Source organism: Micromonospora sp. M42, assembly GCF_000568915.1.
Lineage (GTDB): Bacteria > Actinomycetota > Actinomycetes > Mycobacteriales > Micromonosporaceae > Micromonospora > Micromonospora chalcea.
Window position 1 is genome coordinate 4,499,971 of the sequence record NZ_KK037233.1, and the last position, 56,787, is coordinate 4,556,757.

A 56,787-nucleotide genomic window follows, 5' to 3' on the forward strand; every position below is an offset into this window, starting at 1 on the left:
CCGGTCAGGGTGGCGGTCGCCGCCGCGTTTTCACCCCGTACCGCGTCGCCCGCCGGACCCGGCCCGGCCCAGTCGGCGTCGTCGTGCGGCGCCCAGCCGGGGTCACCGTGGACCGTCGGCTCGTCCTGCGGCCAGGCGGCGTCCCGGCGGCCGGCGTCCGGCCGTTCCGGCCACGGCAGGCCGCCGCCGCCGGTCCGAGCCGGTGGCGGCGGAGACGAGGTGACCTCGGCCTCCGGCCAGGGCAGCGACGGGCCGCCTGCCTGGCGTGGAATGTCCTGACCCGGCCACAGGCCGGTCGGCTGCCCGAAGGCGTTGTGCGGCTCTCGATCGGCCGGCATGACCCTCCCTGGCTGTCGGCGGCCCGTGTCCGGGCTCAGATCGCCACGCATACCTGCCCGACGATAACCCTCATTCACCTGGCCGTATGTACCGTGACACTCAGCCGAACGCCTGACCGGGGGTGTCGGTGACGGTCGAAGCGGGCATCTCGACCCCGGTCCGCGCGATCGCGTCGAGCAACTGGTCGGCCAGCTCCGGCCGGCAGACCAGCAGGTCGGGCAGGCGCGGGTCGGCGCGGTTGTAGCGCAGCGGCGAACCGTCGATCCGGGACGCGTGCATGCCCGCGCCGAGCGCCACCGCGACCGGGGCGGCACTGTCCCACTCGTACTGGCCGCCCGCGTGGACGTACGCGTCGACCTCGCCGGTCACCACGGCGCAGACCTTCACACCGGCCGAGCCCATCGGTACGGCGGTCGCACCGAGCATCTCGACCAGCTCGCCCACGAACGCGGGCGGGCGGCTGCGGCTCACCGCGATCCGGATCGGCCCGTCGGTCGGCTTCGGCGGCGGGCAGGTGGTGCCGAGCACGAGCGGCGTACCGTCCACCGTGGTCCGCGCCGGCATGCCGACGGCACCGGCGACCAGGGCGCCGTCGGGCGCGGCGGAGCGCTGCCAGAGCGCCACGTGCACCGCCCAGTCGTCCCGCCCCTCCTCGGAGAACTCACGGGTGCCGTCCAGCGGGTCGATGATCCAGACCCGGTCCGCCTCGTGCCGGGGCGCGCGCTCGCCGTCCGCCCATGCGCGGCGGGCGTCGGCCTCCTCTTCGGAAAGCACCGCGTCGGCCGGCCGCAGGCGGGCCAGCGCCGCCGTCATCAGCTCGTGCGACGCGCGGTCGCCGGCGTCCTTGAGCGCCTTCGGGTCGGCGAAGCCCTGCCGGTCCCGCAGCGCGGTGAGCGCCTTGCCGGCCTCGGTCGCCAGCCACTGCGCGAACCGCTGGTCGTCGAGCCGTCCCGCCTCGTCCTCGGTCACGAGCCTCATCCCTTGTTCTCCCGGGTCTGCCGCGACCCGTCATCCTTCGGCGTCCGGTCGGACCGGCGCCAGCGTCCGTCGGATCGTAGACAGTCGCGAGGTGCCCTCGGATCCCCCGGACGCACCCGGTGCCCCGCCCGGCCGCCCGCATGTTGAACTTCGCGTGTATGGCGGTCGGACCCGCCGGGCCAGGCCCTAGGCTCTGCGCATGACCGCCGAGCAGCTGATCTCGTTCGCCCGTGGCGCGCCTTCGCTGGACATCGTCGATGTCGAAGGGCTCAAGGCCGCCGCTGTCCGCGCCTTCGACGCCGACCCCGCCGGGGTCACCGCGTACGGCACCTCCGTCGGCTACCCGCCCCTGCGGAAGTGGATCGCCGAGAAGCACGGCGTCGAGGCCGATCAGGTGCTGATCACCAACGGCTCGCTGCAGGCCGACGCGTTCCTCTTCGACCACCTGGTCCGCCGGGGCGACGCGGTGGTGGTCGAGCGCCCGACGTACGACCGCACGCTGCTCAACCTCCAGCAGATGGGCGGCGAGGTGCACGGCGTGACGATCCAGCCGGACGGCCTGGACACCGCCGAGCTGCGCAAGCTCCTGGAGTCCGGGGTGCGGCCGCGGCTGGCGCACGTGATCCCCAACTACCAGAACCCGGCCGGTGTGACCCTCTCCCTGGAGAAGCGCCGTGAGCTGCTCGACCTGGCCGCCGAGTACGGGTTCACGATCTTCGAGGACGACCCGTACGCGGACATCCGGTTCCGGGGCGAGCCGCTGCCGTCGATGCTGTCGATGGACACCCGTGGCGTGGTGGTGCACGCGTCCAGCTTCACCAAGACGGTCTGCCCGGGGGTGCGGGTCGGCTACCTGGTCGGCCCGGCCGAGCTGATCGCGACGATCGCGAAGCGCGCCACCAACCTCTACATCTCGCCGGGCATGGTGGCCCAGGCGATCGTGCACCAGTTCTGCGTCTCCGGCGCGATCGAGGAGTCGATCCGGACGGTCCGTACGGCGCTCGGCGAGCGGTCGGCGGTACTGGCCGAGTCGCTGCGCCGGCACATCCCGGAGGCCCGGTTCGTGGAGCCGGACGGCGGCTACTTCCTCTGGGTCGAGCTGCCGGAGGACGTCGAGGTCGACCGGCTCGCGCCGGCCGCCGCCGAGCGTGGCGTGGCGGTGGTGAAGGGCAGCGACTTCATGGTCGACGGCGGCCGGCACGCGCTGCGGCTGGCGTACTCGGCGGTGACCGCGGACCGGATCGACGAGGGCGTCCGGCGTCTCGCGGAGGCGATGGCCGCCGTACGCGGCTGATTTTCTGTCGGGTTTCTGACAAAAAGGCCCCGCTGGCCGGTTCGGCACTCCCGCTGGACCGGCCAGCAGCCCACAATGCTGCGAGTGCCGTTCACCTTTCCGGTGGCCGGGCCGCTCCGGCCAGGGCCGACGGCACGCCCAGCATCACTCCCGCCCCCAAGGGGTGCCGGGTGGGCCGTGTCGCCCCTCACCCCCCTGACGCGGCCCGGCCCGCCCGGCGCCGGGGCGTGACGCCCGTCGCACCGCCCGTCCCGCTCCCGCGCTGCGCCTGCCGCCGGTCGGCGTAACCTGCAAGCCGCAGCTCTAGGGAGAGGGGGCGAGAGATGACGGACCGGGTGGCACGCGACCGAACCGCCGGCGCCGACGGCGGCAGCCGGGCACTGCGCCCCCGCGCCTGGGCGGCCCCGGTACGCGCGATGTCCCGCATCCTCAACGCCGACGGCTCCCCCCGTGCCGCCCAGCCGGCCGGCCCGGAGCGCAGCGGGATCGTCGACTGCGGGCTGTACGTCGACGGCGAGCGCCGCCCCGGCCGCCCCCAGTACGCCGAGGCCCTGGCCGCCGCCCGGCAGGAGCGGGACGGCTTCGTCTGGCTCGGCCTGCACGAGCCCGACCTGACCGAGATGACCGAGATCGCCGCCACCTTCGGCCTGCACGAGCTGGCTGTGGAGGACGCGGTGAAGGCCCAGCAGCGCCCGAAGCTGGAGCACTTCGGCGAGATCGTCTTCCTGGTGCTGCGGACCGCCCGCTACTGCGAGCACGCGGAGCTGACCGAGAACTCCGAGGTGGTGGAGACCGGCCAGGTGATGCTCTTCATCGGGCCGCACTTCGTGATCAGCGTGCGTCACGGCGACGCCTGCCGGCTGGCGCCGGTCCGCGCCGACCTGGAGGCGAAGCGGGACCTGCTGCGGCACGGCCCATGGGCGGTCGCGTACGCGATCACCGACCGCGTGGTCGACCTCTACCTGGAGGTCGCCGACCGGCTGGAGGACGACCTCGACGTGCTGGAGGCGGACGTCTTCGACCGGCAGAGCAGCGGCCGGATCCAGCGGATCTACCAGATGAAGCGGGAGCTGGTCGAGTTCAAGCGGGCGGTGGCGCCGCTGCAGCGCCCGCTGATGACGCTCACCTCGCAGGTCAACCGCGCGGTGCCGCAGGAGGTCCGGCGCTACTTCCGGGACGTGCAGGACCACCTCAGCCGCACGGTCGAGCAGGTGAACTCCTACGACGACCTGCTGAACTCGATCCTCCAGGCCCGGCTGGCCCAGGTCACCGTCGACCAGAACAACGACATGCGCAAGATCGCCGCCTGGGCCGCGATCGGTGCGGTGTGGACGGCGATCGCCGGCATCTACGGCATGAACTTCGACAACATGCCCGAGCTGAAATGGACGTACGGCTATCCGGGCGTGTGGGCGCTGATGCTCGCGGCGTCCTTCACGCTGTACCGCCTGTTCCGCCGTAACGGCTGGCTGTAGCCGCCCCGTACACGCGGAAGCGCCGGCCACGCGGGTCGCCCCGCGTGCCGGCGCTGATCCGACGGTACGAGGTCAGCGGCGACCGCCGGCCTTCGCGGCGTTCTTGCCGGCCTGCACGGCCTTGGTGATGTCGTCGGCCGGACGGCCGGAGACGTCCCGGGCGCCCTCGGCGACGGCGGGGACCTGGTCGTTCGGGTGGATCACCGGCTGGCTGCCGGAGGTGGCGGTCGACGCGCTGCTGCCCTTGGCCACGGCCGAGGAGCCGGCGCCGGTCGGGCCGGCCTGCGTCACCTTCGCGCTCGCGTCCGGGGTCTCCACCACGATCGTGTCCACGTCCTCCCGCATCGGCTCCAGCTTGTCCCGGCCGGTCGCGCCGAGCGTGCCCGTCGTGCCGAGCGTGCCGGTCGGGTCGTACTCGGCCCACTCCTGCTGCTCGCGGCGGCGGCGCATGGCCATCGCCCCGGCCAGGCCGGCGACGGTGCCGGCCACCAGCAGGCCCGCGGTCATGCCCCGCGACCTGCGCTGCTTCTTCTTTCCGGCCTTCATGCTCTTCGCCTTCTTCGTCATCGCGGACTGCTTCGCGGCCATCGCCTTGCGGCCGCCCGACGCCTTGCCGGCGGCCTCGACCCGGGCGTTGCGCACGGCCAGCAGCACCGGCGCGAGCGCCGCGGCGGTCGACGCGAACCCGCTGGACGCCCGGTCCCGGACCATGACCGCGGTCGGCGCGACGGCACCCCGGGCTGCCTGGACCCGCGGGCCGACAGTGGCGCCGGCACCCTTCGCCGCGTGCGTCGCGGCTTGCCTCAGGTGACCGATGCCCTGGTTCAGCTCCACCTTGGCGAGCTGGCCCTGGGTCTTTCGCCGCCCGATTCCAAACACGGTCCCACCTCCTGGGAGTTGTTCCTTCGTCATCCTCCACCTTCGGATGCCTCCGCATGGCCAGATCGGGCACATGGGAGGATCCGCAAGGAACTGACCAACGAGTGAGGAGTACCCGTGGCCGAGGCTGTCTACGCCACCTTGCACACCAACGCCGGCCCGATCCGGCTGGAGCTCTTCCCGAACCACGCGCCGAAGACCGTCCGCAACTTCGTGGAGCTGGCCGAGGGCACCCGGGAGTACATCGACCCGCGTACCGGTCAGCCGGGCAGCGGGCCGTACTACGACGGCACCGTCTCGCACCGCGTGATCAGCGGTTTCATGATTCAGATGGGCGACCCGACCGGCACCGGACGCGGTGGCCCGGGCTACAAGTTCGGCGACGAGTTCCACCCCGAGCTGCGCTTCGACCGGCCGTACCTGCTGGCCATGGCGAACGCCGGGCCGGGCACCAACGGCTCGCAGTTCTTCATCACGGTGTCGCCCACGCCACACCTGAACAACCGGCACACCATCTTCGGCCAGGTCGCCGACGAGCAGTCCGCCAAGGTCGTCGACTCGATCGCCAACACCCCGACCGGCCCGAGCGACCGGCCGCTGCAGGACGTGGTGATCGAGCGGGTCGAGATCGAGCACAAGCAGGCCTGAGCGACACGCGGGTACCTTTGCTCGCATGACTGAGCGCTCCGGCCAGCCCGGCGACACCACCGGGGACCCGGTGCCGACCACTCCGGTCTGCTACCGGCACCCCGGCCGGGAGACGTACATCCGCTGCTCTCGATGCGACCGGCCGATCTGCACCGAGTGCATGCGGGACGCCTCCGTCGGCCACCAGTGCCCGGAGTGTGTCGCCGAGGGACGCCGCAGCGTGCGGCCGGCGCGTACCGCCTTCGGTGGCGGTGCCGCCGGCCGCCAGGGCAACGTCACGAAGGCGCTGATCGCGCTGAACGTGCTGATGATGCTGGTCTCCATCGCCTCGGCCCGCAGCGGCAACGCGGTGGCCGGCGGTGGCCTGGGCGGCCTGATGGGCAGCGGGACACCGCTCACCGAATGGGGTTCGGTGCTCGGGCTGGCGCGCTTCCCCGACGGGCACATCGGCGGAGTGGCCGACGGCCAGTGGTACCGGCTGGTCACCGCCATGTTCCTGCACTTCGGCGTGCTGCACCTGCTGCTGAACATGTGGGCGCTCTGGGTGCTCGGCCGGACGCTGGAGGCGGTGCTCGGGCCGCTGCGCTTCCTGGCGCTCTACCTGCTCGCCGGGCTGGGCGGCAACGTCGCGGCGTACGTCTTCACCGAGCCGAACCGCTTCACGGCCGGCGCCTCGACGGCGGTCTTCGGCCTGTTCGCCGCGATCTTCGTGATCATGCGGCGGCTCGGCCGGGACACCTCGGCGATCGTCCCGATCCTGGTGATCAACCTGATCTTCACGTTCACCGTGCCGAGCATCTCGGTGGCCGGGCACCTCGGCGGTCTGGCGGCCGGCGCGGTGGTGTCGCTGATCCTGGCGTACGCCCCCCGGTCACGCCGGACCGCATTCCAGGTGGCGGGCTGCGCGATCGTGCTGGTCGCGATGATCGGCCTGACCCTGGTCCGTGCCGCCGCCCTGCTCGGCTGAGCCTCAGCCCGCGGCGGGGCGGGCCTCGTCCAGCGCCGCCGCCACCTCGTCCAGCGGCGCGTCCAGGTCGCGGCGGCCGAACAGGTGCAGCGACTCCCCGGCGTCGATCTCCAGCGTCTCGGCGGTGATTCCGCGCCGGGCGCGCCGCTCCAGGCGGATCGCCTCGACCGAGTCCCACGGCAGCCGGCGTCGCCCGGCGAACCCCCGCAGCACCGTCAGCCCGTCCCTGTCGACGGCGAGGCGGACCGGCGCGACCACGTCGCGCAGCGCCCAGAGGAGCAGGCCGGCCGCGGCCAGCCCGGCCAGCCCCGGGCGGACCGGGTCACCGCCGGCGAAGAGCAGCCCCAGGGCCAGCAGCGCGAGCGCGCCGAGCGCCTTGAGCACCGGCGCCTCCCGGGGCACCCGCCACTGCCGGACCGGTGGCGACTGTGGATCCATCCGACCAGCATGCCAGCCGTGCCGTCCGCACGCCGGGGGAGGACGGCCGGTCCGGTCAGCACGTACTATCGGGGCAAGCGAGGTTACCCGGGAGTAGACATGAGTGACGCGGTCATCGTCGGCGCGGTACGGACCCCGGTCGGGCGGCGCAAGGGCAGCCTCGCCGGAGTGCACCCGGTCGACCTCTCGGCGCACGTGCTGCGTGCGCTCGCCGAGCGCACCGGCATCGACCCCGGCCTGGTCGACGACGTGATCTGGGGCTGTGTGTCGCAGGTCGGCGAGCAGTCCTGGAACGTGGCCCGCAATGCGGTGCTTGCCGCCGGCTGGCCGGAGTCCGTCCCGGGCACCACGCTCGACCGTCAGTGCGGGTCGAGCCAGCAGGCGCTGCACTTCGCCGCCGCCACTGTTCTCTCCGGCCAGGCCGACCTGGTGGTGGCCGGTGGCGTCGAGTCGATGACCCGGGTGCCGATGGGGTCCAGCGTCGCCGGTGGGATGCCGTTCAGCGCGGCGATCCTGGAGCGCTACCGGGGTGTCGAGGGCGTCGCGGCGGACTCGCCGCTGCCGTTCAACCAGGGCGTCGGGGCCGAGCTGATCGCCCAGCGGTGGCGCTTCTCGCGTACCCAGCTGGACGAGTTCGCGCTGGCCAGCCACGAGAAGGCGGCAGCCGCGCAGGACGCGGGCGCGTTCGAGGCCGAGCTGGCGCCGGTGGCGCTCGCCGACGGCGGCAAGTTCTCCGCCGACGAGGGCATCCGCCGCGACACCTCGCTGGCCAAGCTGGGCGAGCTGGCCACCCCGTTCCGCGCCGACGGCGTGGTCACCGCCGGTTCCGCGTCGCAGATCTCCGACGGCGCCGCCGCGCTCGCGGTCACCACCGCCGAGTGGGCCAGCCGGCACGGCCTGCGCCCGCTGGCCCGGGTGCACACCGCAGTGGTCGCCGCCGACGACCCGGTCACCATGCTCACCGCGCCCATCCCGGCCACCGCGAAGGCGCTGCGCCGCGCGGGGCTGGGCATCGAGGAGATCGGCGTGTACGAGGTGAACGAGGCGTTCGCCCCGGTGCCGCTGGCCTGGCTGGCCGAGACCGAGGCGGACCCGGAGCGGCTCAACCCCCGGGGCGGGGCGATCGCGCTCGGTCACCCGCTCGGCGGGTCCGGCGCGCGGATCATGACCACGATGCTCCAGCACATGCGGGACAACGGCATCCGCTACGGCCTGCAGACCATGTGCGAGGGCGGCGGCATGGCCAACGCCACGATCGTCGAGCTGCTCTGATCCGACCGGCCGCCGGTGTCGCACCTCAGGTGCGACTTGCACGTGTGGAAGTTCCAGAAATCGGGCGTGACCCATATCACCCCTGGTCATCGCGTCGTTGGACCGGGCATGGACGTGTTCTCGCGAACGTTCCTTCCGGCCGCCGCCGAGACCGGCCTGGCGACCCAGACCGTCACCCGGCACATGCCGGTGTTCCGCCGGTGCGTCGGCTCCGGCGACGCCACCATCCTGGTCACCCGGTGCAGCCGCCCGGACGACCCGGTCGGCGGCGACTACCTGATGCTGCTCACCCACCGCCGCCTGGTGGTCACCCGGCAGACCCGCGTGCTGCACCGGCTGCGCCTGCACCTCAACACGGAGCTGCGCGAGCTGAGCAACGTGACGTGGAGCCCCGACCCCCGCGCGCACAGCGTGGAGCTGGCAGCGACCGCCATCGACGGGGCGCGGGAGCGTTTCGTCATCCGTACCCACCACCCGAAGCAGGTGTGGCAGCTCGACACGCTGCTCAACCACGCCTTCCGTACCCGCCTGCGGACTCCGGCCGAGCGGGTCGTCGCCACGATCGGCGAGCCGCCGGCGAGCGCCCGGCCCACAGTGCTCCGGCCGGCGCCGGCCCGCTGACACTCTCCTTACCGGATCCGAACATTTCCTGACCGGCCGGGCGGTCGACCGTCGGTCATCATGGGCCGGTGACCACCGCCGCCCCGCCCGGGCTCGTCCTCGTGGTGGAGGACGAGCCCGCCATCGCCGACCTGGTCCGGCTCTACCTGACCCGGGACGGGTTCGGCGTACACCTGGAACGTGACGGCGAGGCCGGGCTGGCCGCCGCGCGGCGGCTGCGCCCGGTGGCCTGCGTGCTCGACATGGCGCTGCCCGGCCTGGCCGGCACCGAGATCTGCCGTCGGCTGCGCGCGGCCGGTGACTGGACGCCGGTCATCTTCCTCACCGCCCGGGACGACGAGGTGGACCGCGTCGTCGGGCTGGAACTGGGCGCCGACGACTACGTCACCAAGCCGTTCAGCCCGCGCGAGCTGCTCGCCCGGCTGCGGGCGGTGCTGCGCCGCACGTCCGGCGTGTCCGCCGAGCAGCCCCGCACGCTCGGCGCCGTCACGCTCGACCCGGCCCGCCGCACGGTGACCGCCGCCGGTACGCCGGTGCAGCTCACCTCCACCGAGTTCGACCTGCTCGCGCACCTGATGGCCCGTCCGGGCCGGGTGTTCACCAGGGAGGAACTGCTGGCCGGCGTGTGGGGGTACGCGGCGCACGCCGGCACCCGGACCGTCGACGTGCACGTGGCGCAGGTCCGGGCCAAGCTCGGCCCGGACAGCGTGATCCGCACCCACCGGGGCGTCGGGTACGCCGCCGATGCCTGAGCAGCCGGCCGGACCGATGCCACGCCGCCCCGGGCGGACGCTCACCGCCCGCGCGGTAGTGGCCACCTGCGCGGTGGCGCTCGTGTCGGTGCTCGTCACCGCGCTGGTGGCGGTGCCCCTGGCGGTACGCGGCGCGGAGCGCCGGGACCAGGAGGCGCTGGCCGCCCAGGCCCGGCTCGCCGCCGACGTGCTCCGGGTGCGGGCGGTACGCCAGCGCGACGGCGCCGGGGACCGGCTCATCCGCCAACTGGGTCAGCAGCGGATCGAGGTGTACCTGATCCGGGACGGGCAGGCCGACCGGCCGGGCCTGCCCCGACCGCTCGTGACACGGGTGGCCGGCGGCGACAACGTCTCCGGCCGGCGGCTCGTCGACGGGGAACGCCGGCTGGTCGAGCGCGGGCGCTGCCCGGCGGGGACGGTGTGGTTCTGACCCGCGCCCGCAGCGCCGCGCCGTGGCGGCAGGTGCTGCGCGGCCTCTGGCTGCCGCTGCTCGCCGGACTCGCCGCCGGGGCGGCCCCGGACTGCTGCTCGCCCGCCGGCTGGCCCGGCCGATCCGTACCGCCGCCACCGCCGCCGCGCGGCTCCGGGCCGGGGACCGGACGGTCCGGGTGCCGGTCGAGCCGCCCGACGAGGTGGCCGACCTGGCGTACGCGCTCAACGGCCTCGCCGCCGCGCTGGCCACGAGCGAGGGTCGGCAGCGCGAGTTCCTGCTCTCCGTCTCGCACGAGTTGCGGACCCCGCTGACCGCGATCCGTGGCTACGCCGAGGCGCTGGCCGACGGGGTGATCGAGGCCGACGCGGTGCCGGCGACCGGCCGGACCGTGCTCGCCGAGGCCGAACACCTGGACCGGCTGGTCCGCGACCTGCTGGCGCTGGCCCGGTTGGAGGCGGTCGACTTCCCGCTGGAACCGGTGCCGGTCGACCTGACCCGGCTCGCCGCCGACGCGGAGCGCGCCTGGTCCGGCCGGTGTGCGGCGCTCGGGGTGCCGTTCCGGCTGGAGACGCCGGACGCGCCGGTGCCGGCGTACACCGATCCGGGCCGGATCCGGCAGGTGGTGGACGGGCTGCTGGTGAACGCGCTGCGGGTCGTACCGCCGGGGGCGCCGGTGGTGCTCGCGGTCCGGGCCGCCGGTCCGGCGGGCGGCGGGACGCTGGAGGTCCGGGACGGCGGACCCGGCCTCACCGACGACGACCTGGACGTGGCGTTCGAGCGGGGCGCGCTGCACCAGCGGTACCGGGGGGTGCGCAAGGTGGGCAGCGGTCTGGGCCTGGCGCTGGCCGCCGGGCTGGTCCGCCGGCTCGGCGGCGACATCACCGCCGGGCACGCCCCGGAGGGCGGGGCCGCCTTCACCGTCGTGGTGCCCCCGGATCCTTACCGGGCTCGAACATCGGCTTGACCGTTCCCTCGTGTCGGTGCGGAACGCTCGGGTCGTCACCGCGAGGAAAGGACCACAGATGGCACGTCAGCGAATCGCCACCGGCGCCACCGCGCTGCTCGCCGCCGCCGCGCTCGGACTCGCCGGGTGCGGCGCGAGCCGGCCCGGCGCGGAACCCGACCGGGCGGTCGAGGTGAGCGCCGCCATGGGCGCGGAGGGCCAGGCGCTCGCCGCGCTCGGCCTCGACGCCGGTGACCTGGACGTCGAACCGGTAGCCGCACCGGCGTCCACCGGTACGCCGCAGGCCGGGCCGGACGGCAAGGGCGAGCGGGCGGAGGGGAACAAGCGCCACCGGGCCCGGGTGCTGCTGCGGCGCAACACGCTGCACGGCGAGGCGGTGGTGCGGACCAGGGACGGCGGCACCAGGACGGTGGCGGTCCAGCGCGGCGAGGTGACCGCGATCGACGAACGGTCGATGACCGTGAAATCCACCGACGGTTTCACAGCGACCTGGACGTTCGGCGACAAACTGCGGGTGGTCGAGCGCCGGACCGCGATCCGATCGAACGACATCAAGATCGGCACGACTGTCGCGGTGGCCGGAGCGAAGGACGACGGCGGGAACGTGGCCCGGCTCGTGGTGGTGCCGATTCGCCAGGAATAGGTGCCTGGGCTGTCGTGACGGAAGCAATGTGCCAGGCTACGCTATGCCCCGACCCGACATCGCCTCCGTGGAGAATCCGTGAAGCTCTCGATCCTCATGCCGGTCTACAACGAGGAAGAACGTATCGCGGATGCCCTCAAGCAGGCATTGGCGGTCGACTACCCGTGCGAGATCGAGCTTGTCGTCGTGGACGACGGCAGCCGGGACGGCACCGGCGAGATTCTGGGCCGGGTCGACGACGCGCGCCTCCGGGTGATCACCCACCAGCGCAACGCCGGCAAGGGCGCGGCCATCAAGACCGCCGTCGACAGCGCCGAGGGCGAGTACATGGTCATCCTCGACGCCGACCTCGAGTACGACCCGCAGGACATCCCGCGTCTGCTGGAGCCGGTGCTCGACGGTCGGGCGACAGTCGTCTACGGCAATCGGACCTTCGGCAGCCACAGCTCGTACAGCTTCTGGTACGTGATGGGCAACAAGGGCGTCACGCTCGCCGCGAACGTGCTCTACAACTCCTACATCGGCGACCTGGAGACCTGCTTCAAGCTGATGCCGCTGGAGCTGTACCGCTCGCTGCAGGTCCGCTCCCGGGGCTTCGGCATGGAGGCGGAGGTCACCGGCAAGCTGCTCCGCCAGCGCATTCGCCCCTACGAGGTGCCGATCAGCTACCGCGCGCGGGGCCGCGAGGAGGGCAAGAAGATCACCTGGAAGGACGGCGTCGAGGCGATCTGGATCCTGGCCCGCGAGCGCGCCCGCCGCCGCCCGGCCACTCCCGCCGCCGCGCACTGAGCCCGCACCGCCGCAACCCCGCGATCCCGGCACGAGCCGAGGCCGCGGGGTTGCGTCGTGTCCGGGGCGCTCAGCCGAGGAACGTGTCCACCGAGCGGCGCAGCCCCGCGGCGTCCAGGCCGTGCCAGCGTTCGTGGTCCTCGGCGCTGCCGTAGCGGCGCAGGTCCTCGCGGCCCACCCCCAGCGACAGCAGCCGGTGCGGCCGGTCGGCCAGCGCCTCCGACACCACCCGCGCCGAGGTGCCCGCCAGGTACGGCTCGACCACCATCACCTCGGTTCCGGCCAGCGCCCGCAGCCCGGCCGTGTCGAACGGGCGTGGCCGGTGGGTGTAGGCCACGGTCACCGCCCGGTCGGCGGTCGCGGCCAGCGCCGCGTCCAGCACCGGCCCGACCGCCACCAGCAGCGCCGCGCCCGGCCCGGCGTCGCGCACCACCCGCAGGTCACCCGCCTCCGGGTACGCCCGCGCGTTGGCCCGGATCGACAACCGCAGGTACGCCGAGTCCTGCCCGCACACGACGTCGCGCAGCAGCGGCCGGACCTCGTCCGGGTGCCCCGGCACGTGCACGGTCCAGCCGTGGAGCGTGTCGATCAGCGCCACGTCGGCCGGACCGAGGTGGGTGCGTCCCGCCTCCGCCCGGTCGTACGAGCCGCCGATGCCGACGAGCACCGCGCCGACGCCCTGGTGGTCGAGGTCCAGCTTGATCTGCTCGTACGCCCGCTCGACCAGGAACGGGGCGTAGCTGTGCACGATCGGCCGCTGCCCGGTCAGCGCCAGCCCACCGGCGACCCCGACCATCAACTGCTCCCGGATTCCGACGTTGATCACCCGGTCCGGGTACCGGGCGGCGGCCGGCTCGAACGCGGCGGCGGAGATGTCGGCGAGCACGACTGTCGTACGCGGATCGGCGAGCACCTCCTCGGTGCTGGTGACGAACGCGTCCCGCATGGTGCTGCTCATGCTCACTCTCCGTCCGTGACGACCGCGACGACGACGTGCGGCCGGTGATCGTCGTGCCCGGTGAGGGCGGCGTGCAGGGCGTCGTGGTCGCGCCCGTCGACGGTGGCGGCGCTCCACCCGTTCACCGTGAACCGGCTCGCCGCGCCACCCGGCCAGCCGTACGTGGCCGAGCGGTTGTCCAGCACGATCGCGGTCAGGTTGCCCAGCCCGGTCGCGCCCGCGTACGCGATCGCCTCGTGGTTGGAGCCCTCGTCCAGTTCGGCGTCGCCGAGCAGCACGTACACCCGGGGGTCGGTGCGGCCCTGGGCCCGCAGCCCGAGCGCGGTGCCCACGCCCAGCCCGAGGCCGTGGCCGAGCGAACCGGAACCGATCTCGACGCCCGGCACGAGCGTGCGGTCCGGGTGGTCGCCGAGGCGGCTGGCCGGGCCGCCCTGGTCGTCCAGCCAATCGGGCGGTACGAAGCCGCGGGCGGCGAGCAGCGCGTAGTAGCCGGCGACCGCGTGCCCCTTGGAGAGCAGGAAGCGGTCCCGGTCCGGGTCGTCCACGGTGGCCGGGGTGATCCGGAGCACCCGGTCGTAGAGCACCTGGAGCACGTCCAGCGTCGAGTACACGTTGGCGCCGAACTCGCGGCCGGCGCGCACCCGGTCCAGCAGCGCGCCCAGCTCGGTGGCGGTGGTCGTCGTCATACCGATAGCCTCGGACTTGAAGCGAACTTCAACTCAAGGCCGTGTGATGCACGAAGCAACACTGACCATCGGACAGCTCGCCGACCGCAGTGGCGTCGCCCCCTCGGCGCTGCGCTACTACGAGCGGCTCGGCCTGATCCACGCCGCCCGCACCGGCGGGAACCAGCGCCGCTACGCCCGCACCGAGCTGCGCCGGGTCGCGTTCATCCGGATCTCCCAGCAGGTAGGTGTCTCGCTGGAGGAGATCCGCGCGGCGCTCGACTCGCTGCCGTCGGGGCGTACCCCCACGCCCGACGACTGGGCCGCGCTGTCCCGCGCCTGGCGGGACCGGCTGGACGAGCGGATCCGGCTGCTCGGCAAGCTCCGCGACGACCTGGACGGCTGCATCGGCTGCGGCTGCCTGTCGTTGCAGCGCTGCACGCTCTACAACCCCGGCGACTCGCTCGCCGACGAGGGCCCCGGCCCGCGTCTCATGCTCCCGCGCCCCGGCCAGGGCTGACCGTCACCGGACCAGCAGCACCTTGCCCAGGTGGTCGTTGGTCTCGACCAGGCGGTGCGCGGCGGCGGCGTCGGCCATGTCCACCCGGGCGTGCACCACCGGCCGGACCCGGCCCGCCTCCACCAGCGGCCACACCTGATCGCGTACGCCCCGGACGATCGCCGCCTTCTGCTCGTCCGGACGGGACCGCAGCGCTGTCGCGTGCACCGCCGCCCGCTTCGCCAGCAGCATCCCCAGGTCGAGTTCGCCCTTGCGGCCGCCCTGCATGCCGATCACCACGAGCCGCCCGCCGGTCGCCAGCGCCGCCACGTTCCGGGGCAGGTAGGACGCGCCCATGATGTCCAGGATCACGTCCGCGCCCCGGCCGTCGGTCACCCGGCGTACCTCGTCCACGAAGTCCTGCTCCCGGTAGTCGATCGTGTGCGCGGCGCCCAGCTCCCGCAGCCGGTCGTGCTTCGCCGAGCGGGCGGTCACCACCACTGTCGCGCCGAGCGCCACGCCGAGCTGGATCGCGAACGTGCCGATCCCGCTGCCGCCGCCGTGCACCAGCAGCGTGTCACCCTCGGCCAGCCGGGCCAGGTCCACCACGTTCGACCAGACCGTGCAGGCCACCTCCGGCAGCGCCGCCGCGTCGACCAGCTCCACCCCGGCCGGCACCGGCAGCAACTGCCCGGCCGGCACCGCGACCTGCTCGGCGTAGCCGCCGCCGGCGAGCAGCGCGCAGACCTCCTGACCCACCGACCAGCCGGTCACGCCGGGACCGAGCGCCCGCACCGTCCCCGAACATTCCAGACCGGGGTACGCGGACGCGCCCGGCGGCGGCGGGTAGTGCCCCTGCCGCTGCAACAGGTCGGCCCGGTTCACCGCGCTGGCCCGCACCTCCACGACCACCTCGCCGGGGCCGGGCTCCGGGTCCGGCACGTGGGTCCAGACGAGCGCCTCGGGTCCGCCGGGTTCCGTGATCGTGATCGCGCGCATGACTCAGTCTTACCCGATCTGCCCGTCGGTCCACGCGCGGGCGAGGATCTCGGCCACCGTCTCGTCCGGCGTCTGGTCGGACGTGTCCAGCCAGAGCCCGATCCGGGGCGTGTCGGCCCGGAACCCGGCGTCCAGGTCCGCCACCGGCCAGTCCCCGTACCCGGTCTTGGGCCGGTCCCGCTCGCGGGCCGCGACCACCTCGGCGCGGGGCGCGAGCACCACCACGGCGAGCGGCCGGTGCCGGATCCGGCCGACCATGGCCGGCAGGTCCGCGCCGAGGACCACATCCTGGAGTACGACGGTGAAGCCCGCCGCTGCGTACCGGTCGGCGGTCGAGGCGGCCAGGTCGTAGCGCAGCCGGAGCTGCCGCAGCGCCTCGTCGCTCGGCTCGGCGGTCATGTCGGCCCGCCCGTTGACGATCACGCGGCGGAACACGTCGCCGCGCAGGTGCACCGAGCGGGGCAGCCGCCGGGCCAGCCCTTCGGCCACTGTGGACTTGCCTGCGGCCATGATTCCGCTGATCAGCACCACTGCCGGACTCTCCCACACGCACACATTCTCGCAACGGAGGTGGGACGGCGGCTTGCCCGGTACGGGGTTCGTGGCAGACTGGGTCCCGGTCGCGCACCCCTCGGGGGCGTGCCGGGAGGGTTCGCCTAGTGGCCGATGGCGCTGGTCTTGAAAACCGGTAAGGCAGCGATGTCTTCGTGGGTTCGAATCCCACACCCTCCGCCAACTCCCACCCCGCCTCGCCTCGGTCTGCCGCGCGTGCGGACACATGGGCGTGTCGCCCCGGAAGTAACCATCGCCTCTGCGGCTTATGACTGCTCTCTTCTTCGGCGACCCCCACGGCGAGTCTCGGCCGCACCGGATGTGCCTGATACCGAGCGAGTTGCCGGAATCGGGGGAACGCGATGAGACGGGACGACGCTGACCGGCGGGGCGGCGGAACAGCGGGAGCGCCGGGCGCGGCCGTAGGCTGCGGGGCACGGATACGGCGGGAGGGCCTGGTGGCGGAGACGACGACGGTGGCCGAGGTGACGGCCGAGCTGGCCGCGCTCGACGATCCGAAGATCCGCGCGGTCAACGAGCGGCACGGCGACGACCACGGGGTCAACCTGGGCAAGCTGCGGGCGGTCGCGAAGCGGCTGAAGACGCAGCAGGACCTCGCGCGGGAGCTGTGGGCGACCGGCGACAGCGCGGCGCGGCTGCTTGCGCTGCTGATCTGCCGGCCGAAGGCGTACGGGCGGGACGAGCTGGACGCGATGCTGCGCGAGGCGCGTACGCCGAAGGTGCACGACTGGCTCGTCAACTACGTGGTGAGGAAGAGCCCGCACGCGGAGCCGCTGCGCCTGGCCTGGTCGGCCGATCCCGATCCGGTGGTGGCGAGCGCCGGCTGGGCGCTGACCACCGAGCGGGTGGCGCGGAACCCGGACGGGCTGGACCTGGCCGGTCTGCTCGACGTGATCGAGGCGGAGATGGCCGGCGCGCCGGAGCGCCTCCAGTGGGCGATGAACCACTGCCTCGCGCAGATCGGGATCGAACATCCGGCGTACCGGGAACGCGCGATCGGCATCGGCGAGCGGCTCGGGGTGCTCAAGGACTACCCCACGCCGCCGGGCTGCACGTCGCCGTACGCGCCGGTCTGGATCAACGAGATGGTGCGCCGACAGCACGGCGGCCCGGACAACGGGGTATGAAGGGGCGCAGGACATTCGCGTACCCGGAAGGACCGTTTCGATGACCCTGGAACGACCGATCGCCCCGGACCCGTACGAGCTGTTGCCGACGGTGCCGTCGTTCGACCTGACGAGCGAGGACGTGCACAACGGCGAGCCGATGGACGCGCGGTACGCGCACGGCAGCACCGGCGGCGAGAACGTCTCCCCGCAGCTGTCCTGGTCGGGCTTCCCGGCCGAGACCAAGAGCTTCGTGGTCACGTGCTTCGACCCGGACGCCCCGACCGGCAGCGGCTTCTGGCACTGGGTGCTGGTGAACGTGCCCGCGTCCGTCACCGAGCTGCCCAGCGGCGTTGACGAGGGCGACCTGGGCGGCGCGTTCAGCGTCCGCAACGACTACGGCGAGACCGGCTACGGCGGCGCCGCGCCGCCCGCCGGGGACCGCCCGCACCGGTACGTGTTCGCGGTGCACGCCGTGGACGTGGACCGCCTCGACATTCCCGCCGGGGCGAGCCCGGCCTTCGTCGGCTTCAACCTGGCGTTCCACACCCTGGCCCGGGCGGTCATCCGCCCGACGTACCAGATCAAGGAGTGAGGTGTAAGGAAGGGCCCCTTGTTAACAGACGTCTGTTAACAAGGGGCCCTTCCTTACACGCGGGCGACAGCGAAGACGGACTGGCCGAACGGCGGGCGGACGCGCTGCTCGGCGGCCTTGGTGACGGGGAGCACGAGCGTGTCGTACACCTTCACCATCGGGCCCTCCTTCGGCATCAGCCGGAAGACCTTGGTGGCCATGAAGTAGCCGATCAGGCCGAGCGCGTTGGCGTAGTGGATCCGCTCCACGGTGAGGCCGGCCTCGGTCATGGCCGCGGCGAGCGTCTTCTTCGTGTAGCGGCGGACGTGGCCGGTGGCGATGTCGGCGGGGCTCATGGCGAACTGGAACGCCGGCACGATGATGACCACCGCGCCGCCGGGGCGGACCAGGTCGCGCATGCTGCGCAGCGCGCCCACGTGGTCGTCGATGTGCTCCAGCACGTTGTACGAGACGGCCGCGCTGTAGTCGCCACGCTCGTGGTGCGGGAGCAGCATCTGCCGGACCTCGACGCCCGGGTGGTCGGCCAGCCGCTCCTTGAGCTGGACCAGCCGGTCCGGGTCCGCCTCGGTGGCGGTGATCCGGGGCACCTGCTCGGCCCACGCGGAGGCGTAGTCGCCCAGGCCGCTGCCGATTTCGATCGGGTTGTCACCGAGGTAGGGCACCGCCAGCTCGACGAACCACTGCCGGTGGTTGACAGCGGTCGCGAGGCCTTCGAGCACCTCGGACTGGACGCGCTGGTCCCCAGTGATTTCTGCCATGCGTCGATTCCTCACGATATGACTGACCCGCGCCTGGACCGTCAGAGTCAACCATCTGGATGGCTGAGGGGGAAATCGGGGGACGGAGGGGGGCCGAATTGTGATGCGGAGGGGTGCCTGATCGGCGGTCGGCGAACTCGGCACATAGTACGTGAGTCTGCGGAACATTGCACCTGCCGGTCATACCCTGACTACGCTCTGAAATGTCATGACTACTCCGGAATCAGCGGCGGACCCGGCGAAAACGGGGCACGGCAGGCGGATCGATGTGCTCGCCGTGCTCAGCTTCGTGCTGCTCGCGCTCTGGGTCACCGCCCGGTTGTGGGTGGACCCCCGCAACGGGATTCGGGACAATCGGACAGATCAGGCGCAATTCGAATGGATGATGGCGCATGGTGCGCGCGTCGTCACCGATTTCGCCTATCCGTTCACCTCGGACCGGATGAATGTGCCGGATGTCGTCAATCTCATGGCCAATACGTCCGTATTATCTGTTTCATTACCGCTGACCCCGATCACGCTCTGGGCGGGTCCGCGCTGGTCATTCCTGATTTTCCTCACCCTCGGGCTCGCCGCCACCGGCGTGTCCTGGTATTTCCTTCTCTCCCGAGTTGTCGTGCGGTCTAGCGGTCCGGCCTGGCTGGGTGCCGCCTTCTGCGCGTTCGCGCCGGCGATGATCTCGCACGCCAACTCGCACCCCAACATCGTCAGCCAGTTCGTGGTGCCGCTGATCATCTGGCGGACGCTGCGCCTGGCCGAGCCCGGCCGGTGGCTGCGCAACGGCGTACTGCTCGCCCTGGTGATCGTCTGGCAGGCGTTCCTCAACCTGGAGATCCTGCTGATGACCGCCATCGGCCTCGGCGTGGTGGTGCTGGCGCTCGTACTCGGCCGTCCCGCGCTGCGCTCGGCGGCCCGCCCGTTCGCCGCCGGCCTCGCCGTGGCCGCGGTGGTCGCCGGGGCGCTGCTCGCGTACCCGCTCTGGGTCCAGTTCTTCGGTCCCGGCGCGTACAGCGGGCTCTCCACGCTGATCCGGGGCTACTCCACCGACCTCGCCGCGTACGTCGCCTGGTCCCGGGAGTCGGTGGCCGGTGACGCCCGGGGCAGTGAACCGCTGGTCAAGAACGCCACCGAGGAGAACGCGTTCTTCGGCTGGCCGCTGGTGATCCTGGTGGCCGCGCTGGTCTGGTGGATGCGCCGCAACGCGGTGGTGCTCGGCCTGGCCGCGGTCGGCCTCGTGTTCGCGCTCTTCTCGCTCGGCCGGGAGATCCGCTACGACGGACGCGACACCGGCATCCCCGGCCCGTGGGCCGCGCTGGAGAACCTGCCGGTCCTGCACTCGGTGGTGCCCACCCGCTGGTCGCTCGCGCTCACCCCGATCATCGGCGTGCTGCTCGCGCTCGGCGCCGAGCGGGTCCGCCGGCTGGCCGCCCGGCATCCGGACGCACGCGGGCAGATCCGGTTCGCCACCGTCACCGTGCTCGCGATGGCGCTGCTGCCGATCCTGCCCACCCCGCTGCCGGCCAAGCGCCTCGAACCGACCCCGGCGTTCGTCACCTCCGGCGCCTGGCGCCCCTACGTCGCCGACGGACGCAGCATCGTCACGCTGCCGCTGCCCGACACCACGTACGCGGTTCCGCTGCGCTGGTCCGCCGAGACCCGGCTGGACATGCCGCTGGCCCGCGGCTACTTCCTCTATCCGGACACCCGCCCCGGCGGGGACCGGATCGCGCTGTTCACCGCGCCGCCGCGTCCCACCAGCACGTTCTTCGAGACGGTACGGCGCACCGACGCGGTTCCGCCGATCACGCCGCAGGATCGGGTGGCCGCCGTCGACGACCTGCGCTACTGGCGGGCCGGCGCGGTGATCCTCGACCCCCGGCTGCCGCAGGCCGACGCGCTGCGCCGGGCGATGACGGAGCTGAGCGGGATCACGCCCACCCGTACCGGCGGGGTGTGGTTGTGGGACGTCCGGCCGCTGGCCGACTGACCCGTCAGCCCTGGCGGACGCAGCAGCCCTGGCACACCTTGGGCCGGGGCAGCGTGAACGCCAGGCAGCAGGTGCGCCGCTGCACTGTCGGCTCGCCGGCCGGACCGGGCACCAGTTCGACCAGGTCGTTCAGGTCGAGCGCGCCGAGCAGCGTGCCGACGGTCGCCACGGACGAGCCGGGCAGCGCGTCCGCCGCGCGCAGGATGCCGTGCGCGATGCCGGAGGCCACCGAGCCGAGCAGCGTACGGGTGCCGATCCGCACCTCGCCCTGGATGGCGGCGATCAGCGGGGCGAAGTGCGCGTCGAGCAGGGACGCGCGCAGCGCGCCGAGCAGCGCGGCCTCGTCCGGCACCACGACCACACCGGGCGCGCCGGCCAGCGCCAGCGGGTCACCGGGCAGCACCGCCACCGGGGTGGACGCGCGCAGCCCCAGCGTGAGCAGCTGGTGGTGGTCCTCGAAGTGCACGAGGACGTCGGCCGGGTCGAGCAGCGGCACCCGCCGGGCCGACGCCCAGCCGAGCACCGCTGGGAGCGCCGTCCAGTAGCTGTAGGACTTCCACGCGAGCGCGGCACAGGCGTGCGGGGTGCCGCCCCAGCGGCGGCCGGCGCGGGTCAGGAACTCGGGAAGCAGCGTGCCGTCGATCAGCCGGGCGGCCGGGGACCAGCGGTCCAGCTCGTCGCGGACCAGCAGGCCGGGCGCGAGCCCGGGCAGGTCGTCGGTGCCGAACATGGCGCGCAGGGTCGCGGTCACTGGGGCGTACGGGGTGGCGGCGTCGCGCCCCGGCATCACCGCAGTCACCTGGCCGTCCCCTGTCTGGTCGCCCTGTCGGCCGGCGCGTGCCGTCGACCGAAGCTAAGGCTAGCCTAACCACTCCCTCGGCGGGAGGGGAAGTGACGTCGCGGTGTCGCGGGGAGGTCCCGGTCACTCCGGCGCCGGTCGCGTACTACCCGGCCCGGAAGACGAAAAACGCCGCCGGAAACGGCGACGCACGGTGTAAGGATCGATGCGCTCCGTTCAGATGTCAAGGTGTATGTCGAATATGAGGCAGTTTCCGTACACGTTCGGCCACCCAACGTGAAAATGGGCTTCCCGCCACGAGGAAGCTGATGACGACCTCACCGATCGAGCGTGCCGCGGACTCGTTCGCGGCGGAACTTGCCCGGCACCGGACCGGCCGAGGGCTGTCCAAGAAGCAGTTGGCGACGCTGATGGGCTTCGACCCGTCCTACGTCAGCCACGTCGAAGGGCGCCGGCACCGGCCCACCGAAGACTTCGCCCGCCGCGCCGAGGCCGTCCTGGAGGCCAGCGGCGCGATCTGGCAGCGCTTCCGGGAGTACGACGAGCTGCGGCACGGCCGCGCCGGCGGAGCGCACCGCGACCCGCCGGTCCCCGGGCAGTGGCTGCCGCCCGGCACCGGCCTCGTGGTCGAGCGCGAGGTGGCCACGCTCACCCACATCGGCGACGGCTACCACTGCGCGATCCGGCGGGAGCTGTACAACGCGGGCACCGAACCGGTCACCCGCTACCTGGTCCGGGTCGCCGTCGACCGCTACCCGAACGACCCGGGCCGCTCCAACCGGCACCACCGGGAACACCCGCTCACCTTCGCCGAGCTGCAACTGACCGCGTACCGGGACGACGGCAACGGACGCGAGCCGATGCACTGGCGGGCCAAGCACGACCGGGACGCGTTCAAGGAGATCTGGCTGCTCTTCGAGAACGACGAGGGACGCTTCCCGCTCTACCCGGGCGACCGGGTCACCATCGAGTACGCGTACCGCGTCGGCCAGGACAAGTGGGGCCCCTGGTTCCAGCGGGCCGTACGCCTGCCCACCCGGCACCTGGCGGTGCGGCTCGACCTGCCCGCGGACCTCGACCCCAAGGTGTGGGGCGCGGAGACCTCGCTGTCGGCCGAGGAAGGACCGCTGCGTACGCCGATCCAGCGTGCCGTGGACGGCGACCGGGTGATCTTCGACTGGGGGACCGACGACCCGCCGCTCAACGCCCGCTACCGGATGCAGTGGCGGTTCCGCAGCCCGCAGGCGGACGCCGAGCCCGACAGCGCGCCCACCGGCGGCGCCCGGGTTCGGGCCAGCGACCGGATGCGTGCCGTGGGCATCGTGCAGCGCGGCGACGACCTGCTGCGGCAGCCGGCCCGCCAGTTCGACCTGCCGGCCGAGGAACGGCACGCCCGGCAGGTCATCGACCGGCTCGCCGCGATGCTGGCCCGGCTGGACGAGCTGCACCCGTTCAGCAAGGGCGTCGGCCTCGCCGCGCCCCAGCTCGGCATCGGCTGGTCCGCCGCGCTGGTCCGGCCCGCCGACCGCGCGGCCGAACCGGTGGTGCTGCTCAACCCGCGCGTCGTGGACACCGCCGCCGAGACCGACGAGCAGTACGAGGGGTGCCTCTCCTTCTTCGACCACCGCGGCCTGGTGCCCCGGCCGCTGCGGATCGACGTGGAACACGCGCTCTGGGACGGCAGCCGGGTGATCACCTCGTTCGAGTACGCGATGGCGCGGCTGGTCGCGCACGAGATCGACCACCTGGACGGGCGGCTCTACGTCGACCGGATGGCGCCCGGCGTGCCGCTCGTGCCGGTGGAGGAGTACCGCGAGACCGGCACCCCCTGGCGCTACTGAAACGGGGGGCCGGGTCGCGTGCCCCAGGGGGCGGGGGCACGCGACCCGGCTCGGGGGGAGCAAGGTTCAGAGGTTGCCGAACGTGTCGTACCGGATGTGGTCCGGCGGGACGTCGTCGGCGGCGAGCGCCCGCAGGGTGGCCCGGACCATCGCGGCCGAGCCGGAGACGTAACAGTCGTGCGTGGTCCACGGCCCGTACCGGGTGACCACCTCGGACACGTCACCGAGTTCGCCGCCGAAGTCGGGGTCCTCGCTGCACGACGGCGTCACCGACAACCACGGGTGGGTCGCGACCAGGTCCTCCAGGCCGGCCAGCCCGTACAGCTCGTCCGGGCGGCGCGCGCCGTAGAAGACGTGCACCCAGCGGGTGCGGTTGACCCGGGTCAGCTCCTCCACCAGCGCCTTGATCGGCGCCAGCCCGACCCCGCCGGCCACGCAGAGGACGTCCCGGGTGGACTCCGGATCAAGCGTCATCGAGCCCATCGGCGCGGCCACCCGCAGCAGGTCACCCGGCTTGGTGCGGCGCACCAGCGCCCCGGACACCCAGCCGGCCGCGCCGGGCGGCGTCCGCACGTGGAACTCCAGCACGTTCTCCTCGTTCGGCGCGTTCGCCACCGAGTACGTCCGCCACACCCGCGGGTGGTAGCGGGGCACCTCCACGCTGACGTACTGCCCCGCCTGCCAGGGCAGCGGGTGCTGGAGCGCGCGTACGGTCAGCACCGCCGTGTCCGGGCCGTGCCGCTCGTGGGTGAGCACCTCGGCGTGCCAGTACGGCGGGTTTCCGTCGGCCTCCGCGCCGGCCAGCATCCGCGCGCTGATGCTCGCGTACGCCTCCCGCCACGCCTGGTCGTACTCCAGGTTCCAGCCGTCCCCGGCGGTGCTGCGCAGCGCGTCGAGCAGCGCGACACCCATGGTCGCGTAGTGCTCGGCCGTCACGTGGTACTTCCGGTGGTCCCGACCCAGCGCCCGCAGGTACTCGTCGAAGCTCTCCGGGTCGCCCACGGTCTGGGTGGCGGTGACGATCGCCTCCAGGATCCGGTCGCCCTGCCCGTTCATCTGCACCGGGAAGAGCTTGCGCAGCTCCGGGTCGAGGAGGAACAGCCGGGCGTAGAAGTGACCGCTGAGCCGCTCCCGGTCCTCCTCGACCAGGGCCCAGCTCTCCTTCAGCAGCCGCGCGAAGTTCTCCACAGGGGCACGCTCCTTCTCCGTACGGGCGGATCGGCAGCCATAGAATCTCCACGGAGCGTGTACGTCGGTCGCACAGACTGTGCGATCGCCGGGCCGGGACGCCGAAGTGATTTCATGGTCCGGTGACGGTTGACGAGCTGGCCCGCCCGGTCTCCCGCCGGATGCTGGGCACCGAGACGCTGCTCGTGCTCGGTCTGTCCCTCGGCCAGTCGGCCGTGTACGCGCTGGTGTCGCTGATCGCGAAGCTGACCGCTACCGGTGGGCTGTCCAAGCAGACCGCCGCGCTGAACACCTCCGCGTCGGCCCGGCCCTACCTCGACCTGACGTACCAGCTGCTCGGGATCGTCTTCGCGCTGCTGCCGGTGCTGCTCGCCGTACACCTGCTGGCGCGCGACCCCGGCGACCCGGCGCGGACGCTCGGCGTCGACTTCCGGCGGCCCGGCTCGGACCTGGCGCGGGGCGCGGGCCTGACCGCGCTCATCGGCCTGCCCGGGCTGGCGCTGTTCTGGGCGGCGGCGCAGCTCGGCCTCAACGCCACCCTGGTCCCGGCCGCGCTGCCCGACCTCTGGTGGACGGTGCCGGTGCTGATCCTCGCCGCCGTGCAGAACGCCGTGCTGGAGGAGGTGATCGTGGTCGGCTACCTGATCACCCGGCTGCGGCAGCTCAACTGGCGCATCGGCGCGGTGCTGGCCACGAGCGCGCTGCTGCGCGGCTCCTACCACCTCTACCAGGGCTTCGGCGCGTTCGTCGGCAACGCCGTCATGGGTGTGATCTTCGGGCTGTTCTACCTGCGCACCCGCCGGGTCGCCCCGCTGATCGTCGCGCACACGCTGCTCGACATCTTCGCGTTCGTCGGGTACGCGATGCTGCCCAAGTCCTGGTTCGACTGGCTCTGATCCCGGCTGCCGGCCTGATGGCTTCGCCGGGTCGGCGAGGTGGCGGTGTCGCGGCCCGACGGACCCCGCCACCTCGCCGAACCGGCGTCGATCAGGTACGGCCGGGCCGGTACCGGGCGACCGCCCGCGCGGCCACCCGCTCGGCCGTCGCCGTACCGCCGATCGCCGCCGCCAACGCCGCCGCACCCGGCAGGCGCCGGGCGGCCAGCCGCAGCCCGAGCCACCCGCCCGCCTGCCCGCCACCGGCGTCGCCAGCCGCCACGCCGCCTCCGCCACCCGCCCCCACGGCCCGTCCGCCGGCTCGTCGGCGCGCCGCCCGATCAAGGAGGGGGGGAACATTAACCCTTTACTTGTAACAGAGAGCGGCAGATGAAAGATCAAAAGTAGCAACTATATCCTTCGGCGGTGCATCATTATCCTCGGCCGAGTTCACTGACCGGGCTGAGGTTTTACCGGAGATGGATCGTTTGCCTCAATGTTGGTTACGAAGTGATCGCCCCTGGGTGGTCGGTACGATAATTACTTGCCTGGGCACATTTACCTGTCGGGTCCTGAGAGTAACGCGTGCTCCATAGGCCATACATTCCTTCTTGGCACTCAAGCTGTCAACTAGATCCCCAGATAGACATGAACCTTCCTCGTGCTCGAGTAAATCGAGGTATTCATCCAATGTCTGGGGCCGCCGGAGAGCCCCGGATTAAGGTTGGGAATCTATCTTTTCAATCTCCGACGTAGGGAAGATTTAGATCTGTATGCGTTATATGACCGCCACCACCGCAACGTCCCGTACATGTGGATCCACGCCTGACGAGCTTGACGATGTCCCTCAAGCGAGTACTCTTTAGGTGTCGGTGTATTCATTCCTTCTAAAAATAGCTCCATTTCTTCGACCTGTTCAGGATGAGGTAGACGTAGCTCGCGTTCCGAGGTAGGGTACGATGCCAGCAGCTCGGCCGCCCGATCCGGATGCGCCGGATCCCGCCCGTACGCGGCGGCCAGGTGCAGCACCAGGTTCGCCTGCGTCCACAGCACCGCTGCCAGCTCCGCGACCGGCGCGAACATCCCGGCGCCGGCCGCCAGCGCCCCACCCGTACCGGCCATCCGGACGAACCGCCGCGTCGCCAGCCGGGCCACCCCGTCGGCGTCCGCCTCCGGGTAGGCCCGCCGGACCTGCGCGACCCAGTCCCGGGCGCGCGGCCCGAGCGCGTCCACCGCCGCCAGCGCCAGCAGCTCCGGCGCGAACCCGGGGTGGTCGCGCAGTTGCGGCCCCACCGCCCGCCAGCCCTTTTCCTGGGTACGCGCAGGGTGCCGGCCGTCGACGGTGACCGACAGGGTCTCGGTCTTGTCGTACGGCTGCTCTTCTATCGACGAGTCCAGGGCGGGCGGTTCGGTCTTGCGACTCTCGTTGACGGCGGGTTGATCGACGGCCAGGGCTTGATCGCCGGCTGCGGCTGCGGGCTCGGCGGGGTCGACCGCTGACGGGGGTGTCTCCGGTGCCGGAGGGGTCGCCGTGACGGCGGTGGCGTCCGTGGCCGCCGTCGAGGCCTCCGTGGTCGTGGGGGTCTTGGCGCTCTTGGCGGTCCGGGTTGCCTTCTTGACGGCGGGAGCGGCCTTCTTGACCGGGGGAGCGGCCTTCTTCGGGACGGCCTTCTTCGCGGCGGGCGCACGGCGGGTCCGCTTCGGCGTCTCGTCCTCGCTCGGCGGCTCGGTCGGCACCGACTCCTTGGCCGGACGGCGTGTTCGCGCGATCGGCTTGGCGGAAGGTGTACTCGCTTCGGCCTCCGCGGGCACGGGGTCGGGCTGCGCGGCGGCAGGCGTACCCGGATCGTTTGTCGAAGGCTCGGCGGCCGGGCGTGGTCGCGGTGCCGGCGCTGTGGCGTCGGCCGCCGTCGGCGGCTGGAAGACGACAGTCGGCGCGGCCCGGCGCGGACGCCGGGGTGGCGGTGTGTCGCTCGTCGCGCTCCCGGCGGGAGGCTCCGGCGTGGGTGGCGGGCTGAACGTGGGTCGGGGGGAGCGGGTCCGCCGGGCCTTCGCGGCAGGCTCGCGACGGGGCGGATCGCTCGGCGGCTGCTCCTGCATATCGATGGAGCGTAGCCGTGGACGTGATCTGGCACACGACGGAAACGCGGTCGTGAGGGCCGGTCCCGGCATCCGCTTTGCCCCGGGCGGGTGCGGGCCTGTATCCTCGGGCGCGGTGACCTCAGGGTCACCAGGGAGACTTCGCCTAGTCTGGTCTATGGCGCCGCACTGCTAATGCGGTTGGGGTCTTAAAGCCCCTCCCGGGTTCGAATCCCGGAGTCTCCGCGCGAAAGCCGGTTGTGTAGACTGGCCGAGCACAAGCGCCCGTAGCTCAACGGATAGAGCATCTGACTACGGATCAGAAGGTTAGGGGTTCGAGTCCCTTCGGGCGCACAGCAGTTGAGGGGCCGCTTCGGGAAACCGGGGCGGCCCTTTTTCGTGCGCTCCACCGGCGGTCATGCCGCCTCGCGTCGCCCAGCCACCGAGCGATGGCGACTGATGGGTCCGGATGCGCAGCGACTGACTGGGAGCCGATCCTTCCGGAAAACTTCCGGAAAATCATTGACCTGTTCGAAACGCCGCTGCAATACTCCGAACACTGCGACATCAGCATGCGTCGATTGAAGCCATGCGTCGTCAGGTGTCACTCGTCCCAAGGAGGACCTGCGCATGTACGCCAGCATCCGCGGCTCCCGCCGCCCGTCCACTCCCCGAAAATCGCGTCTCACCTTCCGGTTGGCAGTGCTCGCCTCCACTGTGGCGCTGGGCGCCGCCGGCCTTGCGGTCGCCGCCACTCCGTCCAGCGCCGCCACCTGCAACGGCTACGTCGGCCTCACCTTCGACGACGGGCCGACCGGCAGCACCAGCGCGCTGCTGTCCGTGCTGCGCGCGAACGGCGTACGGGCGACCATGTTCAACGTCGGCCAGAACGTGCAGAACAACCAGTCCGCCGCGCGGGCCCAGGTCGACGCGGGCATGTGGGTGGCCAACCACAGTTGGAACCACGCGCACATGACCTCGATGAACCAGAGCCAGATGCAGTCGGACCTCTCCCAGACCAACTCGGCGATCCAGGCGGCGACCGGCGTCCGGCCGCAGTTGTTCCGCCCGCCCTACGGGGAGACGAACTCGACCCTCCAGTCGGTCGCCTCGTCGCTCGGCCTGCGCCAGGTGATCTGGGACGTCGACTCCCAGGACTGGAACGGCGCCAGCGTCAGCCAGATCGTCTCCAACGCCAGCCGTCTTCAGGACGGCCAGGTGATCCTGATGCACGACGGCATTCAGAACACCCGCGACGCGATTCCGCAGATCATGGCCAACCTGACCAGCCGCAACCTCTGCCCGGGCATGATCTCACCGAGCACCGGCCGAGCGGTGGCCCCGGACGGAACTCCGCCGCCGACCACTCCGCCGCCGACCGGCACGCCGACCACTCCGCCGCCGACCACTCCGCCTCCCAGCGGCGGATGCACAGCGACGGCGACGACCCCCAACGTCTGGGGTGACCGGTACAACACCTCGGTGACGGTTCAGGGGGCCAGCAACTGGACCGTGGTCGTGGCTCTGACCCCGCCGCAGCGGGTCTCCACTACCTGGAACGGCTCCCCCAGTTGGGACAGCACCGGTTACGTGATGACGATGCGGTCCAACGGCAGCGGCAACACCTTCGGCTTCACCACGATGATGAACGGCAACAGCGGCGCCAGACCGCAGATCCGTTCCTGCACCGCGGGCTGATCCCGGTGGCCCACCCAGGTCACCGGAAACGGCTCGGGTGAGCGTGGTCGACCAGGTGCCCCTACGGTCCAGCTGACCCTGGACCGTAGGGGCACGGTTCGCTTCTACGCGAGCGTTTCGGTTCTGATGTGAAGCACCATTCCGACCAGAGCCAGCACGTCCACCGTCAAGAGACCGAGGTGCGCATACCGGTAGCGGCGCACCATCGTGCCGGCTACGGGCGTCGCCGGCGTGTGGTCCAGGAGCGCCGCGATCTTGTTCAAGCGCGTCTGGTACCCGCCCGGACGCACCCGGTGATGGCCACCCACGCTGGGGGTCAGGGCGGCAATCGGAACAGGCGGGTGCCCGGAGACTCGCAGCTCGATGTCGAACCCGTCGAGCCGTACTCCGTCGACCAGTGACCGTGGAACGCTGTATCTGACGAGCGGGTTGCCCACGACGACATGCGTGCGGGTCACCGCCACGAAGGCAGCCGGCCCCGCGAGGTACATGAGCAGTACGCACGTGCCGAGTGGCGTGAGAACCATCAGCAGCAACTGCTGGGTGTCGACGATGCGGGAGGGCGTTACGAGGCCGAAAGCGCCGGCCGCCGTGCACATGACGATCGTCATCAGAGCGAGCGGGTCGTTCCGCCGGATCACGGTCTCAACTCCCCAACAGGTCGTGACCTTGGCAAGGCAGGATCATGATGTACGCGTGGCCTGGCGTGCGCGAGAGGCGCTGTTCCGCCGACGCGGGCGGAGGCCCGGGAGAACAGCTCGGGTCGGCTGGTCTCTCGCCCTCCTTGCCGGCTATGCGCTGTGGAGTTGGGCCGTGTACGGCTGGGCTGATGCCCACGACTACCGCGGATTGCTCGACGGATGGCGTCCCTGGTATCTCGCCGTCGCCGCCGTGACCTACTGGCCACCCGCGTGCCTCCTGTGGTGGTGGATCTACCCGAGGGCGGGACTGGTTCCATGGATACGCGGATGACGATGGACGCGGAAGTCGCAGGCCTCACCCAAGCGCGCTCGTAGCCGCTCGTACCCGAGCCGGCGACGGCGACGCTGGACGAGCGGAACCGGGCGACGCGGCCGCCGACGAGACGCGGGAGCGGCCCGGGCGGCGCTACGGCACGCGGACGAGTGACGCGTGGGCGGCGCGCCCTTCGGCCGCCTGGTCCGGCTCGATCGAGACGTAGACCTTCTTGGGCCAGGGCGCGCGCACGCTGAGGCTTACGCGCTCCGGCTCGTCACTGCAGGGCACCTGCGCCTCGGCGGCGTCGGGAGGGATGGGGGCCGGATTCCCGGCCTCGTCCGCCCCCGAGGTCGCGGCCCAGAACCGCGTCCGGAGCGTCCCTTCCCCGACGCACAGGACGTCGAGCACGTAGACGCCGGTCTTGTTCTCGTTGTACCCGGTGCCACTGATGCCGCCGCGCCGGGCGGGCTCGGAGCCGATCATGAGGATGGGCCCTTTGCCCTCACGTCTGCGCTGCTTGTTGTCCACGGAGGTGATCCCGAGCGCGGCGGCTGCTGTGGCGGCCATGCGGTCGAGTTGTTCGGCGGGCAGTTCCGACGGGGACGGCGACGGGCTCGGTGCCGCAGGCGGGGTGGCGGATCGCTCGCTGGTGGCCAGGTGGGTCACGGCGAAGCCACCCGCCACCACGATCCCGACGCCGGCGGCGAGGGCGGCGATTCCGGTGCGGCGCCGGTTCCGTACGGTCCGCTGCGCCGCCGCGGTTCCCGGTGGGCGGATGTGTGTCAGAGTCTCCGCGCGCATGAGGGCGAAAGCGTTCCGGGTCTGCTCCTCGGTGATGTCCTCAGGCATGCGACTTCTCCATGTGTTCGGGGCCGAGCCGGGCGGCGAGCGTGGCCCGACCGCGATGCAGCCATGACCTGACGGTGCCTTCGGGCACCCCCTCGCGGTCGGCGATCTCCGCGACCGGCAGGTCGGCGAGATAGCGCAGCACCATTGCCCGCCGCTGCGCGGCGGGCAGCGAGGCCAGGGCCTCGACCAGCGCGACGTGGTCCGGTTCCGGTCCCGCGACGACCGGCTCGCCGTGCTGGCGTCGGTGAAACGCCCGCATCACGCGCAGTCTCCGCCAGCGGCTGGTCGCGAGGTTCCAGGCGACCCGCCGGACCCAGGCGGCGGGTCGTCGTAGCCGGAGACCTGCCGCCATCGGGCGAGCGCCCGGCAGAACGCCTCCTGAACGACGTCCTGGGCCTCGTGCAGGTCGCCGAAGTAGGCGTACACCTGCACCGTCAGGTCCGCGTAGCTCGCCGCGTAAAAGTCGTCGAAGTCCCTCATCGGCGACTACACGCGCGGCCTGATCGCAACGTTGCGGGCGTCCATCAAGTTTCACCGATCCCCTCGACCACGCGGCAACCCGCGGCCGGCGGAAATCCGCCGACCGCGGCCCCGGGTCGCTGTCCGGTGATGCTGCCTGCCCCATCTCACTCCGCGACGGCGGTCGCCTCCAGCTCCACGAGCACGTCGGGCTCGAAGAGGGACTCGACGCCGATCAGCGACGCCGGCGGAAGCGGCTGGGGCAGCCCGAGTTCCTCGGCGACCGACTCGATGCCGGCCATGAACGGCCCGATCTTGTCCGGCGTCCAATCGGTGACGTAGAAGGTCAGCCGGACCACGTCCTGGAACGAGGCGTCCGCGCCGGCGAGGGCGCGCCCGGTGTTGCGCAGCACCTGCGCGACCTGCCCACCGAGGTCGCCCGGTGCGACAGGGGTGCCGTCGCCCAGTCGCGCGACCTGGCCGCTGACGTGGATGTGACGGGCGCCGGTGCCCACCGCCACGTGGTGGTACGGCGTGTGCGGCTGAAGACCGGCAGGGCTGAAGCGGGTGACGGACATCGTGTCTCCTCCATGGGGACCTAGGTGGTTTACCATTGATACCTAGTTGACGAAGGACACTTCAAGGAGACCTGGTTTCATGGGCGATACCGCAGGCGCCCGCGCCGACGAGCTGCGCATCGACGCCCCGCACCGCGAGCTGCTCGATCAGGTGCTGGACAAGTGGTCGCTGAGCGTCCTCAACGAGCTGTGCGAACGCCCTTGTCGCTTCAACGAGCTGCGCCGCGCGATCCCGGCGGTGACACAGAAGTCGCTCACGGCGACGCTGCGACGGCTCGAACGCAACGGCATCGTCGAACGCCACGTGGTGGCGACCCGGCCGGTCGCGGTCGAGTACCGGATCACGCGGCTGGGCAAGACCCTGCGTGCGCCGATCGACGTCCTGCTCGACTGGGCCGACGCGTACCTGCCCCAGATCGAGCAGGCCCGCCGGAGCTTCGACGCCGAGCTGGGGTGACGAGTACGGCCGGACTCAGGAGTCCGGCTCGTCGCGCGTCGGCGTCGTCCGCAGGCGTACCCGGGTGATGGCCCGGCCCGTCACCTCCGCCACCTCGGCGCTCAGGCCGGGCAGCTCGACCGTCTCGCCGGGGGCCTTCGGGATGTGGCCGAGATGCGCCAGGACCAGGCCGGCCACCGTCGTGTAGTCCCCGGCTTCGAGGGTGGCCTCGTCGAGGTCGATGCCCACGTCGACCAGGTCGTGCAGCGGGAACCCGCCGGGCATCAGCAGCGCGCCGTCCGCCTCCCGTACGACGGCCTGCACGTCCCTGTCGGTCTCGTCGTAGATCTCCCCGACGATCTCCTCGACCAGGTCCTCCATCGTGACGATGCCGTCGATGGACCCGCGCTCGTCGACCACGAGCGCGAACTGCTGCCGTTGGGCGCGCAGCTCCCGGATCGCCTCGGTCACCTTCAGCGTCTCCGGCAGGTACACCGCCGGGCTGGCGTGGTCGGCGACCGGCCCTTCCTGGTCGAGCAGGTCCCGCATGTGCACCACGCCGACGGTGTCGTCCAGTCCGCCGCGACCCACGACCGGGGCGCGTGTCTGCCCCGACCTGCCCAGCTCGCGCAGCGCCTGCGGCGCGGACAGATCCGCCGACAACGTGACGACGTCGCGGCGCGGGACGAGGATCTCCCGCAGGATCCGCTCGGCCACCTCGAACGCGCCCGAGATGATCGTGCGGTGCTCCGGGGTGAGGTTGCGCTGCGCGGCGACCATGTCCCGCAGCTCCTCGGTGGTGACCTCCTCCCGGCGCGCCCGGGGGTCGCCGCCGGCCAGGCGTACGACGGCGTCGCTCGACCTGCTCAGGAGCCACACCGCCGGGCGGGAGAACGTCGACAGCGCGTCGATCGGGCGGGCCACCAGCAGCGCCCAGCCCTCGGCACGCTGCATCGTGATCCGCTTCGGCGCCAGCTCGCCGAGCACCAGCGTGACGAAGGTCAGGATGATGGTGACGACGACGACCGAGACCGGCTCGGCGGCCGACCCGAGGAATCCCAGCGGGCTCACCAGCGGCGCCGCGAGGGACACCGCGGCGGCGGCCGAGGCGAGGAAACCGGCCAGCGTGATGCCGATCTGAATGGTGGCCAGGAAGCGGTTCGGATCCCGCGCCAGCTTCTCCAGCACCCGGCCGCCCCGGGAGGTCCGCTCCAGGCGCTGCAGTTGGCTCTCCCGCAGCGACACCAACGCCATCTCGCTGCCCGCGAACACCGCGTTCACCAACACCAACACGAACACGAGCGTGACCTGCACGCCATAGCCGTCCACGGCCAGTTCGACGCCTCCTCGGCCGGACCCTCCGGCAGCGTCAACCGTAGCCACCGCGGCTGGGCGGGGCGGGCCGGGTTGCGAGCAATCAGCGCGTTTCCGCCGGTGATTCCGGAATCAGCCGGCCAGCCGCCGTCAGCCGCTCGAGCACGGCCCGGTGCGGAACCGCGTGACTGGTACGGCCACCCACGCCCGTGGTGGTGACCGCGGTGAACAGCGAGTTCAGCAGCGCCTCCTCGACCGCGTCCAGCACGGCCGCGAACACCGGGTCGATCTCCCCGTCCGGGATCGGCTGCTGATCCGACGTGGTGAACCCGATCGCGTAGTCGCCGCTGGTGCCGCTGAAGGACGCGCCGACCCGGGCCATGGCGAACACCGCCCGGCGGGCGACCCGCCCGAGCTGGCGCGCGTCCAGCGGTACGTCGGTGGCCACCACGATCATGCACGAGTTGCCGGGCGGCTCGGCCCGGTCGGCGGCGGGGACCAGTTCTTCGGCCGGCATCGGCACGCCGAGCACTCTGAGGACGCCGCCGAAGTTGGACTGGACCAGCGCGCCGACAGTCCCCGTACGGCCGGCGGCCCGCACGGTCCGGGACGAGGTGCCGATGCCGCCCTTGAAGCCCAGCGCGGTGGTGCCGGCGCCGGCACCGACGCAGCCCTCGGCGGGCGGCCCGTCGGTCGCCTGAGCGATGGCGGCCAGGACGTGGTCCTCGGTGATCGGGCGGCGGCGGATGTCGGACAGGTGCCCGTCGTTCGTCTCGCCGACCAGGGGGTTGAACGACACCCCGTCCGGCCGGCGCTCCATCAACCAGCCGAGCAGCGCGTCCGCCGCCCGGAACACCGACAGCGTCGCGGTCAGCACGACCGGGGATTCCAGTACGCCGAGTTCGTCCACCTGGGTCGAGCCGACGAGTTTCCCGTGCCCGTTGCCGGAGAACACCGCCGCCGGCAGAGTCCACCGTCCGGGGCCGAGCCCGCTCGGCACGATCGCTGTGACGCCGGTGTGCAGGTCGCCGCCGTCGTCCACGGTGGTGTGCCCCACCAGGACGCCGGGGACGTCGGTGATCGCGTTGTGGCGTCCGGTGGGCAGCGTTCCGACGACGACGCCGAGGTCACGGGCGCGCCGGCCGGTCCGGCTCAGGGCAGCGCCGCCCGGATCGCCTGCACGATGCCGGTCGGTGAGTAGTCGTCGGGGACGCCCTCGACCAGGATGATGTCGCCCTCGATGTGCCGGGAGCGCAGGGGCGCGATCTCCTGGTACGCGGGCGAGTCCCACCACGCGCGCGCCTCGGCGATGCCCGGGAAGCCGAGCATCACGACCGCGCCGGGCCAGGCGCCCTCCTTCACCTCGTGCGGCGTGGCGTGCACGAGGAACCGGCCGCCGTACGGGGCGAGGGTGGCCGGGAGGCGCTCGATGTACTCGGCGATGTCCGGGTGCGGGGCGGCGTCCTGGAGGTGGGCGATGGCGTACGCGGGCATGGTGTCCTTCCGGCCGTCGAACTCCGAACGCCGATCCTGACACAGCGGACGGCAGACGTTCGCGCCCATTTTCCCGGCGCCGACGACGGCGCGCGCTCAGGCACCGGACGCCACGGCCGCGACGGCGGCGTGCGGCCGGTGGGCCTCGTCGTCCTGGCGCGTCAGGCGCTCGACCTCGGTGAACCCGGCCCGCCGCAGCCGCGCGGAGAACTCGTCCACCGGCCAGCGGTACGCGGTGGCGACCTTGTGGTCGAAGGCGCTCACTTCGTCACCGACGAAGATGCCGACCACGAGCGGTCCACCGGGCACGATCGCGCGCCGGAACCCGGCCAGCACGCCGTCGAGATCCGGTGGCGGGAGGTGGATCAGCGAGTACCAGGCGAGGATGCCGTCGACGGAGTGGTCCGGGACGGCGAGGTCGTCCAGCGACCCGAGCCGGTACGCGCCGCCCGGATGGGTGGCCCGCGCGTGCGCGACGAACTCGGGAACCATGTCGATCCCGGTGGCGTCGACGCCCCGCGACCGGAGGTGGTCGGTGAGGTGCCCCGGTCCGCACCCGAGGTCGAGCACCGGGCCGGTCCGGCCGGCCAGGTGCCGCCCGATGAGGGCGAGGTCGTCCGGGTGCACCGCGGCGGTGCTGCCGAACAGTTCGATGTAGAGCTCCGCGACCGCCCCGTACGCCTGCCGTACCCGTGTGTCGTCCACCGCTCGACCATAGGGGGCCGACGCCTTGGCCGCATTTAGCAGATGAATGAGATGAATGAATGGAAAAGTCGTCGCAAAGCAGCCGCCCGGTGCGGAATCGATAGCTTTCCGTCACTGAAGTTTCTATCCTTGAAGAATCCCGATCGCCAGCAGCGGAAGGGGCGGCATGCCGCGCCGTTCGAGCCTCAGCTATCGAGATGCGTTGAAGCTGCTGGCCCCGGGCAGCACGCGCATCACCGAGACCGACAAGGTCGTCAGCGCGGGGATCCTCGGCGCCGGGGCGCTCACCCAGGGCGCGGCGCTCGCTCTGCTCGGCCCGAAGAACGCGCTCATGCAACTCGTCCGGGACGCCACCGGAAACCAGGCCGGCCGCATCCGCACGACCGGCGGAAAATCGTATTACAAGCTGCTGGAGGCCAGCCATACCGTGCTGGCGCTCTCCGCGTTCTTCGACGGTTTCCGCGACGAGGTCGGGCCGGGTTTCGACCGGCTGGAGCTGACCGACGCCGAAAAGGTGGGCATGGTGGCGGCCGACCGTCGCCAGCACACGCTGCCGAAGGAGATCGACGGCGGATACTTCCCGCTGCCGTCCTCGGTCCACGGCATGGACGACACCCGGCGCGACGTCGAGGCCGCCTACGTCAAGCTGTACGACGCCACCATCGCGTTCTGCGAGGGCCTCGCCGCCTGGCCGTCGGTGCGGCGTGGGCTCGACCTCACGTCGCTGCGGTCCCGGGTGGTGGGCCGGGCCATGTGGCACTACGAGGACCGTTTCGACCGGCTCGCCGCGGACCTCCCCGAGTTCGGGTTCCGGATGCTCCGGCAGGCGATCGAGCACAACCTGATCGACAACCGGAACCTGACCACCGAGGTCTCGGCCCGGCTGGACGCGCTGGCGCAGCTGTACCGCAATCTCGCCGAGCTGTCCGGCCCGGCCCCGGCCGACCGCCCCGACCTGCTCCGGGAGTCGCTCGACCGGCTCACCGGCTCGCTGGCCGCGGTGTTCCGGCAGCCGCTGCTGCGGATCAAGGACGTCGACTTCCACCTGCGTCTGCCCACGGTGGAGGAGGGGTTCATCAGCCCGGACTTCCGGGCCGCCGAGTACGGCAAGCACACGTCCCCGGAGCGTGATGCCTGGTGGGACGACCAGCCGCGCCGGGGCGACCTGGTCGGTTTCCTCTCCGAATACCTGACCGATCCGGCGAGCCTGCACCGTCCGCTGCTGCTCCTCGGTCAGCCGGGCGCCGGCAAGACGTTGCTGACCCGGGTCATCGCGGCCCGGCTGCCGGCGAGCCGGTTCACCGCGATAGTGGTGCCGCTGCGCCGGATGTCCGGGGACTCGTCGCCGACCGAGCAGATCGAAGCAGCGATCGAGCAGGTGATGGACGAGCGCATCCGCTGGGCGGACCTGCGCCGGGCCACCGAGCACACCACGGTGGTGGTGATCTTCGACGGGTTCGACGAACTCGTCCAGGTCACCGGCACCGCCCACTCCCAGTACATCGACCGGGTGGCCGAGTTCCAGGAGACCCAGTGGGACCTGGGCTACTCCGTCATCCCGATCATCACGTCCCGGATGCTGGTGATGGACCGCGCCAGCGTGCCGCAGGGCACCGCGCTGGTGCGGCTGGAAGACCTGACCGACGCCCAGGTGACGGCCTGGTTGGCCGCCGTCAACGCGGCAAACGAGGACCGGCCCGGCTACCGTCGGCTCTCCGCCCGCGAGCTGCTGTGGCACGGCGAGCTGGCCCGCCAGCCCTTGCTGCTCACACTGCTCGCCATCTACTACAACGAGCACTGGGCCGACCGCCGTCCCGGCGCCATGTCATCGTCCGACCTGTTCACCGGCCTGCTCACCGCGTTCATCAGACGGCAGGTGAGCGAGAAGGCGCCGACCGCCCTCCCGACGCACGAGCGGGAGGCCCGCGAACACCAACTGCGGCGCGATCTCGCGATCACCGCGTTCGCCATGTTCAACCGCAACCGGGAACTGGTGAACCGGGCCGCGCTCCGCGCCGACCTCGACTGTTTCGGGCCCGGGGCCGGCGACGGCTCCCGGTTCGAACTCGGCGACGTGCTCGGCCCGGAGCAACTGGTCACCGCCGCCTTCTTCGTCGTGTACGGCCCGGACGACGTGCAGGGCGAGGACGCCCGGCGCACGTACGAGTTCCTGCACACCACCATCGGCGACTTCCTGATCGCCGAGTACGTCATCGGGGCGCTGCGGAGTCTGGCCGAGCTGCGGCGGCGCACCCGCAGCCCGGCCGGGTTCGGCTATCAGCTGGACACCGGTCAGTTCCGGGCGCTTCTCTCGCACCAGCCGCTGGTCAAGCGGGAGGCGGTGGTGGGCTTCGCGCGGGAACTCGCCTTCCGGCACCCACGGGACCGGGACGCGATCGTGGAGACGGTCGCCGGACTGCTGGCCGAGGCCCGGCAGCGGACCAACCTGGCCGGTGTGGGCGGCTACCGGCCCGCGCCGTACGACCCGGTGCGGTTGCTCGCCGCGTACACCGCGAACCTGGTCGCGCTGGCCGCGCTCGTGTCACCGGACGGGGTGCGCCACAGCGACCTGATGGACGACGAGACCTGGGTGTCCACGGTGCGGCTGTGGCGGGCGGGCCTGGACGAGAAGGGCCAGCTCGCGATGATCAGTTGGCTGCGCCGGGACGCCGACGGCCGGATCGTCGCCGGGCTGCGGCGGGAACGGCGGGGGGAGAAGGTGAACGTGGCGGCCGAGGAGGCCCGGCTGCTCGGCGACGTCACCACCTACGGCCAGTTGCAGGCCGGCGCGCGGACGTGGCGCGGCCAGGCGCCGACCAGCTTCGAGGCGGGCCGGTTCCACGCCGACCTGGTGGAGCTGGCCACCCGCCGCTGGCCGGTGCCGTCACTGCACCAGCTGATCCTGTACGACGAGCGCAGCTACCGGCGGCTGTGGGCGCGTGCCGTCGAGTTCCCGGAGGCGGTGTCCAGCACGAGCGCCACGGTCCTGCTGGAATGCCTCGCCGAGGACGGCGCGCAGTTGCCACGCGAGGTGGTGTGCGGGCTGACCCGGGTGGCGCTGAGCCGCTTGCCCAGCTCACCGACAGCGCCGCCGGAGCTGATCATCTCGTGTCCGTACCTGATCGACGAGTTCCCCGAGCTGGTCGACTCGCTCGGCACGACCGACGACCACGCGGTCCTGCACGCGCTCATCCTGCGGCACGGGCTCGACCGGCTGCCGCAGCGGTACGTGGCCCGGGTGCGGGAGGTGCTCACCGACATCGAGGGTCGGCTCGCGGAGCTGCCGCTGGAGGACGGCGTGGTCTCGGCCGAGATGGCCGAGCAGTTCGCGGCCGCGCGGGTCGACAACCGCACCGCGCTGTGGCTGCTCATGGCGTTGACCGAGTACGGCGACCTGGCCTGGCGGAAGATACCGCCCCGGACGATGGCCGAGCTGCTGGCGCACCGGCTGCCGGACGAGTTCCTCGACGAGGCGAGCCTGTGCCGGCTGCTCGTGGACTACCTGCGGGCGCACGACCGGGCGCCGGCCGAGGTCTCGCTGGTGTCCGCCCTCGACACGCTGCGCGTCCTCGCAGCGACCGACCCCACCGACCAGCCCGACCAGGTCCCGGCCGCCGAGGCGGTCTGACCACGCCACCCGTACCGCCACCACCCGTTCGGAGGCCCCGATTGGCACACTCGCCCCGGCATCGAGAGCACATCGTCCGAACAGGAAGGAGGGATCTGGCGGTCGACATCGCCGGGGCGGAACGCGGCTGGCCCGTGTTCCTGATGCACGGCACACCCGGCAGCCGGAACGGTCCACGACCACGCTCGATCGTGCTCCACCGCCTCGGCGTACGCCTGATCTCCTACGACCGGCCGGGTTATGGCGGTTCCAGCCGGCTGCCCGGCCGCCGGGTCGCGGACGCCGCCGCCGACGTCGCGGCCATCGCCGACGACCTGGGCCTGGACGGGTTCTCGGTGGTCGGCCGGTCCGGCGGCGGCCCGCACGCCCTGGCCTGCGCCGCGCTGCTGCCGGAGCGGGTACGGCGTACCGCCGTCCTGGTCGGTCTCGCCCCGGCGGGGGCGGCCGGGCTGGACTGGTTCGGCGGCATGACCGACGCCAACGTCCGTGACTACGGTGCCGCCGAGCGCGCCGTGCCGGTGCTCGCCGAGCAGTTGCGGCTGCGGGCCGAGCGCACGATGGACGATCCGGGCTCGCTGCTCGCGCTGCTGGTCGAGCAGATGACCGAGGCCGACCGCCGGGTGGTGGCCGGGGTGCCGATCCGCCGACAGCTCACCGACGCCTACGCCGAGGCGCTGCGCCAGGGGCCGGACGGCTGGATCGACGACGTGCTGGCGCTGCGCGCCGACTGGGGCGTCACGCTGGCCGAGATCCGGATGCCGGTCCGGCTCTGGCACGGCGCCGACGACAACTTCGTTTTTTTGTGGTTCGGGACCCGGTGGCTGGCCGAGCAGATCCCCGGCGCGCAACTGCACGTGCAGCCGCGCAGCGCGCACTTCGGCGCGGTCGAGGTGCTGCCGGAGATCCTCGCCTGGCTGGCCGACCCGGTGGAGCGGGCCACCGTCAGATCGGATGCGGGTCGATGATGCGCCGCTGCAACCGGCTCTCCCGGACGGCCTCGACGGCCGGGTGGTTCTCGCCCAGCCGGTAGGTCAGCTCACGGGTGACCGCCTCCAGCTCCGCGCGCCGGCCGCTCTCCACCCGCTCCTGCATCACCACCAGGTTCGCCTGGCAGCGCAGCGTGTTCGTGTGGTCGCGGCCGAGGATCCGGACCAACCCGTCGTACGCGCGCCGCAGCAGGCTCAGCGCCTCCACGTCGGCGGCCTCCCGACCTTCCGGCGGGTCGGGCTGTTCGGCGATGCAGATGCCCTGGTTCATCCAGCCGGAGAGCGGGTACGGGTGCCCGCTGCCCAGCACGCCGGCGAGCGCGTCGGCGGACCGGCCGGCGAGCTGCCGGGCCTCGGCGAAGTCCCCGGCGCGGCGGGCCACCATGGCGAGGTTGACCATGCAGACCAGCGTCAGCGGGTGCGTCGGGCCGAGGTTGCGCTGGTAGATGCGGTGCACCTCGGTCAGTTCCCGGCTGGCGCGCTGGAACAGGTCGACGGTGAGCAGGTTGATCGACAGGCTCAGCCGGCAGGTGAGCGTCTCCGGGTTGTCCGGCCCGAACCGCTCGTTCAGCAGCTCGTAGGCGGCTTCGAGGAGCTTGCCCGCCTCGACCGCGTGCCCGGCCGCGCGCAGCGACACCGCCAGGTTCGTCTGCGTCCGCAGGGTGATCAGGTGTTCGGCTCCGGCCGTGTTCAGCAGTTCCCGGTGGACGCTGCGCAGGCGGGTGACCGACTGCTCGAAGTCGCCGGCGTCGCGCATGTCGATGCCGACGTACGCGGAGGAGGCGAGCGTGTCCGGGTGGTTCTCCCCGAGGATCGCGCGGCGCCCGGCCAGCACCATCTCGTCGTTCTTGCGGGCCTCCCGGAAGTCGCCCATCAGGCGCTGGGTGCTGGCGAGGTTGTTGAGCGCGGCGAGCGTACGCGGGTGCTCCTCGGTGAAGTTCCGCTTCCACGCGTTGAACGTGATCTCGTCGAGGCGCAGCGCCTCGTTGTACATGCCCATGCCGCGCAGGTCGCGGGCGAGCCCGCCGGCGGTCATCAGCGTGTGCGGGTGGTCCTCGCCGAGCAGTTCCCGTTGGGCTGCCAGCACCTCCTCGTCCAGCGCCCGGGACTCGGTGAACTGGCCGAGGAAGGCGAGGATGTTGGCGAGGTTGAACTGGAGGTGCAGCAACTGCCGGCGCAGGTCGTCGCGAGCCCGCGGGTCGGTCTCCTCGGCGAGCATCTGCTCCCAGGTCTGCGCGACCTCCTGCCCGAGCCGCCGGCCGGTCTCCAGGTCGCCGCGCAACTGGAGGTAGCGGACCCGGTCGATCATCAGCGCCCGCACCTCAACCTTGCTGCTCAGCGGCGCCTTGGACGCCTCCAGGTGCGGCCAGATGACCCGGAACCGCGGCCACCCGTCGGGGTCGTCGACCTCGCCCTCGGGCCGGGCGGCGGCGAGCACGAGGTGGACCTGCCGGCGGGCCTCGTCGAGTTCCGCCTCCGTCATCCGGGACCGGACGGCGTGCTGGAGCAGGCGGTGCATGAGCACCAGGCCGCCCCGGCCCCGCTCGCCGCCCGCCGGGTTCTCGGCGCGCAGGTCGACGCGCACCAGGGCGAGCCGGTTGGCCTGCTGCACCAGTTGCTGGCGGACCAGCCGCTCCTTGGCCTGCGGGTGGAACGGCACCAGCGCTTCGGCGAACTCGTCGCTGTAGACCAGGTCGGCGGAGATCTCCGGGGCGAACACCGAGCAAAGTTGCAGCACCCGGTAGGCCGCCGGGTTGCGGGTGCGCAGGTGGTTGAGCGACAGCTCCCAGGTGGCCTCCACCGAGACGTTGCTGTTCGGCTCCATCACCGCGCCCGGACCGAACTTGGCGATCTCGGTGAGGTAGCTGTCGACGGAGTGGCCGGTGTCGGCGAGCCAGGCCGCGGCGGCGGTGACAGCGATCGGCAGGTCGCCGAGCAGGGCGGCGATCCGGTCGGCCTGGTCGACGCGCATGTTCGGCACCCGCTCGGTGAGGTGCTGGATGCTCTCCGCGCGCTTGAACACGTCGACCTGGACGGTGGTGGCCCGCTCGACCCACTGGAGGTTCCGGGACGTGATCAGGACGTGGCCCTTGCCGTCCGGCACGTACGGCAGCACGCCCTCGATCTCGTCCGCGTTGTCCATGATCAGCAACCAGCGCAGGTCGGTGCGGCGCAGCGCCTGGAGCACCAGACGGGCGTTCTCCCGGTTCGATTCCGACGACGGCACGCCCAGGTAGGGCGCGAGGTCACCGATTGCGGACTCGATGAACGGCACCTGGTCGGCGTCGATCCACCACACCATGTCGTACGCGGCGCGGTAACGGTGGGCGTACTCCAGCGCGAGCTGGCTCTTGCCGATGCCGCCCATGCCCTGCAACGCCACCGGCCCGGTGCCGGAGAGCACCACCTTCGGGCTGCTGCGCAGCAGCGTCCGCAGCTCGCGCAGGTCCGCCTCGCGGCCGGTGAAGCGCTTGTTGCGGCCCGGCACCTCGAACACGGTGTTGTCCCGGCCGGGGAACCGGGGACCGGTGGGCAGCTCCAGGTCGGCCGGCACCCCCTCGCGGCCGACCAGGCGCAGGATCCGCGCGGCGGCGGTCCGCGCCTCCAGGCCGGCCACCGAGACGGTGTGCGCCGCGGGCACGTTCGCCAGGCGCCGTACGTCCGCCACGTAGACGACGAGCGGCACCTGGTCGGGCGAGCGGTCCGGCGCGGCGAGCACCGCCTCCTCGTTGGCGTTGGACTCGGAGACGATGATCAGCTCCCGGGCGGTCCGGGGCACCTCGTCGTCGGTGAACCACGGGTCGGTCACCCGGACGTCGGCCGAGACCAGCAGGTGGCCGATCCACTCCGCCCACACCCGGTCGTACGGGGCGTGCCGGAGCACGATCTCGCTCTCCACCGACGTGGAGGTACGGGTGAACCGGGCGTTCACCCGCTCGCGTACCGCGCTGCTCATCGGCGGCAGCGACTCCACCTCGCCCCGGGTGATCTCCCGGGCCAGCACCTCGTACGCGGACAGCAGCGACCCATTGACTCCTGGTTGGTCGGCGAACGTGGCGAGCAGCTCCTCGTACGCATAGAACGCCTGGTAGGGCACCTGCATCCGGGCCCAGTACCGGTCCCGGTCGGCCTCGCTCATCCCGCTCGGCAGCCCGCTGAAGCGCTGCCGGGCCACCGCCCGACCGGTGTCCGCCTTGACCTTCTCCGCCGGGTCGATCCGCATCGGCACGGGCAGCACCCGGATCCGTCGCGACCCGTAGCGGTGCTCGACCAACCGCGCCACCTTCGCCGCGCCGGTGATGCCCTGCTCGCTGAGGGTGAAGCAGGTGACCAGCACGTCCGGCAGTTGGATGGTGCAGATGTCGGCGACGTCGGAGAACCCGGTACGGCTGTCGATGAGCACGTAGTCGTAGTTGCGTTTCATGTCGGCGCGCAGCGCGTCGAAGAAGTAGCCGCCGCCCTGCCGCTCGTAGAACTCGTCCCAGTTCATCCCGGCGAGCGCGCCCGCGTAGTCGTTGTTCTGCTGGCCGGCGCCGAGGAAGTCCAGCGTCCCGTCACCGGGGAAGTTGGACCAGTTCAGCGAGAACGAGTACTTGTGCACGCGGGCGTACTGCTCGTGCCAGCGGTCGTCGCCCTTGTCCTGCTTGGTGGTGGTCGCCCACTCGTACTCGCGGATCAGGTCGATCACCCCGCCGGTGCTCTCCAGCGCGTCCCGGTCGATGAACGGCGCGAAGAAGCGCGACAGGCCGGGGGACTCCAGGTCCCAGTCGACGGCGAGCACCCGCTTGCCGTTGGCGGCGAGGATCCAGGCGACGTTGGCCAGCGCCATCGTCCGGCCGGTGCCGCCCTTGTAGGAGTAGAAGGTGACGACCTGTCCCTCGCGTCGGGTCATGTGTCCACTCCCTCGTCGGGCGGCGGGTTCTCCCAGAGCCGGGGTTTGCTGATCGGCCGTCCTGGCGGCGGGTAGGCCGGTCTCGCCTCCAGGTAGCGGCGGCGCATCCGGTCGACCAGGCCGTGGATCCCGGCCCGCCAGTCGTCGTACGTGGTGATCGCCAGGGGGCGTGCCGCAGCCGGAAAGATCGCGATGGCCCGGTCGAGCAGCACCGTCGCCTGGGAGCGACGGCCGGGTGCCGGGTCCTCGATGATGACCACGACGCCCACCCAGCGGTGCAGCGAGGCGGCGGCCGCGCGGACGGCCTCCGCACCGTCCGGCGTCTCGACCACCCGAGGATCGATCATGAGTACGCCCGGGCAGCCCCGGAACAGCCCGGCATCGGGTACGAAGTCGCGGACGTCGATCGGCATCCGCAGCCGCTGCACCGCGTCGGTCACGTCGTCGACCACGGGAGGCCGGCCGTGGAACGGGCGCCACCGGCCGGCGTGCGTGTCGGATCGTCCGTTGAGCCGGCCCGGCTCGTGCGGTTGCTCGGGCGCGATCACCACCGCCCGGAACGGCACCTCGCTGGTCGGCGACGACGGCAGGTCGGTCGGGCCGGTCGGCGGCTCGGCCGCCTGCAGCGGGGTCTGCTCGGCGGTGTCGACGATGTGCTGCGCGAGCCGGCCCAGCACCTCCTTGTAGGCGTGCTGGAACTTCTGCAGCCGGCAGAGCGCGCTCATCCCGTTCGCCGCGTACGCGTCCACGTCGGCGGCCATCGCCATCGCGCGGGCCTGGTCCGGCGCGTGCACGGCGGCGGGCGACGGGATCCACAGGACCGGCAGGATGTTGTCGCCGTCGGGCGGGCGGCCGGCCCGGATCAGCCGTTGCCGGAACCACTCCCGTTCCCGGCGCGAGTCGTCCCGGTTGAGATAGTCCGGCGAGTACAGCGGCACGAACACCTCGGCCTCGGCGAGCGCGGTGCGTTTTCGTTCCGTCCGGTCCTCCGGCGGCCGCACGATGAAGTCGGCGAAGCCCTGCCGGCGTAACCGGTCGCCGGGCCGGCCGTCGATGGCCAGGTTGAGATCGTGGTAGAAGCGGCGGACCCAGTGGTCGCCCGGGGTGCGGTCGTTGTGCGTCGGCGGGGGGACGTAGCTGAGGAAGAAATAGGGCGGGCCCGGCAGCGCGGGCCGCTCAGAGGTCACGGCGACACGACCGTTCCACGGGTAGTGCGCCTGACCCCCAACCGTCAATGATCACGCGCTGCTCCCCGGTCGACACGATACGGCGTCTATCGATCAGGGTAGAGAGGTTGCGCTCGGGTTACCAGGCCCTCACCGTCCGATGTGGGCGTCCATCCACGCGACCGTGGCGCGTACCGCCGCGGCTATCGGCAGCAGCCGTGCCGGGGCGCTCCCGACCGTGCCGCGCCGGGTGAACGGTTCCCTGTCGAGTTCCACTCCGACCTCGGCGAACGGGCTCGCGTCGAGGTGCGGCGCCTCGAAGTCCAGCCGTTCCCGGCGGCCGTCGCGCAGCACGTAGCAGCGGTACGGACGCTGCTGCGGCGGGCGGCGCAACCGGTACTCGGCGAGGTGCAACGCGGTACATGTCGAATAGCCGACACCGAGCAGCAGGGTCCAGGCCCCGGCGGCCTCCAGCGCGGCCAGCGGCGAGCGCTCGCCGAGATGCGAGTCCAGGTCGTGGACGCGCATCAGCTCCTCCGCCCGGGGGCCCCAGGCGCTGAACGACGTCTGCGGGTGCGGGCTGCGTACCGCGCCGGGCAACCGGCGTACGTGCTCGGCGAACGCGCCCACGCCGAACGACGGCGTGACGGCCGGGTCGAAGCCGGGCATCCGGTCCTCGTACGCCCGGCGTTCCTCGTCGGTGAGTCCGGCGGTCGCGGCGTGGTACGCGGGGCTGCTCACCGAGTTGTCGGGGGTCTGCGCCGGGACGACGACGGTGCCGGACGGCCCGACGACGGCCCGCAGCGCGTCGGCCAGCGTGGCCGGCCCGCCGGCCACCGGTCCGAGGGCACGCAGGGAGCAGTGCACGAGCACCACGTCACCGCTGCCGAGCCCGAGCGCCCGTAGGTCGGCGGCGAGCGTGTCGACCCGGTGCGCGGGCGGGACGGCGGTGGTCACGACGGCCATCCGGACATCGAGCGGGCCACCTGCCGGACCAGCCGTGAGCCGGCCGGGGTGAGCGCGTCCGCCCGTTGCAGCGCACCGATCGCCTCGGCCGTCCAGTCCCGGTACTGCCGGTAGACCGCCTGCGCGCCGTCGACCTGGCGGTCCGCCCGGACGCGCCAGATGTCGGCCACCGCCGCGTGCGCGTAGATGCCGTGCAGGACGGCCTCCGCCGGCCGCGGGTCGGGCCGCCAGCCCACAGTGATGTCGATCGGCCCGGTGCCGTCGACCAGGTCGCAGACGTCCAGCAGCGCGTTCATCTTGCTGTGCTGGAACTCGTGCACGAGCAGCACCGCCAGCGACCCGGCGTCGGTCTCCGTGGCCGCGACACCGCCGAACGCCTGCCGGGCGGTCGACGCCTCGCTGACCCCGTCGCCGCTGCGCCGCAACGGCACCACCGCCCGCAGCCCGGTACGCAGTTCCTCGGCGTGGCCAGGCACCTCGTCCCGGATCACCTGCCACGCCGCCGCGAACGTCTCCGCCCAGCGCACGGCGCCCGCGTCGTCGAGCCGGTCATCGGCGGGCAGCCGGTGGCAGTCGCGGTGCGGGTCGCCGTCCTCCAGCAGCACCGACACGTCCGGCGCGACGAGACGGCGGGTCGGCCACCAGCGGGGCCCGCCCGCCGCGCCCGGACTCACGGCCACCGTCACGTCCCCGGCCCGCACCCGCAGCGAGCCCGGGCCGGTCTCCACCCGGGCGGTGCCGTCACCCACCTCGGGCAGCAGAACCGTGCCCATCGTCGGCAGGTGCAGGCGGCCGGATCGCACCGGCACGTCGAGGCGTACCGGAACGCCTGCGTCGAGCGCGGCGGCGGCGGCGAGCGCGCTCAGGTAGCCCGGCCCCTGGCGGGCGCCGGTGCCGGTGCCGGCGAGGCAGTCGACAGCCCACGCGCGCACGTACGGATGGGCCGCGATCCGGGCCACTGATTCCGGCGCGCTGCGGTCGAGCGCGGTCAGCGCCTCCCAGCCGTCAGCTCCGGCCCCGCCGGCCGGCAGGCGGTCGGCCACCTCGGCGAGCAGCGCGCGGACGATGGCGATCTGTGCCTCCACGAGCCGGCCGGTGGCGACCCGGTCGCCGGTCAGCGCCGCGAGGCGGTCGATGAAGTCGTCGGGTAGGCCGGCGTCGAGCCGGACGGGTTCCGGTGGGTTCTCGTTCACGTGCACGATCAGCTCTTTCAGATCGGCGCAGTAGACACTCGGATGGTCGAAGTGCCCGGCGCCGTACCGGTGGGCGAAGAGTCCGCCGCCGCACTGGTCGACCACTGGGCACCGCCGGCACTCGTCGCTGAGACCGGCCCGGCCGGAGCGGCGGCGAGCCAGAAGCGGGCTTGCCGCCACGTCGTCGGCCGCGTGCGAGAAGACGGTCATGCCGGTGGCCGGCGCGCCGTCGTACGCGGTCTTGAGCGAGTCCGCCTGCTCCCATTCGCCGTCCGTCTCGATCACGGCCAGGTCGACCGGGTCGAGGCCCAGCCATTCGGTGCCGCTGGGCCCGCCGCGTGCGGTGGACAGGAGCGAGTCGAACAGGCGCACCGGGACCGGTCGGCCGTCCGCGCGCCAGCGGTCGTGGACGGCGCGCAGCCAGCGGGCGTACGCGGTGTCCCCGGCGGCCGGCCGCCACGGCGGGTCGTCCCAGGTGGCGTGCGGGAGCAGAAAGTCGATCCGCGAGGGCTCCTGGGCGAGCAGCGCCTCGTACACGGCTATCGGGTCGTTGCGCACGTCCACCGTGCAGAGCAGGCCGGACCAGAGCCGCCGGTACGCCGGGCGGCGCAGCAGGGCGAGCGCGCGCAGCACCTGGTCGTAACTGCTGGCGCCGGACCGGTAGATCCGGTGCCTGTCGTTGGCGGCCCGGTCACCGTCGAGCGATACGCCGACCGCCACGTCGTGTTCGGCGAGTACGTCGCAGAACCGCTCGGAGAGCAGCACGCCGTTTGTCTGCATGCCGATCCGGAGCCGGGTGACCGGCCCGATGACGCGCCGCAGTTCGGCGAGCACCCGGCCCAGCCCGTCGGGGCCGAGCAGCAGCGGCTCCCCGCCGTGCAGGACGACTGTGACGTCCGGCAGCCCGTGGGCCGCCGCGTGCTCGGCGATCCGTCCGGCCGCGGCCCGGAGCACGTCCGGCGTCATCCGTACCGGGCGGCGGCGCCAGCTCTGGTCGGCGTGTTCGTAGACGTAGCAGTGGTCGCACGCCAGGTCACACCTGGCGTGCACCTTGAGGACGAACTCGGTGAGCGCCGCGCGGGCGGGCCCCGGGGCCATCGCGGATCAGATGAACGACGAGAACTTCGCCGCCGGGATCCGGGTCTGATCGAGGTGAGCCGCCATCACCCGGCGCACGATGGGGGAGATGTCCGCGGCGGAGAGCCGGTCGAGCGGCTCCGCGCGGACCCTGACCAGCGAGACCGGGGGCTCATCCTGGCGCAAGGGTGCGGTCGTCATGAGTGTTCCTTAGGTTTGTGAATGCCGGCCGAGCACAGCGGCGACGGCCAACCTAGTGGCTTTAGGGATCCAGCGCCATCGACCCACCGGTGGGAGACGGTTCTTTTTGGACGGTTCGCCGGCCGGCGTCGTCGTCGCCCCGAGGGAGCGAGCGTAAGGGATCAATTATGCGCCTTTTTACCGATCTAGGCCACGAATCGAAAGTTCAGACTTTGCCAGAAATCGTCCACCCCGATCCCCTGGTCAGGCGAGGGATCGGGGTGGACGAGCGGCTCAGGCGGTGGGGCCGCTCCCGGACGGCGTGCCGAGGTGGATGTCGACGTCGGCCGGCTCGGTCATCTGGTCGTACGCCCTGGTCCGCAGCCGGTTGGTCTGCACCTCGCCGTCGAGCAGCGCCGCCCGCAGCGCCTCCGCGTCGCTGATCTCCTTGGCGGTCACCTCGTCGGCCGCCGTGGTGGCGCCCTGCACCACCTCCAGGTGGGTGCCGTCGGTGGGCATCAACTCGGTCCACTTCGCCAGGCAGTACACCCGCTCCGGCACGTCCTGGCACTCGGTGCTCAGCTCGGGCATCTCGTCGCCGCTGCCGAGGTGGCCGGCCCGGTACGCCGTCAGCTCGTCCACGAACGCCTTCAGCTCGTGCTCCACCTGCGGCGAGAGGCTGGTCGCCACCACCTTGCCGAAGATCCACCGCAGCGCGGCCAGCTCCATGCCGGCCCGGACCGGCAGGTAGAGCTTCGCCCAGCTGGCGTTGACGAAGTCGCCGGGGTCGCGCTCCGGGGCGCGGGCGTCGCCGCCGGACCACCACCCGGGGTACGCCACGAACGACGCGCGCTCCCAGTCGAAGACCCGGTGCCAGAAGTCGATCTCCCACGCCTCGTCCCGCACGCTGGCCGGGAAGTGCGCCTCCACGATCTGCGAGACCATCTCGTTGACCGGGGAGAAGCCGGCCCGCAGCCGCGCCTCGAACTCGTCCCCCGCCGTCTCCGCCGCCGCCAGCGCCGCGTCGCGCCGGTCCTGCCACTCCTGAAGATCGGTCAGGTAGCCCGCGACCAGCGCGTTGTACGCCGCGTCGTCGGCGGTCTGGTCCACCACCGTCGGGGTACGCCGGAACCCGGCCGCGATCTGGGCCTGCGCGCCGGGACCGCCCAGCCAGCTGGCCGCGCCCACATGGATGCGGACGCGCAGGACTGGTCGGCCGTCCGCCTCCGTCACCACCGGCACACCGACGACCTGGGCCGCGATGGCGGTCGGCGGGCGGCGGGTGATCAGGTTGAGGTTCTGCCGGATCGTGTCGACGTTGCCGTCCCACTCCCAGCCTGCGTCGACGGGGACGTCGATGTCGTAGTCGGCGCTCATGTCGCCGGTGAATCCCCACTTGTCGAGCGTGACCACGGCGGAGTACACGACGCGCGTCTCCACCGCGGCGGGCGCGCCACGCGGCGGGCGCTCCGGCTTCACCGGCATCGGGGGCAGCGCGGCGACCGCGTTGTCGCGGATCCGCTGCCGCCCGCTGGTGATCTTCTGGGCGAAGGCGAGCGCCGGGTCCTTGATCGTGGGGGCCCAGCAGACCCGTGCGCCGTACCGCTCGTGGGCCAGCTCCAGCCGTTGCAGCACCTTGAAGTAGTGCAGCGTGATCGGCGTGGCCCGGTTCGGATTGCGGACGGTGCGCTTCGAGGACGACTCCGTGCCCGTCTCGGTGACGAGCTTGAAATCGGTCTTGTGCTGGGTGCGGTAGCGCGCCGCGACCTTCGAGGTGGCGGTCCGGCTGTCCTTGACCGCGCGGCGGCTCGTCTCCTGGCTCGCCGCGGTGACGCTGGTGGCGAAGCCGATGGTGTGGCTGGCGTTGAAGGTGCCCCAGATGCCGGTCGGGCTGGTGTACTGGCCGGTGTGGCTCGCGTTGAGCCCCCAGGTGTCGGTGAGCGACTTCTGCCGCTCGAAGCCCTCCTGGAGTTCGGTGGTGAGCGCGCTGGTCAGCTCGACGTCGGTCTGCTGTTCCGACTCGTTCTGCTCCTCCAGGGTCAGCTCGCGCTTGGTGTAGGTGCGCTGCTCCAGCACGGCCTCCTCACCGGGGGCGAGCGCCAGCGCGTAGACGTGCTCGCCGAGCGCGAAGCCCACCGGCCGGATCCGGGTGCGGTCGAGGAACGCGATGCCCACGTCGGACTGGAGCAGGCCGGCGAGGAACTCCGCCTGCTGGTCGCCGAGGAGCGTCTGGCGTCGCGCCGGCGGCTCCCGGTACGACATGCCCGAGTCGGCGCCGGGCAGCGCCTCGGTGGCGGCGTCCATCTCGTTGGCCTTCCACAGGTCGTAGAGGCCGAGTTGTTTGAGCAGGTGCGGCAGCCGGTCGCCGTCGAGCCCGCCGTAGCGGATCGCCTCGATCAGCGCCTGCTTGACGTAGAACGGCAGGATGGGCGTCTCGCCACCGCCGAACGTGAGCCGGACCGGTACGAAGTAGTTGGAGTAGACGTACCTGTCGGAATGCGCGGTGCTGAAACCAAGCGTCGCCGGATCGGCGTCGGCGACGACGACTCTGCCCATCGGTGCTCCTCTACAGCGGCAGTGTGAACAGGGAGTGCAGCCCCTGGTACGTCATCTCGTGCGAGGTGACGAAGAATCCGGGGAACAACTGGCTGAGGGCGGCCTGGCGGACGACCGTCTCGCGTACGGCGTGCGCGGTCAGTTCTTCGAGACCGGCGACGACCTCCGCCGGCACCCCGCCCTTGGCGGCCCGCTGGTACGCCTCCGCGATCGCCTCCCAGCGACCGTCGAACGTCTCCCCGAGGTCGTCGGCGACGGTGCCCCAGGTCTTCTCGAAGCGCTCCAGTTTGGTCGAGGAGGTCCAGTCGACGTTCGTGACGCGGGCCGCCTCGGGGTCGACGAGCAGCAGGTCGGAGCGGAGGTCCCCGACGGTGGTGGAGGCCTTCCACCGGAACCGCTCGGCGAGGTGGCCGGCGAGGGCCTTCTCCGCCCCGGTCGCGGCCGGGTTGCCGGTGAAGCCGACGAGGCGCAGCAGCAGATCCCGGTCCGGGTGGCCGAGCAGCATCTGGGCGACGGTCTGGCGCAGCACCGCGTCGGAGCCGCGCAGCGCGGGCGCCAGCTCCGGGTGGGCCGTGCGGACCGCCTCGACCACTGTCGCCAGTGACTTCTCCGCGAACGCCTCCAGGCCCGGCGACCGGCCGACGAGCTGGGCGACCTCGGCGGCCATCCGCCGGTGCACCTGCTGGCCGAGCCGCCACGGTTGCGCCTGCCCGGCCTTGCGCAGCGCGCGGAACTCCTCGTACGCGGCGGTCTGGAGCGCCCTGTTGAACGCGGTGGTCAGCCGCTGCTCCATTTGCCGGGCGATGGCCGCGCGCACGACGGCGGCCTGGACATCCCGGGGTGTCTTCGGCGGCTTCAGCTCGCGCAGGTCCTCGACCCGCTTGATGATCTCGTCCAGCGCCTCGCTCAGCTCGGCCCGGGTCGCCGCCCGGCCGGCCGACGACACCGTCTCCGACATGCTCGCCATCAGCACCGGCCGGCCGTCGAGGCTGACCAGCGCGCCGAGCCGGGTGCCCGCGCCGGCACCCGCGAACGCCTCGGCGTGCGCCGCCTGGTTGAACACGCTCAACGTCAGCTCGGCGTCGGCGAGCAGCACCCGGCCCTGCCGGAACAGCGCGTCGAGCACCTTCGGCGGGAAGAGCGTGCGCAGGACGGCCAGCCCCACCCGGGGCGTGGCGGCGATCGCGGCCCGGCCGATCGCCACCAGCAGCGCGGCCATCTGGGCGGTCAGCAGGCGCGCCTCGCGGGCACCCGCGAGCAGCAGCGGCACGTACCGGACGGCGGCGCGCACCGCGACGCCGCCGAGCAGCCGGGCGAGATGCACCAGGCCGGTGAGCACCTGGTACAGGTCGCCGGCGACGCGGCCGAGCAGCCGGCCGGCGGCGAACGGGTCGAGGTTCTCCAGGTGGCGGGCGAACTCGGCCGCCCAGCCGCGCCACAGCGCCAGCAGCCGATCCGGGACGGTGGTCGGGTCCAGCGCGGCCACGATCCCGGCCAGCGCCTGGCGTACGACGGTGGCCTGGTCGGCGATGCGTTGCACACCGGCGCGGGGGTCGACCGTCAGCACGATGAGCGTGGTGAAGTGTTCCTGCTGAAGGCGGCCGATCAACTGCACGAGCTTGCCGAGGTCGACCACCACCGTCGCGACGGATTCCCCGACGCCGACGGCGAACCCGTCGAGGAACAGCTTCGGGTTGATCCCGTTCCAGGCCGCGTAGTGCCGCATCGCGTCGAGCAGCGCGGGGTCGAGGCCGAGCAGGAGACGGCGGAACGCGCCGTCGGTGTCGACGTCCGAGGCGGCCAGGTCGAAGAACGCCTCGGCCAGCCGCAGTCTCGCCAGCATCGCGACCAGGTCCCAGACGTTGTCGGCGGTGATGCGCCCGCTCATCGCGGTCAGGACCCGCTCGCGGGTCATCGACCGGGTGGCGTGCGCGTCCAGCCAGTACTTGACGGTCAGCGCGACGAACTCCACCCGCGGGTCCTGGGTGCGTACGCCGAAGATCGCGGCCCGGTCCTCGGCGGACACCCGCGGCACGCTGAACCAGTCCCGGATCATGACGGATTCGTTCGCCGGCTGCCCCAATTCCCCCACCCCCTCCAGCCGTGTGCACTGTCGAGCCGTGGTGCGGGCAGCGGTAGTGCTGGGTCGAGAAGCTGACATGGGCCGGTAACGTCACGCGCCCGCCTTCCATCGACTGTTACGACTTGACGAACGGCGTGTTATCGCTCACAGTCGATGGCACGGGGCGGCGGGAGCGATGGGTCGCCGAGCGGGCGCGGACGGCCGCGTGGCAGGCCGGGTGTGAGGTCAGTGCGCCAGCGCTAGTTGTTAGCGCTCACAAGTGTGATCTGAGGGAGGAACATGTTTGCTTTTGGTAGATCCCCATCGACGGTGTCGCCCCCGCGACGGCGCGGATGGCTGCCGCGAGTCGTCGCGACCGGCGCTGCCGCGGTCCTCGTCGGCGCCGCCGCCGTGGCGGCCGTGTCCGCGCCCGCCGTCGCCGCGAGCGTCGACACGAACGCCTGGTACGTCCTGGTCAACCGCAACAGCGGCAAGGCGCTTGACGTCTACAACCTGGCCACCAACGACGGCGCACGGATCACCCAGTGGACGCGCAACAACGGCAACCAGCAGCAGTGGCAGTTCGTCGACTCCGGCGGCGGCTACTACCGGCTGAAGTCCCGGCTGTCCGGCAAGGTGCTCGACGTCTACAACTGGTCGACCGCCAACGGCGGCAGCATCGTGCAGTGGTCCGACCTGAACGGCACCAACCAGCAGTTCCGGCTGGCCGACTCCGACAGCGGCTACATCCGGCTGATCAACCGCAACAGCAACAAGGTGGTGGAGGTGCAGGGCGCCTCGACCGCCGACGGCGGAAACATCGTCCAGTACGACGACTGGAACGGCGCCAACCAGCAGTGGCAGCTCGTCCGCGTCGACGGTGGTGGCGGCAACCCCACCACGCCGCCTCCCACCACGCCGCCGCCGGGTGGCACGTGCAACCTGCCGTCGTCGTACCGGTGGTCGTCGACGGGCGCGTTGGCGCAGCCGCGGTCGGGTTGGGTGTCGTTGAAGGACTTCACGGTGGTGCCGTACAACGGGCAGCACCTGGTCTACGCCACCACCCACGACACCGGGTCGTCGTGGGGGTCGATGAACTTCGGTCTGTTCTCGAACTGGTCGCAGATGGCGTCGGCCAGCCAGAACGCGATGTCGTCGGGGACCGTGGCGCCGACGTTGTTCTACTTCGCGCCGCGCAACATCTGGGTCCTGGCGTACCAGTGGGGACCGACCGCGTTCTCCTACCGCACCTCCAACGACCCCACCAACCCCAACGGGTGGTCGTCGGCGCAGCCGCTGTTCACCGGCAGCATCTCCGGCTCCGGCACCGGCCCGATCGACCAGACGCTGATCGCCGACGACCAGAACATGTACCTGTTCTTCGCCGGTGACAACGGCAAGATCTACCGCTCCAGCATGCCGATCGGGAACTTCCCCGGCAGCTTCGGCTCCAACTACACCACCATCATGTCCGACTCCACGAACAACCTGTTCGAAGCCGTGCAGGTCTACAAACTCCAGGGCCAGACCCGCTACCTGATGATCGTCGAGGCCATCGGCTCCCAGGGCCGCTACTTCCGCTCGTTCACCGCCACCAGCCTGAACGGCTCCTGGACCCCGCAGGCGGCCACCGAGTCCAACCCGTTCGCCGGCAAGGCCAACAGCGGCGCCACCTGGACCAACGACATCAGCCACGGTGAACTGATCCGCACCACCGCGGACCAGACCTTCACCGTCGACCCCTGCAACCTCCAACTGCTCTACCAGGGCCGATCCCCCAACTCCGGCGGCGACTACGGCCTCCTGCCCTACCGCCCCGGACTGCTCACGCTTCAGCGCTGAGCGCGTACCCCGAGGTGTGGAGAGCCCGGCCCGCGACCACGCGGGCCGGGCTCTCCGGCGTCTCGCCCGATCGTTGTCCTGGAGGCAACGACGGTGGCCCGGTCCGTCGTTGATCGGACCCGCGCCGCCCGGGAGGGTGGAGTTGTCACCACCTCCCGGACGAAGGGTTGAGCAGATGTCCTTCCAGGCATACCTCGACGCGATCGAGGACAAGACCGGCAAGACCCCGCGAGCCCTGGTCGCCCAGGCCCGGGAGCGTGGCTACGACGCCGCCGACGTGAAGGCCGGCGTGATCGTCGGCTGGCTCAAGGACGAGTACGGCCTCGGCCGGGGACACGCGATGGCCCTGGTCCACGTGATCAGGAACGGGCCGAAGATCAGCGCCAAGCACGTCGGCTCCACCGGCTCGCACCGCGACGACAGCGACACGCTGTGGCTGGACGGCAAGGCCGCCCGCGCCGCCGCGTAGCGGGGCGTGGACAGCGACGCCTATCGTTCGCGGCATGGGAGCGATCAAGCCGTGGCACCTGTTCATCCTGACGCTCTGCTGCCTGCTGCCGCTCATCGCTGCGGTGGCGGGGGTGGTGTGGACGCGGCGACGCCGCCGCTGACCCGTCACCGGCCGGCGACGAACTCCTCCACCGCCGTGCAGACCCGCCCCAGCGCCTCGGCCGAGGCCGCCAGCGGTCCGGGCACCATCATCGAGTGGTCGGCGTCGGCGACCTCCACCACGTACGGGGTGAGCCGGCGCGCCACCGCCCCGTCCCAGACCGGGTCGGCGGTGCCGCCGGCCAGCAGGAACGGCGCGGTGGCCCGGGCCAGCGGCTCCCGTACCGCGGGGTCGGTCAGCAACGGCGTCAGCCAGACCGCCGGGATGCCCCGGTCGGCGGCGAGCGGGGCGGCGAAACTACCGAGCGACTTGCCCACGAGCAGATCCACCCCGGCGTCGAGGACCGGATCCAACTGCTCGGCGACCCACTCCGGCGCGGCGTCGTGGCGCAGATCGCCGATCGACCGCCAGGTCACCTCGTGCACCTCGAAACCGCGCCGGCGCAACGCCTCCCCGAGGTAGACGAACAGCGGCCCCCGGGTGTCGTAGCCCCGTCCCGGAGCGAGTACCGCGCGTCGATCCGCCATGGCCGCCTACCTCTCGTTCGATCGATGCGTCACGCTAGCCGCCGCACGGGCTTCCGGTGGCCCCGCGGCCTCACAACCGTTCCGGGGTACGGATGCCGAGCAGGTCCAGGCCCTGCCGCAGCACCCGCCCGGTCAGCTCGCACAACACGAGCCGGCTCTCGCGTACCGGCCCGTCTGCCCGCAGCACCGGGCAGCGCT

Annotated in this window: 49 protein-coding genes, 3 tRNA genes and 3 pseudogenes (1 of these 55 only partly in view); 25 read left to right on the plus strand and 30 right to left on the minus strand. The window is 72.1% G+C overall.

Annotated elements, in window-relative coordinates; all coding sequences use genetic code 11:
- Both MCBG_RS33115 and MCBG_RS20760 read right to left on the minus strand, forming a co-directional pair.
- Positions 1–338, minus strand: a pseudogene (locus MCBG_RS33115) (hypothetical protein); the annotation flags it as partial.
- A gap of 100 nt (positions 339–438) precedes the next feature.
- Complete coding sequence (locus MCBG_RS20760; protein ID WP_043327770.1) at positions 439–1,317, minus strand: 3'(2'),5'-bisphosphate nucleotidase CysQ; 879 nt, start codon at positions 1,315–1,317, stop codon at positions 439–441.
- 199 nt (positions 1,318–1,516) lie between these two features.
- On the opposite strand from MCBG_RS20760, the gene MCBG_RS20765 reads away from it, so the two are divergent.
- On the plus strand, positions 1,517–2,611 hold the full coding sequence (locus MCBG_RS20765) for an aminotransferase-like domain-containing protein (protein WP_030499384.1): 1,095 nt from the start codon (positions 1,517–1,519) through the stop codon (positions 2,609–2,611).
- 323 nt (positions 2,612–2,934) lie between these two features.
- The gene (gene corA, locus MCBG_RS20770; RefSeq protein ID WP_043327771.1) at positions 2,935–4,086 is read left to right on the plus strand and encodes a magnesium/cobalt transporter CorA; all 1,152 of its coding nucleotides are present in this window, start codon (positions 2,935–2,937) and stop codon (positions 4,084–4,086) included.
- Positions 4,087–4,158: 72 nt separating this feature from the next.
- Here corA and MCBG_RS20775 read toward each other — a convergent pair whose 3' ends face one another.
- A complete protein-coding gene (locus MCBG_RS20775; RefSeq protein WP_043327772.1) occupies positions 4,159–4,998 on the minus strand; it encodes a hypothetical protein in 840 nt (279 codons plus the stop codon).
- 84 nt (positions 4,999–5,082) lie between these two features.
- Between MCBG_RS20775 and MCBG_RS20780 the strand changes: the two genes are divergently transcribed.
- Entirely contained in the window at positions 5,083–5,613 is a 531-nt protein-coding gene (locus MCBG_RS20780; protein ID WP_030499381.1) for a peptidylprolyl isomerase, read from the plus strand.
- A 25-nt stretch (positions 5,614–5,638) separates the two neighbouring features.
- Positions 5,639–6,580: a rhomboid family intramembrane serine protease gene (locus MCBG_RS20785; RefSeq protein WP_051611316.1), complete on the plus strand. Its 942-nt coding sequence runs from the start codon at positions 5,639–5,641 to the stop codon at positions 6,578–6,580.
- Between the two features lie 3 nt (positions 6,581–6,583).
- On the opposite strand, the gene MCBG_RS20790 is transcribed toward MCBG_RS20785, so the two are convergent.
- Complete coding sequence (locus MCBG_RS20790) at positions 6,584–7,018, minus strand: PH domain-containing protein (RefSeq protein WP_051611318.1); 435 nt, start codon at positions 7,016–7,018, stop codon at positions 6,584–6,586.
- Between the two features lie 99 nt (positions 7,019–7,117).
- Here MCBG_RS20790 and MCBG_RS20795 point away from each other — a divergent pair, with 99 nt between their 5' ends.
- The 6 genes and pseudogenes from MCBG_RS20795 to MCBG_RS20820 all read left to right on the plus strand — a co-directional run bounded on the left by MCBG_RS20795 (position 7,118) and on the right by MCBG_RS20820 (position 12,492).
- Positions 7,118–8,290 carry a thiolase family protein gene (locus MCBG_RS20795; RefSeq protein WP_043327774.1) on the plus strand — a complete coding sequence of 391 codons (1,173 nt, stop codon included), beginning with the start codon at positions 7,118–7,120 and terminating at the stop codon, positions 8,288–8,290.
- A 108-nt stretch (positions 8,291–8,398) separates the two neighbouring features.
- Positions 8,399–8,911 carry a hypothetical protein gene (locus MCBG_RS20800; RefSeq protein WP_043327775.1) on the plus strand — a complete coding sequence of 171 codons (513 nt, stop codon included), beginning with the start codon at positions 8,399–8,401 and terminating at the stop codon, positions 8,909–8,911.
- A 68-nt stretch (positions 8,912–8,979) separates the two neighbouring features.
- Positions 8,980–9,663 carry a response regulator transcription factor gene (locus MCBG_RS20805; RefSeq protein WP_043327776.1) on the plus strand — a complete coding sequence of 228 codons (684 nt, stop codon included), beginning with the start codon at positions 8,980–8,982 and terminating at the stop codon, positions 9,661–9,663.
- Positions 9,656–11,060: pseudogene (locus MCBG_RS20810) on the plus strand (sensor histidine kinase). Before MCBG_RS20805 ends, MCBG_RS20810 begins: the two are co-directional and overlap by 8 nt.
- Positions 11,061–11,118: 58 nt before the next feature.
- The gene (locus tag MCBG_RS20815; protein WP_043327777.1) at positions 11,119–11,703 is read left to right on the plus strand and encodes a hypothetical protein; all 585 of its coding nucleotides are present in this window, start codon (positions 11,119–11,121) and stop codon (positions 11,701–11,703) included.
- A 78-nt stretch (positions 11,704–11,781) separates the two neighbouring features.
- Entirely contained in the window at positions 11,782–12,492 is a 711-nt protein-coding gene (locus MCBG_RS20820) for a glycosyltransferase family 2 protein (RefSeq protein WP_043327778.1), read from the plus strand.
- Between the two features lie 70 nt (positions 12,493–12,562).
- Here MCBG_RS20820 and MCBG_RS20825 read toward each other — a convergent pair whose 3' ends face one another.
- On the minus strand, positions 12,563–13,438 hold the full coding sequence (locus tag MCBG_RS20825; protein ID WP_043330831.1) for a transketolase family protein: 876 nt from the start codon (positions 13,436–13,438) through the stop codon (positions 12,563–12,565).
- Between the two features lie 14 nt (positions 13,439–13,452).
- Positions 13,453–14,136, minus strand: a complete 684-nt coding sequence (locus MCBG_RS20830) for a transketolase (protein ID WP_043327779.1) — start codon at positions 14,134–14,136, stop codon at positions 13,453–13,455.
- A 46-nt stretch (positions 14,137–14,182) separates the two neighbouring features.
- On the opposite strand from MCBG_RS20830, the gene soxR reads away from it, so the two are divergent.
- The gene (gene soxR / locus MCBG_RS20835) at positions 14,183–14,635 is read left to right on the plus strand and encodes a redox-sensitive transcriptional activator SoxR (RefSeq protein WP_030499370.1); all 453 of its coding nucleotides are present in this window, start codon (positions 14,183–14,185) and stop codon (positions 14,633–14,635) included.
- 3 nt (positions 14,636–14,638) lie between these two features.
- Here the strand turns inward: soxR and MCBG_RS20840 are convergent, their stop codons facing one another.
- Both MCBG_RS20840 and MCBG_RS20845 read right to left on the minus strand, forming a co-directional pair.
- Positions 14,639–15,613 (minus strand): NAD(P)H-quinone oxidoreductase, encoded by a 975-nt coding sequence (locus tag MCBG_RS20840; protein ID WP_043327780.1) that lies wholly within the window; start codon positions 15,611–15,613, stop codon positions 14,639–14,641.
- Between the two features lie 9 nt (positions 15,614–15,622).
- Complete coding sequence (locus tag MCBG_RS20845) at positions 15,623–16,162, minus strand: AAA family ATPase (protein ID WP_043327781.1); 540 nt, start codon at positions 16,160–16,162, stop codon at positions 15,623–15,625.
- 96 nt (positions 16,163–16,258) lie between these two features.
- Between MCBG_RS20845 and MCBG_RS20850 the strand changes: the two genes are divergently transcribed.
- The 3 genes from MCBG_RS20850 (at position 16,259) to MCBG_RS20860 (ending at position 17,887) form a co-directional block, all read left to right on the plus strand.
- A tRNA-Ser gene (locus MCBG_RS20850) sits at positions 16,259–16,348 on the plus strand.
- A 275-nt stretch (positions 16,349–16,623) separates the two neighbouring features.
- On the plus strand, positions 16,624–17,313 hold the full coding sequence (locus tag MCBG_RS20855; RefSeq protein WP_043327782.1) for a DNA alkylation repair protein: 690 nt from the start codon (positions 16,624–16,626) through the stop codon (positions 17,311–17,313).
- 40 nt (positions 17,314–17,353) lie between these two features.
- Positions 17,354–17,887, plus strand: coding sequence for a YbhB/YbcL family Raf kinase inhibitor-like protein (locus tag MCBG_RS20860; RefSeq protein WP_043327783.1), 534 nt, complete (start codon positions 17,354–17,356; stop codon positions 17,885–17,887).
- Between the two features lie 53 nt (positions 17,888–17,940).
- Here MCBG_RS20860 and MCBG_RS20865 read toward each other — a convergent pair whose 3' ends face one another.
- A complete protein-coding gene (locus MCBG_RS20865; protein WP_043327784.1) occupies positions 17,941–18,645 on the minus strand; it encodes a class I SAM-dependent methyltransferase in 705 nt (234 codons plus the stop codon).
- Positions 18,646–18,853: 208 nt separating this feature from the next.
- On the opposite strand from MCBG_RS20865, the gene MCBG_RS20870 reads away from it, so the two are divergent.
- The gene (locus MCBG_RS20870) at positions 18,854–20,632 is read left to right on the plus strand and encodes a hypothetical protein (RefSeq protein WP_043327785.1); all 1,779 of its coding nucleotides are present in this window, start codon (positions 18,854–18,856) and stop codon (positions 20,630–20,632) included.
- 4 nt (positions 20,633–20,636) lie between these two features.
- On the opposite strand, the gene MCBG_RS20875 is transcribed toward MCBG_RS20870, so the two are convergent.
- Positions 20,637–21,419 carry a hypothetical protein gene (locus tag MCBG_RS20875; protein WP_043330832.1) on the minus strand — a complete coding sequence of 261 codons (783 nt, stop codon included), beginning with the start codon at positions 21,417–21,419 and terminating at the stop codon, positions 20,637–20,639.
- A 320-nt stretch (positions 21,420–21,739) separates the two neighbouring features.
- Between MCBG_RS20875 and MCBG_RS20880 the strand changes: the two genes are divergently transcribed.
- A complete protein-coding gene (locus tag MCBG_RS20880) occupies positions 21,740–23,272 on the plus strand; it encodes a peptide deformylase (RefSeq protein WP_043327786.1) in 1,533 nt (510 codons plus the stop codon).
- Between the two features lie 66 nt (positions 23,273–23,338).
- Here MCBG_RS20880 and MCBG_RS20885 read toward each other — a convergent pair whose 3' ends face one another.
- The gene (locus MCBG_RS20885) at positions 23,339–24,460 is read right to left on the minus strand and encodes a globin domain-containing protein (RefSeq protein WP_043327787.1); all 1,122 of its coding nucleotides are present in this window, start codon (positions 24,458–24,460) and stop codon (positions 23,339–23,341) included.
- Positions 24,461–24,582: 122 nt separating this feature from the next.
- On the opposite strand from MCBG_RS20885, the gene MCBG_RS20890 reads away from it, so the two are divergent.
- Positions 24,583–25,356, plus strand: coding sequence for a CPBP family intramembrane glutamic endopeptidase (locus MCBG_RS20890; RefSeq protein ID WP_030499361.1), 774 nt, complete (start codon positions 24,583–24,585; stop codon positions 25,354–25,356).
- Between the two features lie 91 nt (positions 25,357–25,447).
- On the opposite strand, the gene MCBG_RS32595 is transcribed toward MCBG_RS20890, so the two are convergent.
- Positions 25,448–25,618 (minus strand): hypothetical protein, encoded by a 171-nt coding sequence (locus MCBG_RS32595; RefSeq protein ID WP_223201282.1) that lies wholly within the window; start codon positions 25,616–25,618, stop codon positions 25,448–25,450.
- A gap of 449 nt (positions 25,619–26,067) precedes the next feature.
- Entirely contained in the window at positions 26,068–27,072 is a 1,005-nt protein-coding gene (locus MCBG_RS34275; protein WP_223201283.1) for a hypothetical protein, read from the minus strand.
- A gap of 497 nt (positions 27,073–27,569) precedes the next feature.
- On the opposite strand from MCBG_RS34275, the gene MCBG_RS20900 reads away from it, so the two are divergent.
- The 3 genes from MCBG_RS20900 to MCBG_RS20910 all read left to right on the plus strand — a co-directional run bounded on the left by MCBG_RS20900 (position 27,570) and on the right by MCBG_RS20910 (position 29,112).
- A tRNA-Ser gene (locus MCBG_RS20900) sits at positions 27,570–27,660 on the plus strand.
- Positions 27,661–27,695: 35 nt separating this feature from the next.
- Positions 27,696–27,768, plus strand: a tRNA-Arg gene (locus MCBG_RS20905).
- 276 nt (positions 27,769–28,044) lie between these two features.
- A complete protein-coding gene (locus MCBG_RS20910) occupies positions 28,045–29,112 on the plus strand; it encodes a polysaccharide deacetylase family protein (RefSeq protein ID WP_043327788.1) in 1,068 nt (355 codons plus the stop codon).
- A 104-nt stretch (positions 29,113–29,216) separates the two neighbouring features.
- On the opposite strand, the gene MCBG_RS20915 is transcribed toward MCBG_RS20910, so the two are convergent.
- The 4 genes and pseudogenes from MCBG_RS20915 to MCBG_RS20930 form a co-directional block, all read right to left on the minus strand.
- On the minus strand, positions 29,217–29,723 hold the full coding sequence (locus MCBG_RS20915; protein WP_140946535.1) for a hypothetical protein: 507 nt from the start codon (positions 29,721–29,723) through the stop codon (positions 29,217–29,219).
- A 496-nt stretch (positions 29,724–30,219) separates the two neighbouring features.
- Complete coding sequence (locus tag MCBG_RS20920; protein ID WP_043327790.1) at positions 30,220–30,918, minus strand: hypothetical protein; 699 nt, start codon at positions 30,916–30,918, stop codon at positions 30,220–30,222.
- A pseudogene (locus tag MCBG_RS20925) lies at positions 30,911–31,398 on the minus strand (SigE family RNA polymerase sigma factor). The gene MCBG_RS20920 and the pseudogene MCBG_RS20925 overlap by 8 nt, the downstream one beginning before the upstream one ends.
- 146 nt (positions 31,399–31,544) lie before the next feature.
- Entirely contained in the window at positions 31,545–31,955 is a 411-nt protein-coding gene (locus MCBG_RS20930) for a RidA family protein (protein WP_043327791.1), read from the minus strand.
- A gap of 79 nt (positions 31,956–32,034) precedes the next feature.
- Here MCBG_RS20930 and MCBG_RS20935 point away from each other — a divergent pair, with 79 nt between their 5' ends.
- A complete protein-coding gene (locus MCBG_RS20935; protein ID WP_043327792.1) occupies positions 32,035–32,412 on the plus strand; it encodes a winged helix-turn-helix transcriptional regulator in 378 nt (125 codons plus the stop codon).
- A gap of 15 nt (positions 32,413–32,427) precedes the next feature.
- Here MCBG_RS20935 and MCBG_RS20940 read toward each other — a convergent pair whose 3' ends face one another.
- The 4 genes from MCBG_RS20940 to MCBG_RS20960 form a co-directional block, all read right to left on the minus strand.
- Positions 32,428–33,720 (minus strand): hemolysin family protein, encoded by a 1,293-nt coding sequence (locus tag MCBG_RS20940; protein WP_043327793.1) that lies wholly within the window; start codon positions 33,718–33,720, stop codon positions 32,428–32,430.
- Between the two features lie 88 nt (positions 33,721–33,808).
- The gene (locus MCBG_RS20945; RefSeq protein ID WP_223201452.1) at positions 33,809–34,861 is read right to left on the minus strand and encodes a P1 family peptidase; all 1,053 of its coding nucleotides are present in this window, start codon (positions 34,859–34,861) and stop codon (positions 33,809–33,811) included.
- Positions 34,858–35,199: a DUF1330 domain-containing protein gene (locus MCBG_RS20955; RefSeq protein ID WP_030499352.1), complete on the minus strand. Its 342-nt coding sequence runs from the start codon at positions 35,197–35,199 to the stop codon at positions 34,858–34,860. Before MCBG_RS20955 ends, MCBG_RS20945 begins: the two co-directional genes overlap by 4 nt.
- 96 nt (positions 35,200–35,295) lie before the next feature.
- On the minus strand, positions 35,296–35,904 hold the full coding sequence (locus MCBG_RS20960; protein WP_043327796.1) for a class I SAM-dependent DNA methyltransferase: 609 nt from the start codon (positions 35,902–35,904) through the stop codon (positions 35,296–35,298).
- A gap of 202 nt (positions 35,905–36,106) precedes the next feature.
- On the opposite strand from MCBG_RS20960, the gene MCBG_RS20965 reads away from it, so the two are divergent.
- Positions 36,107–39,532, plus strand: a complete 3,426-nt coding sequence (locus tag MCBG_RS20965; RefSeq protein ID WP_223201284.1) for an NACHT domain-containing protein — start codon at positions 36,107–36,109, stop codon at positions 39,530–39,532.
- Between the two features lie 41 nt (positions 39,533–39,573).
- A complete protein-coding gene (locus MCBG_RS20970) occupies positions 39,574–40,497 on the plus strand; it encodes an alpha/beta fold hydrolase (protein ID WP_043327798.1) in 924 nt (307 codons plus the stop codon).
- On the opposite strand, the gene fxsT is transcribed toward MCBG_RS20970, so the two are convergent.
- The 7 genes from fxsT to MCBG_RS21000 form a co-directional block, all read right to left on the minus strand.
- On the minus strand, positions 40,475–44,410 hold the full coding sequence (gene fxsT, locus MCBG_RS20975) for an FxSxx-COOH system tetratricopeptide repeat protein (protein ID WP_043327799.1): 3,936 nt from the start codon (positions 44,408–44,410) through the stop codon (positions 40,475–40,477). The genes MCBG_RS20970 and fxsT overlap by 23 nt on opposite strands.
- Positions 44,407–45,597: a TIR-like protein FxsC gene (locus MCBG_RS20980; protein WP_043327800.1), complete on the minus strand. Its 1,191-nt coding sequence runs from the start codon at positions 45,595–45,597 to the stop codon at positions 44,407–44,409. Before MCBG_RS20980 ends, fxsT begins: the two co-directional genes overlap by 4 nt.
- A 129-nt stretch (positions 45,598–45,726) precedes the next feature.
- Complete coding sequence (locus tag MCBG_RS20985) at positions 45,727–46,542, minus strand: AAC(3) family N-acetyltransferase (RefSeq protein WP_043327801.1); 816 nt, start codon at positions 46,540–46,542, stop codon at positions 45,727–45,729.
- The gene (locus MCBG_RS20990) at positions 46,530–48,833 is read right to left on the minus strand and encodes an FxsB family cyclophane-forming radical SAM/SPASM peptide maturase (protein WP_043327802.1); all 2,304 of its coding nucleotides are present in this window, start codon (positions 48,831–48,833) and stop codon (positions 46,530–46,532) included. Before MCBG_RS20990 ends, MCBG_RS20985 begins: the two co-directional genes overlap by 13 nt.
- A 6-nt stretch (positions 48,834–48,839) precedes the next feature.
- Positions 48,840–49,013 (minus strand): hypothetical protein, encoded by a 174-nt coding sequence (locus tag MCBG_RS33120; protein ID WP_166456745.1) that lies wholly within the window; start codon positions 49,011–49,013, stop codon positions 48,840–48,842.
- Positions 49,014–49,286: 273 nt separating this feature from the next.
- Complete coding sequence (locus MCBG_RS20995) at positions 49,287–51,548, minus strand: hypothetical protein (RefSeq protein ID WP_043327803.1); 2,262 nt, start codon at positions 51,546–51,548, stop codon at positions 49,287–49,289.
- A gap of 10 nt (positions 51,549–51,558) precedes the next feature.
- Complete coding sequence (locus MCBG_RS21000; RefSeq protein WP_223201286.1) at positions 51,559–53,604, minus strand: hypothetical protein; 2,046 nt, start codon at positions 53,602–53,604, stop codon at positions 51,559–51,561.
- A gap of 306 nt (positions 53,605–53,910) precedes the next feature.
- Between MCBG_RS21000 and MCBG_RS21005 the strand changes: the two genes are divergently transcribed.
- Complete coding sequence (locus MCBG_RS21005) at positions 53,911–55,452, plus strand: non-reducing end alpha-L-arabinofuranosidase family hydrolase (protein WP_043327805.1); 1,542 nt, start codon at positions 53,911–53,913, stop codon at positions 55,450–55,452.
- 175 nt (positions 55,453–55,627) lie between these two features.
- Positions 55,628–55,921: a DUF4287 domain-containing protein gene (locus MCBG_RS21010; protein WP_043327806.1), complete on the plus strand. Its 294-nt coding sequence runs from the start codon at positions 55,628–55,630 to the stop codon at positions 55,919–55,921.
- A 146-nt stretch (positions 55,922–56,067) separates the two neighbouring features.
- On the opposite strand, the gene MCBG_RS21015 is transcribed toward MCBG_RS21010, so the two are convergent.
- Both MCBG_RS21015 and argS read right to left on the minus strand, forming a co-directional pair.
- Complete coding sequence (locus MCBG_RS21015; RefSeq protein ID WP_043327807.1) at positions 56,068–56,589, minus strand: alpha/beta hydrolase; 522 nt, start codon at positions 56,587–56,589, stop codon at positions 56,068–56,070.
- Positions 56,590–56,659: 70 nt separating this feature from the next.
- Positions 56,660–56,787, minus strand: partial view of an arginine--tRNA ligase gene (argS, locus tag MCBG_RS21020; protein ID WP_043327808.1) — the 3' portion only. Its footprint extends 1,591 nt past the window's final position; only the last 128 of its 1,719 coding nucleotides appear in the window; the start codon falls outside the window, past its right edge — the gene reads right to left on this strand; its stop codon occupies positions 56,660–56,662.

What these genes read in the sequence shown, in the direction of transcription:
- MCBG_RS20760 (WP_043327770.1), bottom strand. Translation starts at nt 1,317, where the DNA reads ATGAGGCTCGTGACCGAGGACGAGGCGGGACGGCTCGACGACCAGCGG.
- MCBG_RS20765 (WP_030499384.1), top strand. Translation starts at nt 1,517, where the DNA reads ATGACCGCCGAGCAGCTGATCTCGTTCGCCCGTGGCGCGCCTTCGCTG.
- corA (WP_043327771.1), top strand. Translation starts at nt 2,935, where the DNA reads ATGACGGACCGGGTGGCACGCGACCGAACCGCCGGCGCCGACGGCGGC.
- MCBG_RS20775 (WP_043327772.1), bottom strand. Translation starts at nt 4,998, where the DNA reads ATGACGAAGGAACAACTCCCAGGAGGTGGGACCGTGTTTGGAATCGGG.
- MCBG_RS20785 (WP_051611316.1), top strand. Translation starts at nt 5,639, where the DNA reads ATGACTGAGCGCTCCGGCCAGCCCGGCGACACCACCGGGGACCCGGTG.
- MCBG_RS20790 (WP_051611318.1), bottom strand. Translation starts at nt 7,018, where the DNA reads ATGGATCCACAGTCGCCACCGGTCCGGCAGTGGCGGGTGCCCCGGGAG.
- MCBG_RS20795 (WP_043327774.1), top strand. Translation starts at nt 7,118, where the DNA reads ATGAGTGACGCGGTCATCGTCGGCGCGGTACGGACCCCGGTCGGGCGG.
- MCBG_RS20800 (WP_043327775.1), top strand. Translation starts at nt 8,399, where the DNA reads ATGGACGTGTTCTCGCGAACGTTCCTTCCGGCCGCCGCCGAGACCGGC.
- MCBG_RS20815 (WP_043327777.1), top strand. Translation starts at nt 11,119, where the DNA reads ATGGCACGTCAGCGAATCGCCACCGGCGCCACCGCGCTGCTCGCCGCC.
- MCBG_RS20825 (WP_043330831.1), bottom strand. Translation starts at nt 13,438, where the DNA reads ATGCGGGACGCGTTCGTCACCAGCACCGAGGAGGTGCTCGCCGATCCG.
- MCBG_RS20830 (WP_043327779.1), bottom strand. Translation starts at nt 14,136, where the DNA reads ATGACGACGACCACCGCCACCGAGCTGGGCGCGCTGCTGGACCGGGTG.
- soxR (WP_030499370.1), top strand. Translation starts at nt 14,183, where the DNA reads ATGCACGAAGCAACACTGACCATCGGACAGCTCGCCGACCGCAGTGGC.
- MCBG_RS20840 (WP_043327780.1), bottom strand. Translation starts at nt 15,613, where the DNA reads ATGCGCGCGATCACGATCACGGAACCCGGCGGACCCGAGGCGCTCGTC.
- MCBG_RS20860 (WP_043327783.1), top strand. Translation starts at nt 17,354, where the DNA reads ATGACCCTGGAACGACCGATCGCCCCGGACCCGTACGAGCTGTTGCCG.
- MCBG_RS20865 (WP_043327784.1), bottom strand. Translation starts at nt 18,645, where the DNA reads ATGGCAGAAATCACTGGGGACCAGCGCGTCCAGTCCGAGGTGCTCGAA.
- MCBG_RS20870 (WP_043327785.1), top strand. Translation starts at nt 18,854, where the DNA reads ATGACTACTCCGGAATCAGCGGCGGACCCGGCGAAAACGGGGCACGGC.
- MCBG_RS20875 (WP_043330832.1), bottom strand. Translation starts at nt 21,419, where the DNA reads ATGCCGGGGCGCGACGCCGCCACCCCGTACGCCCCAGTGACCGCGACC.
- MCBG_RS20880 (WP_043327786.1), top strand. Translation starts at nt 21,740, where the DNA reads ATGACGACCTCACCGATCGAGCGTGCCGCGGACTCGTTCGCGGCGGAA.
- MCBG_RS20910 (WP_043327788.1), top strand. Translation starts at nt 28,045, where the DNA reads ATGTACGCCAGCATCCGCGGCTCCCGCCGCCCGTCCACTCCCCGAAAA.
- MCBG_RS20915 (WP_140946535.1), bottom strand. Translation starts at nt 29,723, where the DNA reads ATGACGATCGTCATGTGCACGGCGGCCGGCGCTTTCGGCCTCGTAACG.
- MCBG_RS20920 (WP_043327790.1), bottom strand. Translation starts at nt 30,918, where the DNA reads ATGCCTGAGGACATCACCGAGGAGCAGACCCGGAACGCTTTCGCCCTC.
- MCBG_RS20930 (WP_043327791.1), bottom strand. Translation starts at nt 31,955, where the DNA reads ATGTCCGTCACCCGCTTCAGCCCTGCCGGTCTTCAGCCGCACACGCCG.
- MCBG_RS20935 (WP_043327792.1), top strand. Translation starts at nt 32,035, where the DNA reads ATGGGCGATACCGCAGGCGCCCGCGCCGACGAGCTGCGCATCGACGCC.
- MCBG_RS20955 (WP_030499352.1), bottom strand. Translation starts at nt 35,199, where the DNA reads ATGCCCGCGTACGCCATCGCCCACCTCCAGGACGCCGCCCCGCACCCG.
- fxsT (WP_043327799.1), bottom strand. Translation starts at nt 44,410, where the DNA reads ATGACCCGACGCGAGGGACAGGTCGTCACCTTCTACTCCTACAAGGGC.
- MCBG_RS20985 (WP_043327801.1), bottom strand. Translation starts at nt 46,542, where the DNA reads ATGGCCGTCGTGACCACCGCCGTCCCGCCCGCGCACCGGGTCGACACG.
- MCBG_RS20990 (WP_043327802.1), bottom strand. Translation starts at nt 48,833, where the DNA reads ATGGCCCCGGGGCCCGCCCGCGCGGCGCTCACCGAGTTCGTCCTCAAG.
- MCBG_RS33120 (WP_166456745.1), bottom strand. Translation starts at nt 49,013, where the DNA reads ATGACGACCGCACCCTTGCGCCAGGATGAGCCCCCGGTCTCGCTGGTC.
- MCBG_RS20995 (WP_043327803.1), bottom strand. Translation starts at nt 51,548, where the DNA reads ATGGGCAGAGTCGTCGTCGCCGACGCCGATCCGGCGACGCTTGGTTTC.
- MCBG_RS21000 (WP_223201286.1), bottom strand. Translation starts at nt 53,604, where the DNA reads ATGATCCGGGACTGGTTCAGCGTGCCGCGGGTGTCCGCCGAGGACCGG.
- MCBG_RS21005 (WP_043327805.1), top strand. Translation starts at nt 53,911, where the DNA reads ATGTTTGCTTTTGGTAGATCCCCATCGACGGTGTCGCCCCCGCGACGG.
- MCBG_RS21010 (WP_043327806.1), top strand. Translation starts at nt 55,628, where the DNA reads ATGTCCTTCCAGGCATACCTCGACGCGATCGAGGACAAGACCGGCAAG.
- MCBG_RS21015 (WP_043327807.1), bottom strand. Translation starts at nt 56,589, where the DNA reads ATGGCGGATCGACGCGCGGTACTCGCTCCGGGACGGGGCTACGACACC.